53 protein-coding genes and 1 pseudogene (2 of these 54 running past the window's edge) are annotated in these 57182 nt (G+C 57.8%); 26 read left to right on the top strand and 28 right to left on the bottom strand.

Annotation, left to right across the window (positions count from 1 at the left end; genetic code table 11):
• The 7 genes from EDC23_RS01025 to EDC23_RS00995 form a co-directional block, all read right to left on the bottom strand.
• Positions 1-1696: the 5' portion of an O-antigen ligase family protein gene (locus EDC23_RS01025; protein ID WP_134080411.1), read on the bottom strand. Its footprint begins 290 nt before the window's first position; 1696 of the gene's 1986 nt are visible here — the first part of the coding sequence; the start codon lies at positions 1694-1696; its stop codon lies beyond the left edge, outside the window.
• Between the two features lie 50 nt (positions 1697-1746).
• Positions 1747-2208 carry a prepilin-type N-terminal cleavage/methylation domain-containing protein gene (locus EDC23_RS14300; RefSeq protein WP_166668734.1) on the bottom strand — a complete coding sequence of 154 codons (462 nt, stop codon included), beginning with the start codon at positions 2206-2208 and terminating at the stop codon, positions 1747-1749.
• A 181-nt stretch (positions 2209-2389) separates the two neighbouring features.
• Positions 2390-2992 carry a hypothetical protein gene (locus EDC23_RS01015; RefSeq protein ID WP_134080410.1) on the bottom strand — a complete coding sequence of 201 codons (603 nt, stop codon included), beginning with the start codon at positions 2990-2992 and terminating at the stop codon, positions 2390-2392.
• A complete protein-coding gene (locus EDC23_RS01010) occupies positions 2985-3533 on the bottom strand; it encodes a prepilin-type N-terminal cleavage/methylation domain-containing protein (RefSeq protein ID WP_134080409.1) in 549 nt (182 codons plus the stop codon). The genes EDC23_RS01015 and EDC23_RS01010 overlap by 8 nt, the downstream gene beginning before the upstream one ends.
• Positions 3533-4759, bottom strand: a complete 1227-nt coding sequence (locus tag EDC23_RS01005; protein ID WP_134080408.1) for a type II secretion system F family protein — start codon at positions 4757-4759, stop codon at positions 3533-3535. Before EDC23_RS01005 ends, EDC23_RS01010 begins: the two co-directional genes overlap by 1 nt.
• Positions 4746-6545 carry a GspE/PulE family protein gene (locus tag EDC23_RS01000; RefSeq protein ID WP_134080407.1) on the bottom strand — a complete coding sequence of 600 codons (1800 nt, stop codon included), beginning with the start codon at positions 6543-6545 and terminating at the stop codon, positions 4746-4748. Before EDC23_RS01000 ends, EDC23_RS01005 begins: the two co-directional genes overlap by 14 nt.
• 243 nt (positions 6546-6788) lie before the next feature.
• A complete protein-coding gene (locus tag EDC23_RS00995; protein ID WP_134080406.1) occupies positions 6789-7751 on the bottom strand; it encodes a dihydroorotate dehydrogenase in 963 nt (320 codons plus the stop codon).
• 399 nt (positions 7752-8150) lie between these two features.
• On the opposite strand from EDC23_RS00995, the pseudogene EDC23_RS00990 reads away from it, so the two are divergent.
• From EDC23_RS00990 to EDC23_RS00970, 5 genes and pseudogenes are all read left to right on the top strand, one after another.
• Positions 8151-8234 (top strand): annotated as a pseudogene (locus EDC23_RS00990) (TrmH family RNA methyltransferase); the annotation flags it as partial.
• A gap of 165 nt (positions 8235-8399) precedes the next feature.
• Positions 8400-8864, top strand: a complete 465-nt coding sequence (trmL, locus tag EDC23_RS00985; RefSeq protein ID WP_134080405.1) for a tRNA (uridine(34)/cytosine(34)/5-carboxymethylaminomethyluridine(34)-2'-O)-methyltransferase TrmL — start codon at positions 8400-8402, stop codon at positions 8862-8864.
• Positions 8865-9662: 798 nt separating this feature from the next.
• A complete protein-coding gene (locus EDC23_RS00980; RefSeq protein WP_134080404.1) occupies positions 9663-10187 on the top strand; it encodes a hypothetical protein in 525 nt (174 codons plus the stop codon).
• Between the two features lie 378 nt (positions 10188-10565).
• The gene (locus tag EDC23_RS00975; protein ID WP_134080403.1) at positions 10566-11429 is read left to right on the top strand and encodes a choice-of-anchor L family PEP-CTERM protein; all 864 of its coding nucleotides are present in this window, start codon (positions 10566-10568) and stop codon (positions 11427-11429) included.
• Positions 11430-11686: 257 nt separating this feature from the next.
• Positions 11687-11842 carry an RNA polymerase sigma factor region1.1 domain-containing protein gene (locus EDC23_RS00970; RefSeq protein WP_166668733.1) on the top strand — a complete coding sequence of 52 codons (156 nt, stop codon included), beginning with the start codon at positions 11687-11689 and terminating at the stop codon, positions 11840-11842.
• 174 nt (positions 11843-12016) lie between these two features.
• Here the strand turns inward: EDC23_RS00970 and EDC23_RS00965 are convergent, their stop codons facing one another.
• Complete coding sequence (locus tag EDC23_RS00965; protein WP_134080401.1) at positions 12017-12514, bottom strand: DsrE family protein; 498 nt, start codon at positions 12512-12514, stop codon at positions 12017-12019.
• A 165-nt stretch (positions 12515-12679) separates the two neighbouring features.
• On the opposite strand from EDC23_RS00965, the gene EDC23_RS00960 reads away from it, so the two are divergent.
• The 6 genes from EDC23_RS00960 (at position 12680) to EDC23_RS00935 (ending at position 15380) form a co-directional block, all read left to right on the top strand.
• Complete coding sequence (locus EDC23_RS00960) at positions 12680-12946, top strand: CopG family ribbon-helix-helix protein (RefSeq protein WP_134080400.1); 267 nt, start codon at positions 12680-12682, stop codon at positions 12944-12946.
• Positions 12943-13230, top strand: coding sequence for a type II toxin-antitoxin system RelE/ParE family toxin (locus EDC23_RS00955; protein ID WP_134080399.1), 288 nt, complete (start codon positions 12943-12945; stop codon positions 13228-13230). Before EDC23_RS00960 ends, EDC23_RS00955 begins: the two co-directional genes overlap by 4 nt.
• A gap of 127 nt (positions 13231-13357) precedes the next feature.
• On the top strand, positions 13358-13855 hold the full coding sequence (locus EDC23_RS00950) for a DUF2726 domain-containing protein (protein ID WP_134080398.1): 498 nt from the start codon (positions 13358-13360) through the stop codon (positions 13853-13855).
• Positions 13856-13997: 142 nt separating this feature from the next.
• Positions 13998-14663 (top strand): TVP38/TMEM64 family protein, encoded by a 666-nt coding sequence (locus EDC23_RS00945; protein ID WP_134080397.1) that lies wholly within the window; start codon positions 13998-14000, stop codon positions 14661-14663.
• 173 nt (positions 14664-14836) lie between these two features.
• The gene (locus EDC23_RS00940; RefSeq protein ID WP_134080396.1) at positions 14837-15118 is read left to right on the top strand and encodes a type II toxin-antitoxin system mRNA interferase toxin, RelE/StbE family; all 282 of its coding nucleotides are present in this window, start codon (positions 14837-14839) and stop codon (positions 15116-15118) included.
• Between the two features lies 1 nt (position 15119).
• The gene (locus tag EDC23_RS00935) at positions 15120-15380 is read left to right on the top strand and encodes a helix-turn-helix transcriptional regulator (protein ID WP_134080395.1); all 261 of its coding nucleotides are present in this window, start codon (positions 15120-15122) and stop codon (positions 15378-15380) included.
• Between the two features lie 94 nt (positions 15381-15474).
• Here the strand turns inward: EDC23_RS00935 and EDC23_RS00930 are convergent, their stop codons facing one another.
• From EDC23_RS00930 to EDC23_RS00900, 7 genes are all read right to left on the bottom strand, one after another.
• Positions 15475-16485 carry an NAD(P)H-dependent glycerol-3-phosphate dehydrogenase gene (locus EDC23_RS00930; protein ID WP_134080394.1) on the bottom strand — a complete coding sequence of 337 codons (1011 nt, stop codon included), beginning with the start codon at positions 16483-16485 and terminating at the stop codon, positions 15475-15477.
• A gap of 6 nt (positions 16486-16491) precedes the next feature.
• Positions 16492-16974, bottom strand: a complete 483-nt coding sequence (secB, locus tag EDC23_RS00925) for a protein-export chaperone SecB (protein ID WP_134080393.1) — start codon at positions 16972-16974, stop codon at positions 16492-16494.
• A gap of 82 nt (positions 16975-17056) precedes the next feature.
• The gene (gene trxC / locus EDC23_RS00920; protein ID WP_134080392.1) at positions 17057-17491 is read right to left on the bottom strand and encodes a thioredoxin TrxC; all 435 of its coding nucleotides are present in this window, start codon (positions 17489-17491) and stop codon (positions 17057-17059) included.
• A gap of 10 nt (positions 17492-17501) precedes the next feature.
• The gene (grxC, locus tag EDC23_RS00915; protein WP_134080391.1) at positions 17502-17765 is read right to left on the bottom strand and encodes a glutaredoxin 3; all 264 of its coding nucleotides are present in this window, start codon (positions 17763-17765) and stop codon (positions 17502-17504) included.
• Between the two features lie 13 nt (positions 17766-17778).
• A complete protein-coding gene (locus EDC23_RS00910; protein WP_134080390.1) occupies positions 17779-18216 on the bottom strand; it encodes a rhodanese-like domain-containing protein in 438 nt (145 codons plus the stop codon).
• A gap of 23 nt (positions 18217-18239) precedes the next feature.
• The gene (locus tag EDC23_RS00905; protein WP_134080389.1) at positions 18240-18452 is read right to left on the bottom strand and encodes a YgaP family membrane protein; all 213 of its coding nucleotides are present in this window, start codon (positions 18450-18452) and stop codon (positions 18240-18242) included.
• A gap of 126 nt (positions 18453-18578) precedes the next feature.
• A complete protein-coding gene (locus EDC23_RS00900; RefSeq protein ID WP_134080388.1) occupies positions 18579-18902 on the bottom strand; it encodes an ArsR/SmtB family transcription factor in 324 nt (107 codons plus the stop codon).
• Positions 18903-19149: 247 nt separating this feature from the next.
• Here EDC23_RS00900 and gpmI point away from each other — a divergent pair, with 247 nt between their 5' ends.
• The 6 genes from gpmI to EDC23_RS00870 all read left to right on the top strand — a co-directional run bounded on the left by gpmI (position 19150) and on the right by EDC23_RS00870 (position 25815).
• Positions 19150-20721 carry a 2,3-bisphosphoglycerate-independent phosphoglycerate mutase gene (gpmI, locus tag EDC23_RS00895; RefSeq protein ID WP_134080387.1) on the top strand — a complete coding sequence of 524 codons (1572 nt, stop codon included), beginning with the start codon at positions 19150-19152 and terminating at the stop codon, positions 20719-20721.
• A 95-nt stretch (positions 20722-20816) separates the two neighbouring features.
• On the top strand, positions 20817-21998 hold the full coding sequence (locus EDC23_RS00890; protein WP_134080386.1) for a murein hydrolase activator EnvC family protein: 1182 nt from the start codon (positions 20817-20819) through the stop codon (positions 21996-21998).
• A 114-nt stretch (positions 21999-22112) separates the two neighbouring features.
• Positions 22113-23456 carry a S41 family peptidase gene (locus tag EDC23_RS00885; protein ID WP_134080385.1) on the top strand — a complete coding sequence of 448 codons (1344 nt, stop codon included), beginning with the start codon at positions 22113-22115 and terminating at the stop codon, positions 23454-23456.
• Between the two features lie 6 nt (positions 23457-23462).
• Positions 23463-24302 carry a divergent polysaccharide deacetylase family protein gene (locus tag EDC23_RS00880; protein WP_134080384.1) on the top strand — a complete coding sequence of 280 codons (840 nt, stop codon included), beginning with the start codon at positions 23463-23465 and terminating at the stop codon, positions 24300-24302.
• Positions 24248-24805 (top strand): DJ-1 family glyoxalase III, encoded by a 558-nt coding sequence (locus EDC23_RS00875; protein ID WP_134080383.1) that lies wholly within the window; start codon positions 24248-24250, stop codon positions 24803-24805. The genes EDC23_RS00880 and EDC23_RS00875 overlap by 55 nt, the downstream gene beginning before the upstream one ends.
• Positions 24806-25257: 452 nt before the next feature.
• Entirely contained in the window at positions 25258-25815 is a 558-nt protein-coding gene (locus EDC23_RS00870; protein ID WP_134080382.1) for a PEP-CTERM sorting domain-containing protein, read from the top strand.
• Between the two features lie 248 nt (positions 25816-26063).
• Here the strand turns inward: EDC23_RS00870 and EDC23_RS00865 are convergent, their stop codons facing one another.
• The 5 genes from EDC23_RS00865 to EDC23_RS00845 all read right to left on the bottom strand — a co-directional run bounded on the left by EDC23_RS00865 (position 26064) and on the right by EDC23_RS00845 (position 33820).
• The gene (locus EDC23_RS00865) at positions 26064-27347 is read right to left on the bottom strand and encodes a sugar-transfer associated ATP-grasp domain-containing protein (protein WP_134080381.1); all 1284 of its coding nucleotides are present in this window, start codon (positions 27345-27347) and stop codon (positions 26064-26066) included.
• Positions 27348-27445: 98 nt separating this feature from the next.
• On the bottom strand, positions 27446-28597 hold the full coding sequence (locus EDC23_RS00860) for a sugar-transfer associated ATP-grasp domain-containing protein (RefSeq protein ID WP_134080380.1): 1152 nt from the start codon (positions 28595-28597) through the stop codon (positions 27446-27448).
• Positions 28597-30453: an ABC transporter ATP-binding protein gene (locus EDC23_RS00855; RefSeq protein WP_134080379.1), complete on the bottom strand. Its 1857-nt coding sequence runs from the start codon at positions 30451-30453 to the stop codon at positions 28597-28599. The genes EDC23_RS00860 and EDC23_RS00855 overlap by 1 nt, the downstream gene beginning before the upstream one ends.
• Positions 30454-30482: 29 nt before the next feature.
• The gene (locus EDC23_RS00850; RefSeq protein WP_166668760.1) at positions 30483-31457 is read right to left on the bottom strand and encodes a glycosyltransferase; all 975 of its coding nucleotides are present in this window, start codon (positions 31455-31457) and stop codon (positions 30483-30485) included.
• Positions 31458-31672: 215 nt separating this feature from the next.
• The gene (locus EDC23_RS00845) at positions 31673-33820 is read right to left on the bottom strand and encodes a hypothetical protein (RefSeq protein ID WP_243830679.1); all 2148 of its coding nucleotides are present in this window, start codon (positions 33818-33820) and stop codon (positions 31673-31675) included.
• 355 nt (positions 33821-34175) lie between these two features.
• On the opposite strand from EDC23_RS00845, the gene EDC23_RS00840 reads away from it, so the two are divergent.
• Together EDC23_RS00840 and EDC23_RS00835 are read left to right on the top strand one after the other, a co-directional pair.
• Positions 34176-34976: a S1 family peptidase gene (locus EDC23_RS00840; protein WP_134080376.1), complete on the top strand. Its 801-nt coding sequence runs from the start codon at positions 34176-34178 to the stop codon at positions 34974-34976.
• Positions 34977-35155: 179 nt separating this feature from the next.
• Entirely contained in the window at positions 35156-38524 is a 3369-nt protein-coding gene (locus EDC23_RS00835; RefSeq protein ID WP_134080375.1) for a VanZ family protein, read from the top strand.
• Here the strand turns inward: EDC23_RS00835 and EDC23_RS00830 are convergent.
• The 6 genes from EDC23_RS00830 to galE form a co-directional block, all read right to left on the bottom strand.
• Positions 38477-38668, bottom strand: a complete 192-nt coding sequence (locus EDC23_RS00830) for a hypothetical protein (RefSeq protein ID WP_134080374.1) — start codon at positions 38666-38668, stop codon at positions 38477-38479. The genes EDC23_RS00835 and EDC23_RS00830 overlap by 48 nt on opposite strands.
• A gap of 233 nt (positions 38669-38901) precedes the next feature.
• Positions 38902-39996 carry a nucleotidyltransferase domain-containing protein gene (locus EDC23_RS00825; RefSeq protein WP_243830678.1) on the bottom strand — a complete coding sequence of 365 codons (1095 nt, stop codon included), beginning with the start codon at positions 39994-39996 and terminating at the stop codon, positions 38902-38904.
• Positions 39993-40898: an HprK-related kinase A gene (locus EDC23_RS00820; protein WP_134080373.1), complete on the bottom strand. Its 906-nt coding sequence runs from the start codon at positions 40896-40898 to the stop codon at positions 39993-39995. Before EDC23_RS00820 ends, EDC23_RS00825 begins: the two co-directional genes overlap by 4 nt.
• Positions 40895-41134 carry an HPr-rel-A system PqqD family peptide chaperone gene (locus EDC23_RS00815; protein WP_134080372.1) on the bottom strand — a complete coding sequence of 80 codons (240 nt, stop codon included), beginning with the start codon at positions 41132-41134 and terminating at the stop codon, positions 40895-40897. Before EDC23_RS00815 ends, EDC23_RS00820 begins: the two co-directional genes overlap by 4 nt.
• A complete protein-coding gene (locus EDC23_RS14395; RefSeq protein ID WP_166668732.1) occupies positions 41095-41238 on the bottom strand; it encodes a hypothetical protein in 144 nt (47 codons plus the stop codon). The genes EDC23_RS00815 and EDC23_RS14395 overlap by 40 nt, the downstream gene beginning before the upstream one ends.
• Positions 41239-41968: 730 nt before the next feature.
• Positions 41969-42952 (bottom strand): UDP-glucose 4-epimerase GalE, encoded by a 984-nt coding sequence (gene galE / locus EDC23_RS00805; RefSeq protein WP_134080370.1) that lies wholly within the window; start codon positions 42950-42952, stop codon positions 41969-41971.
• Positions 42953-43579: 627 nt separating this feature from the next.
• Here galE and EDC23_RS00800 point away from each other — a divergent pair.
• The 5 genes from EDC23_RS00800 to EDC23_RS00780 all read left to right on the top strand — a co-directional run bounded on the left by EDC23_RS00800 (position 43580) and on the right by EDC23_RS00780 (position 52642).
• Positions 43580-45022 (top strand): TIGR03013 family XrtA/PEP-CTERM system glycosyltransferase, encoded by a 1443-nt coding sequence (locus EDC23_RS00800; protein ID WP_279585913.1) that lies wholly within the window; start codon positions 43580-43582, stop codon positions 45020-45022.
• A gap of 279 nt (positions 45023-45301) precedes the next feature.
• The gene (gene prsK / locus EDC23_RS00795) at positions 45302-47398 is read left to right on the top strand and encodes an XrtA/PEP-CTERM system histidine kinase PrsK (RefSeq protein ID WP_243830676.1); all 2097 of its coding nucleotides are present in this window, start codon (positions 45302-45304) and stop codon (positions 47396-47398) included.
• Positions 47399-48760 (top strand): PEP-CTERM-box response regulator transcription factor, encoded by a 1362-nt coding sequence (prsR, locus tag EDC23_RS00790; protein ID WP_243830675.1) that lies wholly within the window; start codon positions 47399-47401, stop codon positions 48758-48760.
• A gap of 59 nt (positions 48761-48819) precedes the next feature.
• A complete protein-coding gene (prsT, locus tag EDC23_RS00785; RefSeq protein WP_166668731.1) occupies positions 48820-51576 on the top strand; it encodes an XrtA/PEP-CTERM system TPR-repeat protein PrsT in 2757 nt (918 codons plus the stop codon).
• A gap of 199 nt (positions 51577-51775) precedes the next feature.
• The gene (locus EDC23_RS00780) at positions 51776-52642 is read left to right on the top strand and encodes a PEP-CTERM sorting domain-containing protein (RefSeq protein ID WP_208321236.1); all 867 of its coding nucleotides are present in this window, start codon (positions 51776-51778) and stop codon (positions 52640-52642) included.
• A gap of 267 nt (positions 52643-52909) precedes the next feature.
• On the opposite strand, the gene EDC23_RS00775 is transcribed toward EDC23_RS00780, so the two are convergent.
• Positions 52910-53773, bottom strand: a complete 864-nt coding sequence (locus EDC23_RS00775) for a ThiF family adenylyltransferase (RefSeq protein ID WP_134080367.1) — start codon at positions 53771-53773, stop codon at positions 52910-52912.
• A 22-nt stretch (positions 53774-53795) separates the two neighbouring features.
• Positions 53796-54587, bottom strand: a complete 792-nt coding sequence (locus EDC23_RS00770) for a PEP-CTERM/exosortase system-associated acyltransferase (protein WP_134080366.1) — start codon at positions 54585-54587, stop codon at positions 53796-53798.
• Positions 54588-55059: 472 nt separating this feature from the next.
• Here EDC23_RS00770 and EDC23_RS00765 point away from each other — a divergent pair, with 472 nt between their 5' ends.
• Positions 55060-55740: an outer membrane lipoprotein-sorting protein gene (locus EDC23_RS00765; protein ID WP_243830674.1), complete on the top strand. Its 681-nt coding sequence runs from the start codon at positions 55060-55062 to the stop codon at positions 55738-55740.
• A gap of 134 nt (positions 55741-55874) precedes the next feature.
• A protein-coding gene (locus tag EDC23_RS00760) for a DUF1302 family protein (RefSeq protein ID WP_208321235.1) crosses the window boundary here: on the top strand, positions 55875-57182 show its 5' portion. Its footprint extends 621 nt past the window's final position; only the first 1308 of its 1929 coding nucleotides appear in the window; its start codon is at positions 55875-55877; the stop codon falls past the right edge of the window.

Here is a 57182-nt window from a genome sequence, read left to right as displayed (position 1 = left end):
CCTGGCGGTAGTAGATCATCGCCGTGTCGGGATCGCCGTCCTGCAGGGCGGACAGCCTGCCCTGCAAATAGGGTGTGTGGGCCTGATAGGGGTTGAGTTCGGCGGCCTGATCGAGCTTGTCGGCCGCGTAATCGAGCAGGTTCGATCGTTTGGGGTTGTCTTCGGGGAGCAGTTCGGCGCTGCGAATCAGCAGATCGGCGTCCATATAAAAAGGACTGTCCATGTAGGGCGACAGACGCTGGGCGCGCTCAAAGGCAAAATGGGCCTGCTGGATTTGACCGCCGGCGGCCAGTTTTGCGCCGCGTTGATGGTAGTGGTCGGCCACTGCCAGGGTGACAAAGTAACCCCCGGCGGCCAGGACGATGGCAAAGCTGAGCAGATAAAACGACAGCGGCTGAAAGTGCGGTTTCCAGTGAAAGCGCAAACAGTACGCGGGGGTCTGCCGCGCATAGAGGCGATCGAGCCGGGCCAGATAGAGGCCGGCCACGATCATCAGCGGTAGCACGTAGAAGTTATAGGTAAAGGCGCTGTGGATACCCAGGCTGAGCAGGGCCGCGAACAGGCCCACCGCTTCAAGGTGCGTCCCGCGTGCCGGGCGTGATGGATCCCGGTCAGTCGAATCGCTGCGGCGATAATGGCGAATCAGCCGGGTAAACTGCCCGATCAGCACGCCGATGATCAGTAACAGGAAAAACAGTCCCGGCAGACCGGTCTCGGTGGCGAGCTGCAGATAATCGTTATGCACGTAATAGCCGGCGCTTTTATCCTCCAGGCGGGCCGAGCTCGGCAGCTTGAGAAAAAAAGCGCCCAGGCCGATGCCGCTGAAAGGCTGGGCCTGCAGCATCTCCCAGGCCGGTTGCCAGAGCACAAAACGGGGATTGCCCGAGGTTTCGGGATCGGCCAGGGTCGCCATGCGCGAGAACATATCCTTGCCACCGCCGATCCCGCTCAGCTGGCTATAGCCCCAGGCGAGAACAAAACCGCCCCCCAGCCAGCCGGCCAGCGCTCCCAGCCGGCGCAACGCCACCCGGCGCCAGGCCAGGGCGAACAGCAGCCCGGTGGCCAGGGCGAAGGCCAGCAGGGCGCCGCGACTGGTGATGATCCCCAGCACAAAGGTAAATAGCAGCAGGCCCGTGACGATCCCGGCGCGCCGTCGTCCCGGCGGCGCGCTCAAATAGACCGCGGCCAGCGGCAGCAGCGCCAGGTTGATCAGGGCGGCCAGGGAGTTCTGGTTATAAAAGCTGGCATCCGGCGAGCTGCCGTAAACCAGCTGTTCCAGCGCGCCCCACAGGGCCAGCCCCGCGGCGAGGAGAATGAACAGGCCGAAGCCAGGGCGCCAGCTCGATTCGCTGGCGGGCTGCAGCATCCGGATCAGCACGATCAGGGCGAACGCGCCGACCCACCAGAGATTCATTACCCCCAGATAGGGCACCGGATGGTAGAGCAGGCTCAGGGCGAGAAAGCCGAGAAACAGGCCGCAGGCCAGGGCCAGGGGCGTGACGATCACCGTATGTTGCCGGTGATAGCCCTGCAGCAACGCCAGCAACAACCAGCCGAACAGGGCCAGCAGGGCGATACTGTAAAACTGCAGATAAAAGCCGTTGAAGATCAGCGCCGCAATGAGGGCGGTGAGGAACAGGAGGATCGAAAGAAGCGTCGCGCGGGATTCGGCGACAACGGATAATAAACGGGTCATGGAAATGACAGAGGCCGCGAAGCGGCCTCTGTTTTGTGTTGAGTTAAAACTTAGCAGTCTGAAACATCGACGCTGACCGGGTCGTCTGTGCTCTCCGGATCATAGATTGCAGTGCAGTCAGATTTACCAGTGGTAAATGTGTCCGGATAATACACTCGTGTAGTACCACTAGTTGTTGCCGCGAAACCATCCGGATCCGGCATGGCTGTTCCGATGCCCGCAGCATCTGCTGTAGGTCGACCGCCGCGTCCCGCATTGGTTGATTCCTGAAGAACAGTAACATTGGTGCCACCCATACTGACGTTGCTCGCACCGTTGTCGCCATTGACCACGTACTGCGCCTGACCGAGTGACGCGGCGGCGCGCAGGCCCCCGGCGACGCCCTTCACACTGGCTTCGCGCGCGTCGGTGGTGACGTCGATGAATTTGGGCAGCGCCGTGGCCGCCAGCAGGCCGAGGATCACGATGACCACGACCAGTTCGATGAGGGTAAAACCGCGTTGTTGATGCATGATAAGCTCCAGTATTTCGATGGTGTGGCAACCGCGGTTGCCGGGTGAAAGACCCTTCTGCCGCAGCAGAAACAAGAGTATTCAGCAATTTAGCGTAAATTTATCAAGGAATCCAGCAGGTTTTTCGCCGATGACAAACGCATAGTGATTATAGCGGCAACGGTGGCCGGACTTTAAGTTTTTATAATAACATAAATAATACGACAATTGCCGCGAGGAACACAACCCCCCCGAACAGCCGGGGAGCCCGCTGCGCGGCGCTGTCCAGAACCGGCGAGCTGCCCTCCGGGGCCAGTTTCTGGGCGGTGGAGATCCAGCGGTTGGCGTGACGTTCGAGATTTTTGATGTTGCTGGGGCGAATCAGGACCACCAGCCCGATATAGAGGGTGAAAATCGCCATCACCACCAGAAAGATCTGCAGAACATCGAGCAGCCAGGCCCAGATATCGGTCGGCAGGATCCCGGGCAGGATGCTGGCATAGCCTTCCAGCGGGAAATCGAAAAACAGCCGGTAGAGCAGATAACCGGCCCCGACCACCAGCAGCAGGCCGTAGAGCTTGGCGTTACGATAAAAATAGCGTTCGACATGGAACTGCTTGTCCAGGAACGCGAGGCTGAAGCGGGGGGTGGAAAGTCGCCGGCTGAGCGACTGGTTAAGGCGCAGCCCGAGGGCGGGGCGGATCAGCAGCAGTAATCCGTAAAGGGCGACCAGGGCAAGCAGGACGCCGAGAATCAGTTGCAGGCTCTCCAGCAGGACGGAAGCGAGTGCGGCAGTATTATTCATTTGGAAATTCCCATTCGTAGTCTTCCAACGTTACCAGATCCAGGCCCGTCACATCATCGGTCCCGGGATCAAGGCGATTATTCCGGTTGTTGTCGTTGTAAACCAGCTGGATGCGATACCGCACCCGGGGCGCGCCGGACAGCGGGGTGTTGAAATAGTCGCCAAAGCGAACCCGGTAAACCAGCGCCGACTCGGACGTATCGAAATACCAGACCCCCTCCTCGTTTACCTGCGATTCATTATCGATCTCGCCGAGGTAGTTGTTCGGCGGCTGGGACAGAAATTCCACCGGATTGGTGTGTTCCAGATCATTGACCGTGTCTATCCTGTCCCGGGCCACCCGTTCGGCAATCGCCATGCCCAGGCCGCTGCGAATATTGCCGGTGACGGTCTGAATCATGGCACGTTCGGCGTCGATGCGATACTCGAACAGGCGATCGATGGCAATCAGCCCCATGATGGAAATGATCAGCACGACCAGGACCAGTTCCAGCAGGGTAAAGCCCGGTTGCCGGGATGGACAGCGCGGATGCCGGTTCATTAATTGCCTCTGACGACGTTCATCAGATCCCACATCGGCAGGAACACGCCCAGCGCCAGCAGGAAGACCATCGCACCGAGAATCACGATCAGGATCGGCTCCAGCGCGCTGCTGAGGTATTTGAGCCGGTAATCGACCTCGCGACCGTAGAAGACGGCGATATTATCCAGCATCTCGTCCACCGACCCGCTCTCCTCGCCGACGGCGATCATCTGCAGAATCAGCGGGGTGAACATGCCGCTGTTCGTGGCGGTGCGGGTCAGCGATTCGCCCTGTTCCACGCCGGTGCGCATGCCGTGAATGTGCTGCTCCACATAGGCGTTGTCCACCGCATTGGCCACGACGGTCAGGCCCTGGAGAAGGGGCACGCCGGAGCGCTGGGTCATGGCAAAGGCGGTGGCGAAACGCTGCAGCAGGGCATAGTGCAAAATAATTCCCACTGCCGGCAGTTTCAGTTTGTAACGATCCCAGATGAGCTTCCCTTTCGGGGTCTTGAGCCAGGCGCGCACGGCAATCAGGGCGACGATCAGGCCCCCGGCCAGCAGATACCAGTACTGGATCGTGAAGTTGGACATCCCCACCAGCAGGCGGGTTTGCCACGGCAGCTCGGCATCGAACTTGTCGAAGATGCCGGTGAAGGTGGGAATAACGAAAAAGTTGATCACCCCGATGGCGATGGCGATGGCGACCACCACAAAGGTCGGATAGCGCATGGCGGTCTTGATCCGATCGGCGGTTTCCTTCTCTCGCTCCAGATATTCGGACAACTGCAACAGCGCCGCATCCAGGTTACCGCTGTGCTCACCGACCTGCACCATGCTGATGAAGAGATCGGAAAAGACCTGCGGATGGCGGGCCATGGCGCCGGAGAGATCCAGACCCGACTCCAGTCCCATGACCAGATCGTGGATCACGTCCTGCAGATAGGGGTTGTCGATATTATCGGCCAGCCCGTTGAGGGCGCGGATAATCGGCACCCCCGAACGCATCAGGGTATAGAGCTGGCGGGCGAAGAGGATCATGTCGTCCAGCCTGGGGCGGCGCCGGGCGCGCCATTTGCGATAGCGCTCCCCCGGCGACGGACGCGGCCGGTTCTCGGTGATCTCGATCGGGGTGACGCCGCTGTTCAGCAGCTGGTTGGCGGCGCTGTCGGTTGACGCGGCCTCCAGCTGGCCGGTGATCGCGCTGCCGCCCCGGTCGCGGCCTTTATAGTCAAACCGGGGCATGGGGCGGTGTCGGGTCAGTGTCAGTATCGTCGGCGTCGACCGGTAGCGGGATCACTGTCCGGGGCAGCTCCGCTTCATCCACGGTGCCGGTAACCCGCACCACCTCTTCCAGCGAGGTGATCCCCTGCAGGGCATAGTCCAGCGCGTGCCGGGCGAAGGGGCGGAAACTGTCGCTCTGCCTGGCCTGTTGGGTGAACTCGACCGAGTCCTCGCGGCGCAGGGCATTGGCCAGATCCTCGTCGATCTCCAGGTATTCGAACACCCCGATCCGACCCTGATAGCCGGTGTTGTTGCAATGGGGGCACCCCTTGCCGTGGTAAAAGCGCTGCTCGTCGATCTCCTCCCCCAGGGTGTTGTAGAGCCAGGCCAGCTCATGGGGCTCGGGCTGATAAGGGGTCTTGCAGCTGCCGCAGATGCGGCGCACCAGGCGCTGGGCGACCACGGCACGCAGCGCGCCGGCCAGCAGATAGCCTTCGGCGCCCATGTCCAGCAGGCGACTGACACTGGAGATGGCGTCGTTGGTATGCAGGGTAGAGAGCACCAGATGGCCGGTGATGGAGGCGCGCAGGCCGATCTGCGCCGTCTCCTGATCGCGCATTTCCCCCACCAGCACGATATCCGGATCCTGACGCAGGGCGGCGCGCAGCACCCGGGCGAAAGTGAGATCGATGCGCGTGTTGACCTGAACCTGGTTGATGCGCGGCAGCCGGTATTCCACCGGATCCTCGACCGTGATGATTTTCTTTGCCGCGTCGTTGAGTTCCGACAGCGCGGCGTAGAGCGTGGTGGTTTTCCCGCTGCCGGTCGGGCCGGTGACCAGCACCATGCCGTAAGGGCGATGAATCTGGTTGCGGAAGTGGTGGAGAATATCGTCGGTCATCCCCAGCTGCTCCAGATGGAGCATGTCACCGGACTGATCCAGCAGACGCATGACCACCGATTCCCCGTATTGCACCGGCATGGTCGACAGGCGCACATCGATGCTTTTGTCGCGCACGCGAATATTAAAGCGACCGTCCTGGGGGATGCGCCGCTCGGAGATGTTCAGCCCGCCCATCAGTTTGAGACGCGAGACCAGCGCATTGGCAATGCGCTTCTCCTTCATCACCTGCTCCTGGAGCACCCCGTCGACACGCTGGCGAATGCGCAGCACGTTCTCATCCGGTTCGATATGGATATCCGAGGCGCCGATCTGCACCGCGTCCTCGAATAAAGTCTGCAACAGGCGCACGACCGGCGCGTTGGCGACATCCTCGTTCTGGACCATCTGGTTGAGATCGATGTCGGTCGTCTCGAGCTGGTCATCGAGTTCCTCGGCCAGATTGCTGATGTCGGCGGTGCGCCGGTAAACCGTGTCAATCGCGGCCAGCAGGTCGGTTTCGCGTACCACGGCCTGCTGAATATCGCGCTTGAGCACCTTGCTCAATTCGTCATAGGCGAAGATATCGGTCGGATCGGCCATGCCGACCAGCAGGCTGCCGTCTGGGTTCTCCTTGAGGGCGATGACCCGGTAGCGGCGCGCGAGGGTTTCGGGGATGAGGCGCACCGTCTCCTTGTCATAGTTGTACTGTTTCAGATTGATGAACGGCAGGCCCAGCTGGGTGGAGAGCAGTTCCATCAGCTGCTGCTCGGTCACCAGTTTTTTCTGGATCAGGGTGCGGCCCAGCTTCTGGCCGGTCTTTTTCTGATCGGCCAGCGCCGCCATCAGCTGGTCTTCGCTGATGAGGTTGTTTTCCACCAGCAGATCGCCAAGGCGGATTTTTTTGCGTGGAGCGGTCGTGGCCATAATGGATATATCGATTGGTTATGGGTCAGGCTGTCGCCCGAGCGTTGTTATCGTTATCGGCCGCCAACAAGGCAGCTTTATCGCTTTTACGGTGGATTGCCGCTTTTAACAGCAGGCGCCGTTACTATCGTTCAGCCGCAGGCGCCGGTCAACTGCGCCGCATTGCCCGGGCGATGCCGGTTCACCGGCAGGCCGGACAGTGCACCCGCCGGGCATAAACTCCGCGGTGTCCGGCGCTCAGTCTCAACTGCAGGAACCGCCGGCATCATTCAGCCGCAGACTCCCCGTGATCTGCGCCACGTTGGCCAGCCCGTGGCGATTCATATATGCCACGATACCGGCGTTGATTTTCGCGCAAATCAGCGGGTCATAGAACAGCGCGGTCCCCACCCCTACCGCCGAGGCGCCGGCGATCAGAAACTCGATGGCATCTTCCGCCGAATTGACCCCGCCCTGGCCGATGATCGGAATCCCGTGCTCGCGGGCGACCTGGTAGACCTGGTGCACCTTGAGCAGCGCGATCGGCTTGATCGCCGGCCCGGAGAGCCCGCCCTGGTTGTTGCCGATAACGGGGCTGCGCGATTCGATATCGACAGCCATGCCCATCAGCGTATTGATTACCGCAAAGCCGTCGGTCCCCGCCTCGATACAGCGCCGGGCATTGTCGGCAATGTCGGTCTGGTTGGGCGAGAGCTTGGTGATCAGCGGCTTGTCGGTCACCGCGCGGCAGGCGGCCACCACCCGCGCCGACATCTCTGGATCGTTGCCGAAAGTGACCCCGCCCTCTTTCACATTCGGGCAGGAGATGTTGATCTCCATCGCGTCGATGGGCGAGTCATCGAAGATCCGCGCCACCTCGACATACTCTTCCAGGGTCGAGCCGGAGAGGTTGGCGATAAACCGGGTCTCGGCAAAATCGAGCTCGGGCAGAATGGTGTCGACCACCTGGCGCGAACCGGGGTTCTGCAGCCCGATGGCATTGAGCATGCCCATCGGCGTCTCGAAAATCCGGTGCGGCGGATTGCCCAGGCGCGGCTCAAGGGTCGTGCCCTTCAGGCAGACCGCCCCCACATCCCGGTTCGAGTAGCCGACCACCCGGGTGTACTCCTCGCCAAAGCCGACGCAGCCCGACAGCAGCACCAGCGGCGTCTGGAAATCCATCCCGCAAAAATCGGTGCGCAGCAGCTCAAGCTCGTCGTGGTTCATGGCGAGGCAAGATACCCGTATTACGTCGCTGGTACAAGTCAGGCAAAGAGCGTAACTCATGGCGGGTCGGGGACTTTTTCAGCGCTGCGTCTGTTTTGGGCCAGCGACGAGGTACGAGGGCCGAGTGACGAGTAAAGAATCGGTTGTGCTGGGGCCGGATTATATCCCCTCCCCCTAACCCCCTCCCTATGGGAGGGGGAACTTACTTCGCGATTAGCGAGATCATTCCCTCCCCTTCAAGGGGAGCACCCTGGAGGGCATAAAGGTCAGGGAGGGGTGGTATAAATTGAGCCAAGGCAAAATCACTTCGTCGGTCGTTCCTCGTTCTTTCAACAATCGGATCAGCATCACGAATCATTACGGTATGATGACCCATATCGATATCCAGAGCCCAATGCCATGTTCCACGTCGTACTGTATCAACCGGAAATCCCGCCCAACACCGGCAACATCATCCGCCTGTGCGCCAACACCGGCGCGCAGTCGTAGGCCAGGTTGCGCGCAGCGCTACCTGGCGCTTTTACTTTGATTCGAGGTCTGTCGTAGGGGGTAGGCCGGACATAGCGCAGCGGTGTCCGGCAACAATCCGCTCAGCATGGTAAGCCATTACGGTATGATGACCCATCTCGATATCCAGAGCCCAACGCCATGTTCCACGTCGTTTTATACCAACCCGAAATCCCGCCCAATACCGGCAACATCATCCGCCTGTGCGCCAACACCGGCGCGCAGCTGCATCTGATCGAGCCGCTGGGCTTCGAGCTGGACGACGTGCGCCTCAAACGCGCCGGGCTGGATTACCACGAATACGCCGAGGTGCAGCGACATACCAGCTTCGATTCCTTTTTATTGGGCGCGCAGCCCAAACGGCTGTTCGGCTTCTCCACCAAAGGCCAACGTCATGCCTTCGAGGTGGCCTATCAGCCGGGGGATGCCTTTTTATTCGGCCCCGAGACGCGGGGCCTGCCGCAGGCGTTGCGCGACGGGCTCGGCGAGGACTTTGTCCTGCGCCTGCCGATGCAGCCGACCAACCGGAGTCTGAACCTGTCCAACGCCGTGGCGGTGATTGTGTATGAGGCCTGGCGGCAGGTGGGGTTTGAGGGATCGGGATAAGGTTTATCAACCTTTAATCCCCTCCCCTTCAAGGGGAGCACCCTGGAGGGCATAAAGGTTAGGGAGGGGTGATCAAGCATCCAGCTTCTATCTAAATGATCGCCCTCCGGGCACCCTTGATCTTGAAAGTGGGCTCCCATGCCTCAGACTTTATTCCCTCCCCTTCAAGGGGAGGGTTAGGGTGGGGTGATCCAAACCTACTTCCTAAATGACCGCCCTCCGGGCGCCCTTGATCTTGAAAGTGGGCTCCCATGCCTCAGACTTTATTCCCTCCCCTCCAAGGGGAGGGTTAGGGTGGGGTGATCCAAACCTACTTCCTGAATGATCGCCCTCCGGGCGCCCTGAATTTTGAAAGCGCTGACCCGCCAGCGCGCCTCGGGTTCATTTCGTTGTAACGCGACAACGAAACGAACCAAAGGAAACGCGCCCGAAGACGCCGCCGGTTCAGCCATTTCCAATGGCTGAACCGGTTCCTTGCGCTTCTCGCTCCAGTCGGGCTCGCCAGACGGCACGTCCCTGTGCCGACTGTCGAGTGGCGGCATCCCTGCCGCCACCCTTCGGGCTATTCCTCCTTCCACTGCGATGCTCGGCGGCGTCTAACGGGATCAAAACCGACTGGCAGGAGCCGGAGTTTGCCTTGATGTTTAAACAAAAAACAAAGTTATCAGGATGAAAATGCAGAAAATCCTTGCTACGGTTAAGAGTAATTTTTGTCTTTTGCCGTAAGAGGCAGAATTTACCTGATTCCTGAAAATACAGGTTCTGCTCGAATCACTGTTAGTGCTTTCAGAGGAAGTCATGAGTACTGCTGAATTTATTACACTCATCACAAATGTGACAGTCATGATTTTTTTGGTCTGGAGTTATTTTCGGAGAAGAAATATTGATAACAGGATTGATAAGCTCGCTAGCGTCCTAAATACAGTAACTGATTTATTAGATAAACATCGCAGCTGGGAAAAAACTGCGAATGAAATAAAGGCAATAGAAGATACCTATGAAAGGAAAGTCAAGGCTGAAATAGATGCCCATAAAAAAGAATCCTTAGATTCGGCCAAAAGCATAAAAATATCTGAGCTAAAAGCATGCTATGAACTTGAATGCATGGAGAACTCTGTAAAATTATTTGTCCCAGATGATCTGAAATCATTAATTTATGCGCAGATGTTAAAACAAGGGTTCAGTAAAAGTGAAAGGCATGTGGCTGCATTTTTTACGTCGGAGAAAGAAATTAATGACGCATTGCTTTTGTTAGCGAAAATTGGAGAAAGTTCTAACAAAGCGTCTCAGCCGACGAAAGAAGATAGTGCGACTGATTCTTGATGTTAGGCAGAAACTAAATCAGGTTCAGGCCCTGACTTTAAGGAAGAAAAAGGCAAGACCTGACCCCGTGATGGTCCGTTTTATTGGGGGAACGTCATAGCCCTTATCGAACCCGTTTTATCGGGGAACCTCACTCTGACTCCAAATATTGTTTGACCCTAAGTATCGTTTATATTTCCTATACTTACCTGCCGCCACATCGCTGCTCAATTGTCAGAATTTTTTACACCCGATTCTGAGCGATTTACCAATCTATTTTTAGATCAATAGCTTAAAAATATTGGTTCGGTTTTTGCGTAATGACTTTCAGACCAATCAATCAAATTGATCGGTCTCCTTTGACCTTGGTTAAACACGACTCAAATCAGGAGATTTGTCATGAAAACTCGCTTAACAACTGTTTTACTGGCTGCCGCCTTTGGGGGAGGGGGGGTAACACCGGCACAGGCCATCCTGGTCTCGCCGGACGCCGTTGGCGCTAGCCTCACCACGAGCCTGACCGAAGGGTCCACCGGCCTGACTGTCGTGAGCTCTACCTTGAGCGGAAACAGCTCGGGCGGCGCCGTCTCCAGCGGAACTTACACCAACACCAGCGGCACCTACGGAATCGGTCCCGGAATCGTATTAAGCTCCGGCGATGTCTCCGATTACAGCGACGGATCCAATACTGCTACCGGCAACACAACAGATTTTGGTACGCCCGCTACCGGCGCACAGGAAGCCTTGCTCGATCCCATCACGGGGGGTGGATTTAGCCACTTCGACGTCACCCAGCTCGACATTGACTTTACCAGCAGCACCGGCGAGGTGTTTTTCGACGTCGTGTTCGGTTCCGAGGAATTCGACGAATACGTCGGCAGCACTTTCATCGACGGCTTCGGCCTGTTTTTGAACGGCACCAACATCGCCTCCGTTGGTGGCAGCCCGGTCAACATTAACCATCCCGACATGGCCTTTCTGGCCGGCACCGAACTTGACGGCATTCTCGCCCCTGGCGGAGATCCTCGCCTGACCTTCTCCGGCACGGGGCTGGATACTTCACTCACCCACAGCCTGTCCTTTATTGTGGCCGATACCTCCGATAGTATTTTGGATACCACCACCTATATCGCCAGTTTGGGTGGCACGACAACATCCCCCTCACCCTCCCCCATCCCTGAGCCCGGCTCCCTCGTCCTGATGGGCCTGGGTCTGGCGGGGCTGGGGGCAACCCGGCGGCGCAAAAGGCCGCAGGCCGCCTGAATCGCGCCTGGCTTGAGGGAGGACGCCCGTCAGGAGAACCCACTGGCGGGCGTTTTTGGTTGCCTCCTTCTTCTAGACTTACCTTTAAAGCTTTTCCCGAAAGAAAGGGTCAGGTCTTGCGCTTTGACTTTCGGGCCTTGCATTGACGAGGCCTGTGCTGATTGTTTGTTATGAAAACAGAAAATGGCTGTAAAAGCACAGTTATATCCAATAGTATGAAATGCTATGCCTGAACTTAGTTTTGGAAGGGGCTGATATTGATTGCGAAAGAAATAATTGAGAAAGGCCGGGAACAGGGATATTTACTCAAGAGTGAAATCATGGAAATGCTGCCGAATGAAGCAGACAGCCCGGAGGGGTTAGAACTGATTTTTGAAATGATCCGTCACATGGGGATTGAGGTTCGTGATTGATCAGTAAATGGAAGTAAATGGGGTCGGTGACAAACGATTCTCATTTGCAATCAAAGTAAAACTCATTCCACAACAACACAAAATTAATTCTTTCTCTGCGTTCCTCTGCGTCTTTGCGCCTCTGCGTTGATCTCTTTATCTTTCTGTTAATCCGGCTGCCCGTGCAATGAATATCTAGTCAATGCGGATGGTCGCATAGCCTTGTTGCTGGTAACCCATGATGGAGAGGAAGGTGTTGCCAACCAGTTCGATCCCCGGTAGCAGGTCGTCGGCACCCAGATCGATGCGCCGGGTTGCGATGCTACAGGCTTCCATGTGTATACCGCCCAGTTCCAGCAGGCTCTTCAACCGATCGTGGACGGCCGTGATCTCGCTGACCTGGTCCAGCTCGCCGTGCCAGCTGCTGCGGGCGATCAGGCGTGCGGCACCGCCGCGAAAACCGAACACCATCTCGGGTTTGACACCCTGGCGCAGCATGTCGTCATAGGTTTCCCGGATCACGTCGAGGCGGCCGGCCAGCGCGGCGGGATCGCCCAGCGTCACGTCCCAGAGGATTCGCCCGGTTTCAACGCCCTGCAGGGCGCGGGCATCATCCGGCTTGTTTGCATCGGCATGCACAATGGCCGGCAATAACAGGGCCAGTAATGCGAGGGTTGCGGTAATTTGTTTCATGATAAGACCTCTGAGCGGTGTGGTATCGCTTTTCAAGCGTAGCAGTTAGTCATGCCGAGGGGGCAAAGCCCTTATCGACCCCCTTGATGTTCTGACATGCAGCCTGGCTGGCATGTCCCGGTTGTACTAATATGTAATACATATCACTACGCTGAGGTATGTGGCATGGGTATTACGAGTATTCGGATCGCCGATGAGGTGGAAAAGCCCCTGGAGGCGCTTTCCAAAAGGCTGGACAGGAGCAAGAATTACCTCATAAATCAGGCGATTAAGGAGTTTCTGGCGCGGCAGTCCCTGGAGGATTCCCGGTGGCAGGAGACCCTTGAGGCGCTGGAGTCCATCAAGGCGGGTCACTCCATCGCCGAGGAGGATGTGAATGCCTGGCTGAACAGCTGGGGGACGAATCAGGGTAAATCGCCACCGGAATCATGAAGGTCAGGTACTCGCCGGAGGCTATCGCTGACCTGCGGCGAGTGGTGGACTTTGTTGAGGCTGAAAACCCGTTTGCGGCCCGGCGAATCGCGCTCGATCTCCAGGAGGGTGTCGACAGGCTGAAGCGGTTTCCAAAAATCGGCTTACCTGTCTTGAAGGCCCCCGACCCGGAGCTAATCCGTGATCTTTATATCGGCAGGTATACGGCCCGTTACCTTATCGCGGATGAAACCATCTATATATTAAGAATCTGGCACAACAAAGAAAACGAGAAGAATTTTTAACAAGAAAAACGAAAGCCCGTTTTGCAGGAAAAGTGGGCAGATTTATTTTTTAATGGGGTTGGATAAAATTTAATCCTTCCGGTGCCTTTTGGGGCTCCTTATTGGCGCCGTTAAGCGAGAAAATAACATGGAATGGGTAATTGTTTTATTAGTATTGGTTGTCATTGTTTCGGTTTTTTTAAAATCTCCTTCAGGGAAAGATTACAATTATCGTCAACGCAGGATGTTATTCACTCCTGCCGAGCGCTCATTTCTGGGTGTTCTGGATCAGGCCATATCTGATAAATATCGTGTATTTGGCAAAGTAAGAGTTGCCGATATTATTACTCCAGCTAAAGGCATGAGTCGTAAAAACTGGCAAATTGCATTTAATAGAATTTCCGCAAAACACTTTGATTACGTTTTGTGCTCAAAGGACAAATTAGAGGTGATTGCTGTGATTGAGTTAGATGATAAGAGCCACAATACAAAGAAAGCAAACGACAGGGACTCATTGCTCGAAAATGCATGCAAAAGTGCATCGTTAAGCCTTATTCGATTTCAGGCAAAGTCTAATTACCAAATACAAAATGTTCGTGATCATATTGAATTAGTATTAAATCCAGGAAGTTCAGGGTCAGGGTAAAGCCCAGACACCTTGTCGAATTAACCGCCCGGGGCGATACGTTGAAAAACGACGACATAGAGGCAGTGCAGACATTCATCAAAATTCGTTGGCCAGCGGAGTCGTGCAAGATCCAGGCGGGGATTGATCAGGATTTTCGACAATGAAGCTCTCGCCAGTGGTTGCGCGGCTGTTGCTTCTCGGCGCTATTGTCATCGCGTTAATCGGGGGCTATCTGATACTCGCGCGCAGCGGCGCCATCGCTTTTCTGGAAAATGGTCCCGCGCTGCAGGCGTGGCTGCAACAGTTGGGCATTATCGGTCCGCTTGCCATCATCGGCCTGATGACGCTGGCTATCGTCATGAGCCCGATCCCCAGTGCGCCTATCGCGCTGGCCGCGGGGGCGGCCTATGGTCACACAGAGGGCACGGTGTATGTGCTCATCGGCGCGGAACTGGGCGCCATTATCGCCTTTATTATCGCCCGCCTGGCGGGTCTGGCGGTCGTGCAACACTGGCTGGGACCGGGCATCATGCAACGCTTGCACGGCTCGCAAAACATGCTGATGTTGATCGTGTTCGTTTCCCGCCTGCTGCCGTTTATTTCCTTCGATATGGTGAGCTACGCCGCGGGCGTGACGCCGTTGCGCTTCTGGCGCTTTGTGGTTGCGACCTTCGCGGGCATCATTCCCGCCAGCTTCCTGCTCGCCCACTTTGGCGCCGAGATGGCCTCGGGCGAGAGCGAACGCATTGGTATAACGCTGTTGCTGCTCGGCGGTGTATCGCTGCTTGTTATCCTGCTGGAGCGGTTTTCAAGACGCCGACGATAACGCCTGATGAAGGCGGCGGTATATGATTATCCGGCTTTGCCTTTTGCCAAGCTGGCATTATAAGTCCTGTAAGACAACTCAACTCAGGTGACGCAGAAATACGCTGGGCTGGTTATGACCTGATGCGTTAAATATATTGACATACCATAATTGGTATATATACTAATTATGGTATGTGGGCCATATATGAACATCGGCGCGTTTCCAGGCAGCTCGGTTCAATACCAACTGACGTCCTGAAACGCTACGAGAAATGGAAAGATGTTGTGACCCTGTCCGGCCCCCAGGGCCTACGGAAAATCAAGGGCTTGCACGATGAGTCGTTAAGCGGCGAGTGGAAAGGTTACAGGTCATCCCGGTTAAATCAACAATTCAGGGTGATATACAGGATTGAGAAAGAGAGGATTCTCGTCGAAGTTGTCAGCGTGACGCCTCACGATTATCGGAGGAAATAGCATGAAGGGATATTCCAAAGCCAAAAAGCACATCGATGTTTCTGTGGGCGAGTCTGTCAAAATCATGCGTGAATGGCAGGATCTCAGCCAGAATGAGCTGGCGGAATTGAGCGGGATTCCGCAGTCAACGATCTCAGCGATTGAAAATGATCGTGTTCAGCTCGGCGTTGAAAGAGCCAAGGTACTGGCGAGAGCACTGAACTGCCATCCTGCTGTACTGGTATTCCCTGGCTGGGATGTTGACCACGAATCAGCTGCATAACAATCGATTTCACAACGAGATAAAATAAACGTTTTCTCCGCGTCCTCTGCACCCAAACAACGGGCATAAAAGCCTCTGCGGTGAGATTTTTTCTTTAATCCAGCTCCGGCCGAATCGCCCGTTCCATTAAGGCGTGGAGGGCTTCGGTGGGGGTGTGGTCTTCGTGGATGACGCGGTAGACCTGTTCGGTGATGGGCATGTCGACGTTGTGGCGTTGCGCCAGGGCGAAGACTTCCTTGCAGGTGTTGATGCCTTCGACCACCTGGCCGATCTCCTTGACGACGTCATCCTTGCTGCGGCCCTGGCCCAGGGCTATGCCGAGGCGGCGGTTGCGGGACTGGTTGTCGGTGCAGGTGAGCACCAGATCGCCCAGGCCGGTGAGGCCCATGAAGGTATCGTGTTGCGCGCCGAGGGCGACGCCCAGGCGCATGATCTCGGCGACGCCGCGGGCGATCAACGCGGCGCGGGCGTTGGCGCCGAAGCCCAGGCCGTCGGCGGTGCCGGCGGCGATGGCCAGGACGTTCTTGCAGGCCCCGCCGATCTCCACGCCGATGATGTCCTCGCCGGTATAGGCGCGGAAGTGATCGTTGTGCAGGGCGCGGGCCAGCTCCAGGGCATAATCGGCGTTGCGCGAGGCGACGGTGACCGCGCCGGGGAGGCGTTGCGCGACTTCGCGGGCGAAGGTGGGGCCGGAAACGACGGCCATGGGGATGTTACTGCCCAGCTCCTCTTCGACCTGCTGGTGCAGCAGTTTCTGGCTGCCCGGCTCCAGCCCCTTGGTGGCCCAGCAGACTTTATGCCCGGCGTTCAGTAACGGTTTGATGCGGGTCAGGGTCTCGCGAAAGGCGTGGCTGGGAATCACCAGCAAAATGACCTCTGCTTCGTTGACCGTGGCCTCGAGATCGCCGCTGGCACTCAGGCCGTCGGGAAAGCCGAGGCCGTGCAGATAACGCTGGTTGGCGCGATCGCGATTGAGGGTGTCGGCCTGCTCGGGACGGTGGGTCCAGAGCGTGACGCGGTGTCCGTTGTCGGCCAGCAGCATGGCCAGGGCCGTGCCCCAGGAGCCGGCACCGAGAACGGCAAAGCGTTGCGCGGGACGGGACATGGGCGGTTACTGGCTGGCGCTGTCCGTGTCGGCCTGTTGCTGATCGGCCAGGTGTTTGGCGTAGAGGGCCTCGAAGTTGACCGGCGCCAGCAACAGTTGCGGAAAGCCGCCGCGGGTGGCCAGATCCGAAACCACTTCGCGGGCATAGGGGAAGAGCATCTCGGGACAGAAGCTGCCCAGCATGTGGCCCAGATCGTCGCGGTTGAATCCCTTGATGGTGAAGATGCCGCCCTGCTGGACTTCGATGAGACAGGCGGTCTTCTCTTCGTGTTTGACGGTGACGGTCAGGGCCAGCACCACCTCGTAGACCTCTTCGGCAATGGCTCTGCCGTTGGTGTTGAGCTCCAGGTTGATCTGGGGCTGAAGCTGCTCATTGAATATCGCCGGCGCGCTGGGCGATTCAAACGAGATGTCCTTGGTATAGATCTTCTGAACGGCGAACTGCTGTTGTGTCTCGCCGCCGTTTTGCTGGGTGTCGTTATCGGCCATGAAGTTGTCTTGTTATCGTTGAAAAGGGATGGGAAGAAAATCCGATGTTAGCAGATTGGCGCCGACCTGGGCAGGGCGGGGATCAGGTAAACTGCCGCGCCCACTGCAGCAGGCGGCCCTGATCCAGCGCACCGGCCTGCCGATCCAGTTCGCGGCCGTGTTTGAATATCGCCAGGGTGGGAATGCTGCGGATCTGGTATTGGGCCGCCAGTTGCTGCTGGGTTTCGGTGTTGACCTTGGCCAGGCGCAGCTGCGGCTGCAGTTGCGCGGCGGCCTGTTCGAACACCGGAGCCATCATCTTGCACGGGCCGCACCAGGGTGCCCAGAAGTCGACCAGCACCGGAATGTCATTTTTGCTGATGTGCCGGGCAAAATTGGCGGCGGTCAACTCAAGGGGACGGCCGTCGAACAGCGGCTTGCTGCATTTACCGCACTTGCCGCCGCCGCCGAGGCGGTCGGCCGGCAGCCGGTTGATGCTGTCGCAATGGGGGCAGACGATATGCAGGGCGTCGCTCATGGGACGGGCCTCAGGTGTTGTTCAGTCCCAGGCGGCTGTCCAGCTGGCCGGCGGCTTCCAGCGCGTAAAGTTCGTCGCAGCCGCCCACATGCTGATCGTCGATGAAGATCTGCGGCACGGTGTGGCCCTGGCTGCGCTCCATCATGATCTGGCGCTGCTCGCTGTCCGCGTCCACCGGGATTTCGTCGTAGCTGACCTGCTTGCTGTCCAGCAGTCGCTTGGCGCGAACGCAGTAGGGGCAGAATTGGGTGGTGTAGATGGTCACCTCGGCCATGGCGTGTCTCCCTTTACTTGGATTGTTTCTTGTTCACCAGCGGCAGGTTGGCGCTTTTCCAGGCCAGAATGCCGCCGCTGAGATTGTAGACGTTATCAAAGCCGGCTTTTTGCAGGGTGGAGCAGGCCTGGCCCGAACGATGACCGGAGCGGCAGACGGCGATAATCGGTTTGTCCTTGTACTTTTGCAGTTCCTGGGTCTTGTCGTTGAGCTGGCTGAGGGGGATATGCACGGCGTTGATAATGTGACCGTCCTGGTATTCCGACTCCTCCCGAACATCCAGCACGACCGCGTCGTCCCGGTTGATCATCTTGACGGCTTCGCCCGGCGAGGTGGAGGCAAAGTTTTGCAGGAGTCCGCCAAAAAAGCTGTGCGCCAGCAGGGCCAGAATAACGACCAGGGCGCCGACCAGAATCCAGTTGTTGCTGATGAAAGTAGCGAGTTGATCCACGAGCTCTCCTTGCGGAATTGGTTTCAGTTACTGCAGCTTTTGATGCCGAAGCGTTTTAACAGTTTTTCCGGCGGGCAGAAATTAGTAAAGCCGCTTTGCAGCAGATTCAGGCTGACAAACAGCGTGAGCCACAACCAGTGAACGCTGTGATAGATCGGACTGGCCTCGACGCCCAGTGCCAGGGATAACAGCAGTAACAAGCCGGCCAGGGACCGGATGATTCTTTCGCTGGTCATTGTCGGTGGTGCCTCACGTGTGAGTCAGAATAGTGTCACAGATAATAGGGGTGGGTTGGCGGATTTCAAGCACAACCCCGCCCTGGCGTTTCAGCCAGTGTTCAATCCGGTGCTCGGGAGCCGGATTTAGCTGGCGCTGCAGAATACTTCGCGCATCATTTCGATCAGGCGCAGGGTCCGTGCATCCCCCACCCGATAATAGACGCGGTTGGCGTCCTTGCGGGAGTCGAGAATCCCCTTGTCGCGGAGTATTGCCAGATGTTGCGAGATATTGCTCTGCGAGGTCCCCACCTGCTCGACGATATCCTGGACACTGGTTTCCTGGTCACCCAGGGTGCACAGAATTTTCAGCCGCAACGGATGCGACATCGCCTTCAGCGAGCGGGAGGCGCGGTCGATATCCTCATCGCGAGTCATGAGCCCGGACAGTTCCATCGTATTTGTATTCATGTGACCATCCCAATGCTATACCTGCGTTTTGCCAGGTCTTTTAAATTGTCGTGCGGCACTATGGTGCCTTTTATTAATAAAACATTATACAATAATCTGCCGTTTGAGAAGGCATTTTGCCAACGCAGTGCGAATTTTTGCCCCCCTGGATACCGTTTCCGGTAGAATGCTGGCGCCCTGCGGGGGAATTCGTTAGACTTCGTCTAAATGTAAAACTTGTTATAATTCGAGCATTTACCTCTACTTTATGTCAAAGAATTCGAAACCGATGTTGCTGGTCATCCTGGATGGCTGGGGTTACTCCGAAATCACCGAGGGCAACGCCATCGAGCATGCCAGCAAACCGGTCTGGGACCGGCTCTGGCAAGAATGCCCGCATACCCTGATCCGCGGCTCCGGCGCCGAGGTGGGCCTGCCGGCGGACCAGATGGGCAACTCGGAAGTGGGACACCTCAACTTGGGGGCCGGCCGCGTGGTCTATCAGGAGTACACCCGGGTCAGCCGCTCGATCAAAACCGGCTCGTTTTACTCCAACCAGACCTTGGTGGACGCCGCCCAGCTGGCGGTGGACACCGACCGGGCAGTGCATATTCTCGGCCTGCTTTCCCCCGGCGGGGTGCACAGCCATGAAGAGCATATCCACGCCATGGCCGAGCTGGCGGTCAGGCAGGGGGCGAAAAAAGTCTATGTGCACGCCTTTCTGGACGGGCGCGATACCGCCCCCAAAAGCGCCGTCGCCTCGATCGAGAAAATGGAGGCCAAGTTCGCCGAGATCGGCGGGGGCCGCTTCGCCTCGATCATCGGGCGTTATTTCGCCATGGATCGGGATCACCGCTGGCCGCGGATCCAGAGCGCCTACGATCTGATTACCCGGGGCAAGGGCGAATTCACCGCCGAGACGGCCATGCAGGGGGTGGAGATGGCCTACGCACGGGAGGAGAGCGACGAGTTCATCAGGGCCACGGCCGTCGTCCCTCCCGGCAGCGAACCGGTCAAAGTGGAGGACGGCGATGTGGTGGTCTTTATGAACTACCGTTCCGATCGCGCCCGCCAGATCACCCGGCCGTTTATCGAACCCGATTTCGACGCCTTCGAGCGCAAGGCGACCCCGAAGCTGGGCCGTTTTGTGAGCCTCACCGAATACAATTCGGAATACGATATTCCGGTGGCCTATCCGCCCGACCGGCTGAAAAACGTGTTCGGCGAATACATCTCCGGCCTGGGCATGCACCAGTTGCGCATTGCCGAGACCGAAAAATATGCCCACGTCACATTCTTTTTTAATGGGGGGCGCGAGGAGCCGTTCGAGTTCGAGGATCGGGTGCTGATCAACTCCCCCAACGTGGCGACTTACGATCTGCAGCCGGAAATGAGTGCGCCCGAATTGACCGACAAGCTGGTCGAGGCGATCGAGGGTCAGGAATACGATGTGATCATCTGCAACTATGCCAACCCCGATATGGTCGGTCACAGCGGCAACTTCGAGGCCACGGTCAAGGCTATCGAGGCCATCGATCAATGCCTCGGCCGGGTAGTCGAGTCGATCCACAAGGCGGGCGGCGAGCTGTTGATCACGGCCGATCACGGCAATGCTGAAATGATGCAAAACCCGCAAACCAATCAGGCCCACACCGCCCACACCTCCAACCTGGTGCCGCTGATTTACCTTGGACGTGATTTCAAACTGGAAGCCAACGGCGCGCTGTCCGATATCGCGCCGACCATGCTGGAACTGATGGGGCTCAAACAACCCGCGGAGATGAACGGCCGCTCACTGATCGCCAAACCGGAAGAGGCGGTTCAGCAGGATGCCATCTAGGCGCTCGCCAAATAACCGCCGCCACGACGGTTAACATCAATCGCGCGGAGGATCGGGATAGCTTGCCTGGTAGCAACAGGGTTACTATTTCGACCATGTTCACCGCACTCCAACGCTGGTTATTGATCCTGACACTGGCCGTCTTGCCGGCCGGGGCGATTTATGCCGATCTGAGCGCCGCGCAGCAGCAACAGGAAAAATCCCGCCAGCTTGAAAACCTGCGTCAACGTATAGATCAACTGGAGCAGGATCTGGCCGCGCAGCGGGATCACTACAGCGAGGAAGTTCAGCAACTGCAGACGATCGAAACCCGAATCGGCCGGCGGGTCAAAGCCCTGCGCGGGATCAAGGATCAGTTGCAGGCGCAAAACCGCAAACTGGACACGCTGGAGGACGAACAGCGCGAGCTGCAAAACGAGCTGGAGAGTCAGCGGGAGCTGCTCGGCCAGCAGGTCCGGGCGGCCTATGTCATCGGCCGTCAGGAATTTCTTAAACTGTTGCTCAACCAGGAAGATCCGGCCGCGGTGGGGCGGGTCTCCACCTATTACGATTATTTCAACCGCGCTCGCAGTGAGCAGATCAAGGCGGCTCTTGAAACCGTCGCCAGGCTGGACCGTGTCGAACAGCAAATCGCCCGGCGCAAGACCGAATTACAAGCGTTGCACGATCGTGAAGTAAAACAAAAACAGCAACTGGAGCAAAACTTTCGTGAGCGCTCCCGGGCGCTGGCCAGACTGAAAAAGGAGATCGGGTCCAGGGACGAACAGTTAAGTCAGTTGCAGGAGGACGAGAAACAGCTGCAGCAACTTTTGCGGGCGCTAGAGCGGAAGCTGGGCGATCTGCTGACAGAAGAAAAGGACTCACGCCGGAGTTTTGCCGAACGGCGCGGGGAGCTGGCCTGGCCGGCGCGCGGCGAGATGCGAAAACGGTTTGGCCAGTCGCGTAATGCCGGCCAGCTGCGCTGGAACGGGGTGCTCATCGGCGGCGGGGAAGGCAATAGCGTGTATGCCGTAGCCCCCGGCCGGGTTGCCTATGCCGACTGGTTGCGCGGCTACGGACTGCTGATCATCATCGATCATGGTGACGGCTACATGAGTCTGTACGGCCATAATCAGGGTCTGTTGAAAGAGGTGGGCGACTGGGTCCGGGCTGATGAGGCGATTGCCGAGATCGGCAGCAGCGGCGGTCGGGATGAAGCGGGTCTCTATTTTGAAATCCGCCACAACGGGACGCCGACCGATCCGGCAAAATGGTGCGGGCGAACCCGGCGCGGCTGAAGAATTGACCGACAGGCCCGGCAAATGTGTTAAAGTTAATACTTGAAATTTATCAGCATGTTGTAGCATCACAGGCTTATGCCGGGGCTGCGCCTGGCGCCAGGAGTTAGCGTAATGAATTCCTTTACTCGAAATACCCTTATTCTGCTGCTGGGTCTCACCCTGGGTGTGACCTTGACGGTGGCCGGCAGCGTGGTGGCCGAGCGGCAAACGACTTCCGGCCCCGAGCAGTTGCCGCTGGAGACGGTGCAGGCCCTGAGCGAGGTGTTCCAGCGCGTCAAGGAAAACTACGTCGAGGAAGTGGACGACAAGACCCTGCTCGAGAACGCCATTCGCGGGATGTTGACCGGTCTGGATCCTCACTCCAGCTATCTGGATGAAAAGGCGACGACAGAACTGCGTATCGGCACTTCCGGCGAGTTCGGGGGGCTCGGTATCGTGGTGGGCATGGAAGACGGTTTCGTGAAGGTGGTCTCGCCGATCGATGATACCCCGGCGGCCAGGGCGGGGATTCGCAGTGGCGATCTGATCATCAAGCTCGACGACAAGTCAGTCAAAGGTATGAGCCTGGACGATGCCGTCAAACAGATGCGTGGTGAGCCCGGCAGCGAGATCGAACTGACGGTCGTTCGCGAGGGCGAGGACAAACCGCTCACCTTCGAATTGACCCGGGACAAGATCCGTGTCGAGAGTATCAAGGCGCGGACCCTGACTGACGGTTACGGCTATGTGCGTATCTCCAATTTCCAGACCCGTACCGGATCGGATCTGCGCAAGGAGATCTCGCAACTGAAGAAAGACAACGACGGCAAGCTCAAGGGGCTGGTCCTGGATCTGCGCAACAATCCGGGCGGGTTACTGGATGCAGCCGTCTCGGTCTCTGATGCCTTTATCGAAAGCGGTGATATCGTCTCCATCAAGGGCCGCAGCGACGACAACAAGCAAACCGCCCGCGCTACACCGGGGGATATCATTAACGGCGCGCCGATCGTCGTGCTGATTAACGAAGGCTCGGCTTCGGCTTCGGAAATTGTTGCCGGGGCGCTGCAGGATCATCGTCGCGCCATCATCATGGGCAGCGAGAGTTTCGGCAAGGGTTCGGTGCAGTCGGTGATCGATCTGCAGAACAAGACGGCCATCAAATTGACCACGGCGCTGTATTACACGCCGGATATGCGCTCGATTCAGGCCGAAGGGATTCACCCGGATATCGAACTGAGCAATGTTACCGTGGCGGCCAAGACGGATGATGGCCTCACGCCGTTACGTGAAGCCGATCTCGGCGGCCATCTGATGAACGGCAGCAGTGACGATGAGTCACAAACCGACAACGGGGATTCGTCGGATGCCGAAGAGGGCGAAAGCGATGACCAGGACTCTCTGGTTCAGGACGACTATCCGGTATTCGAAGCGCTCAACCTGCTCAAAGGTCTGGATCTGCTGACGAACAGGAAGTAAGGCGCCATGTCCGTGGGCAAGCGCATACTGCTGTTACCACTATTGTTGGTTGCAGCAGGTACGGCTCTTGCCGGGAACGCGCCTCCGCCGCAAGCGGCCGACGCGCTGCAGCCGAGCATCAGTATCATTATCGATGATCTGGGTAACCAGCAGCGTCACGGCCTGCGGGCGATCGCGCTGCCCGGCCAGCTGACCTACGCGATTCTGCCCCACCGCCCCTTTACCCGCCTGCTGGCCGACCACGCCCATCGGCAGAACAAGGAGGTGATGATCCATATTCCGATGGAGGCCGAGACCGGCACGGCGCTTGGGCCGGGTGCACTGTTGCAGGAGATGGACGAGCTGCAATTCAAGACGGCGGTGCGGGACAATTTTGATGCGGTGCCCCACGCCGTCGGCTTCAACAATCACATGGGCAGCCGGCTGACGGCCAGCGCCAGTCGCATGCGCTGGTTGATGCAGGCCGCCATGTTCCGCGATGATCTCTACTTTATCGATAGCCGCACCACCCACCACAGCGTGGCGCGGGAGCAGGCCGGGCAACGCAAAATCCGCAGTGCCTCGCGGGATATTTTTCTCGATTACCGGGACGATGCGCAGGTGGTGGCGGAGCAATTGACTAAACTGGTAGAACAGGCCCGGCGTGACGGCACGGCCCTGGCCATCGGGCACCCCTATCCCGCCACGTTGAGTGTGCTGGAGCAGTGGTTGCCCGAACTGGCGCAGCAGGGCGTGCGTCTGGTGCCGGTGTCGGAATTGATCACCATACGTCAACAACGGAGGGAGTCAGCATGGCCAATGTACTCATCCCACTCGCCCAGGGCTGCGAAGAGCTCGAAGCCGTAACCGTCATTGATCTGCTGCGCCGCGCTGGCGTGGAAGTCACCACCGTGGGACTCGACGAACAACCGGTCCGCGCCAGCCGCGGCACCGTGTTACTGCCGGACACCACCCTGGAGGCGGTGCTGGACAGGGAATTCGATATGATTGTGCTGCCCGGCGGCCTTCCCGGTGCCGATCATCTCAACAACGATCCGCGTCTGCATACCCTGCTCCTGCAGATGGCCGATGCCGGCAAATACACCGCCGCCATCTGCGCCGCCCCCAAAGTACTGGCCAGCGCCGGTCTGTTAAATGGCAAACATGCCACCAGCTTCCCCGGTGCACTGGACAACATCCAGACCGATAACATGCAGTACGAACAGACCGCCGTGGTGGTCGATGGCAAGGTGATCACCTCGCGTGGTCCCGGTACAGCAATGGATTTTGCCCTGACTCTGATCGAGCATCTGATGAGCAAGGCCAAGCGCGACGAAGTCGAGGCCGGTTTACAAAGACCGGCGGCCTGAACGGCCAGGCAATTACCAGGGGCTTGCGGGATCGCGTTTAGCCTCCCCGCGGTTGCCTGAGTCAGGCCGCATGATGCGTGGATTGGCCAAAACGAAACGTGTTGTGCGCGTAAGACTATTTTGCCTGAGTCGGAAGCACAAGGAATGGTCTGACCCGAAATGAGATGGCCTGTGTCAGGAGTCATCCGCACACCGCTGCCAGGGCTGTCGAAGGACTTTACAGCCACACCTGGCGCACGCTTGTTCATTGTCACTATCTGTTTGATTTTTGGGTTACAGAGAGGCATGAGGCATGTCGAAGGACTTTACACCCACACGTGACGCCCGCTTGTTTATTCTCCCTATCTATTTGATTTTTTAAATTAAACGGGGACTGGCCCGGTTCGTGCATAGCATATGGATATCATCGTCTGGCCATCGCCAGGCGAAGCAGCCAGGAAAAGGAAACGGGTATGAGAACTTTGAAATTCGCAAGTCTTTCGTTGTTGCTGTTCACGTTCGCAACACCGGGGTTGGCCATGATCTGCGAAAGCGTGGAGGATGACCGCTACATGGATCTGGTGCCCGACAGCGGGACGGTCAACTGTTTCATGTCCGGATCGACGCCTCCGTCCGAGCAGAGCGTGCATACCGGGCTCGGGCTGACGCTCCTGCAGGAATCCAACGAGAATGAAAGCGGTGCTTACTTCTCGATCAGCGGTGTCGGCGGCACCAGCGGCGAGCTGTCCATTCTGGATTCCGGCATTTATGACGACTGGAGTGACGTCTACGCTTCGTTCAAGTACGGAAACGGCGGCACGGAGCCCGACTGGATATCCTACAGCCTGAGCAACGTGTTCAGTGCCGACTGGTCGGTTTTCGAGGCCGAGGGTTCATCGGTGAATGCACTTTCGCATGTGAGCCTGTATGGCGGCGATGAGTCTAACGAGATCCCGGCGCCAGCGAGCCTCGGTCTGCTCGGAATCGGCCTGCTGGCGATCATGGGCACCGTTCGCCGACGCCGTGTCTGAGTGCCCCGACCGGGGGATATTGATCTATCCGGGAGCCCCGCATGAGCGGGGCTTTTCCTTATAGCACATGACCAATCCGTATCAGCGAACGGGCGGAATAAATCCCGCTGACGCAGTGCCTGTGAAGAGCGCTCGTGGATCGCTTCGTCACCGCAGTTTCACAGAGCGGCGGTCTGCAGTTTGCCGCGTCGTCCGCCAGAGGTCCGCTCACTGCAGCGGCGCATATAACGTGCAATTCTGCCAACAAGTTACACGTGAAATGTCGTGCGCATCTGCTCGAGCAGGCAGTCAACGAAGCGAGTGGAGCCAAGAGGAATACCGGTGGGTATCTGGGCAAGGGCCGGGCAAGGCATGTGGTTTGCCTCGACAAGAACAGGCCCGTCATCAAGGATGGCGACATCCCAGCCGATAACAGGCCATTTTGGGGACAAGGTATTATGCGCACGCAAAACCAGGTTCACTGATTCTGTCAGGTACGGCAGGGTTTGCCCGAAGAGGGGTTCGTCCGTGTCAGGGTGAAGTGCCAGTTTCCGAGCGGGATAGCCGTCTTTTTTGTAAACGGCCATGCCGCACTTACCGCTTTGTATATCAACCGGTGCTGCAAGTCCTCCGGTGTCAAAGTTATCCGCTGCAGAAGTGCCTGTCGGCATACGCAAGACAACCAGCAGCATTTCAGCGTCGCCCACCTGCTTGCTGATAGTCATGATTCTGAGTGTGCAAAGTGCGCCATTACCCATGGCACGAACAACAGGGTGGCTGCTGAGACAAGGCTGAAGTATGAGCGGGCGATTGTGTCTGGCAGCAGTGGAAGCGATACAGGATTCCAGCTCTTCACAGGATCGTGCTTCAATCGTACCGTTAGTCCATGATGAGATGCCGTTATTTATACGGTGTCGCCATAGTTCAACACCTTTGCCGCCTTCGCCATCTGTGGGTTTGGATATAAGGTCAGCAGGCGGCAGTGGTTCTGGTGAACGTCGTACCACTTTATTATCAGCGAACTCGGCCAGGGTTTTTATAGAGGGAAATCCATGTTTGATGCACCAGGCTTCGAATGAGCGTTTATCCAGAAATATTTGAAAATCACCCGATTCCTGAAACGCCAGGGAAAGCACCTGAAATAATTTTCCGGTTTCGAGGAAAAACTGATCCGCAGCCGGTTTCCTGTCGGGGAGAAAAAGCTGTAGCTGGTAGTAGAGCCTGAATGGAAGTTTGGTCTTGACGCGAAGAGCGAGCATGTCCTTCAACTGGGTATGTACAGGAATGCGATGCTCATGTTTGACCTTGCTGGCGTACTGGCGCGCTGTGCGAATTGTGCCAAGCAGGCTATCCAGGGGGAAGGTCATCAAATCACGGAAGGTTATTATCCATTCAGAAAATGATCGTGAACGCGTCCACCAGATCCAGAGCTGCCAGCGCCGCATGCCCAAGGCATCGTTACGACTTGAAGAGAGTATCGAGCGCCAGAATATGCCGGGTGGAGGACGCGACCAGTCAGAAGAGGCAGCATATTTTCTTGTATCAGTATTCATAACAAGTGTGGTTGTTAATTTGCATCTGTGCCCCTGTGTCGTGTATATGCCTGATTAAGTAGATAAATTCGGCTTCTGATTGATTGAGGTCGGACAAATCAGATTGCCCGGGGTAGTCGTGATTTGAGAGCGTGAAGAATCCGTGGTCCTCGAGAGCGGCGCCATTGATAAACGAATAATGTCAGTAACGCTAATGGCAGAGGTTTGACGCGGTCAGGAAAATTGATGCTAAACTTGCCGAGTTCGGCCCTTGTTTGTTCGTTCAGATAACCTGTTGTATGGACCTGAACCATCGGCAGATCCCACGCGGCATTACCTTCAATGATGACAGGTCCGTCTGGCGTTAAAGCAATATCCCAGCCCGTTGAACGGGTCCCGGAAAACATCATTGCTGCCCGTTTGCAGACATCCAGTATGGTTTGCCATTCAGGAATCGTTTGACCTTCGAAGCATGCCCCGGTGTCCGGGTGTTCGGAAACCCAGGCACCGCCATAGTGAGGTTTGAAGACACCACGCCCGAGTCGGCCTGTTCGGGTATCGATGGAAACAGAGATCCCGCCCTTTGCCCAGTTGTCCGCAACCCCGTCCTTTCGACCGAGCCGCAAGATGGCATGCTGGACGTGGACCTGATTTTGCGAATCGATGAAGGTGACCACGCGTACCGTATTGATAGTATGTGGATTGATGTGATTAAGAACGTCATGTTGGGGTATATAGGCCTGAATTAGCCAGCCATGATAACAGCCATCGTAGTCACCGAAGGCATTTTGGGGAAGTGACTGCAAAAAGGCATCCAGTGTATAGCGGGTTTCATTAGCAAGAACCCCGATATTTCCGTCCGGGTTCTTGTGCAGCTCCGCCATGATAACATTGCGACCTTTTCGTCCCCCGCGAGGTTTAAGAAACACGCGTTGGGGTAATTCAGGTTCAATCAACTTAGCAACCTGCTGCGGGCTGTTCATCGGGGCGCCAGAGATAGTGGTACCAAATACAGGATCATAGAGGCCATAAGTTTTTGGTACGGGAAGTTGCATGCTCATCAAATAGGACTGGGCGATCCATTTATCTTCCAAAATGTGTTGCTGGTCACCCCGGTTTATGACAGGACGGTAGAGGGCATGGTTGTGACGATTGGAAAGAAACCGCATGGCCTCATCGGGGTTATCCAGCAGGTCAAAACGGTAAAGTTTGTATTCTTCCTGAGTAAAGCCACTGCCGAGAATGCGGAGTTTATGACTTATTTTGTTCATTACCTGTTTGCCCGGGCATGTGCAGGCGATACGATATCCTGATCAGCCGTGTTTGCCATACGGCGAAAATCCGGGTGAGCCGAGAGAAGTTGCTCATAAGTGCCATTGGCAACCAGCGCGCCATTTTTCAGTAAATAGAGCTGCTCACAGTTTTTTACCGTGGTGAGTCGGTGAGCGATCATAATAATGGTTTTTTGGCCACTGAGCTGGTCGATGGCATCCATCACTGCGGCCTCTGTTGATCCATCCAGGGCACTGGTCGCCTCATCCAGGATCAGCAGCTCCGGGTTGCCATACAAAGCCCGCGCAATACCGATGCGCTGGCGTTGTCCGCCGGAGAGGCGAATACCGCGGTCGCCAGCAACGGTTTCATAGCCGTCGGGCAGTTCCCGGGTAATAAAGTCGTGGATCGCGGCGGCTTTGGCGGCGGCGATGACGGCGTCTTCATCGATTTCCCGATCCGGGATACCCAGCGCGATATTTCGGCGCAGTGTATCGTCAGAGAGATAGATAGCCTGGGGAACATAGCCCAGGTGATGGCGCCATTGGGGCAGGTTGTGGTTATCGAGGGGGATACCGTCCACAAGAATCGAGCCAGTATCGGGTTTGAGCAGACCGAGGATGATATCCACCAGGGTACTTTTGCCGGCGCCCGATTCACCAACGAAGGCGACTGTGGTGCGGGCCTTGATAGTGATAGTGATGTCATCCAGCACAGGGGTCGCCGTGCCGTGGTAGCGGTAGGTGATGTGTTGGAGTGACAGAGTGTTGTGTAATGCCAGTGGCGTATCAGCGTGATTGGCGGACAAGGGTGCGTCAGAGGCCAAACGAGCATTCTGCCGGATACCTTGTGACATCTCTTCATTGATGCGTTCCACGACAGGCGCTGAAAAACGTAAGGTGGCGGCGTTATCGAAGATTTTTTGCAGTGCGGGCATGAGCCGGTAACCCGCCATGGCGTAGAGCGCGATGACGGGCAGGACACCCTGTGTGGATGTTTGCGTCGTGGTGAGGTAAAGGGCAATCAGCAACACCACGCCGAAGGCGATGGATTCCAGGGCATAACGCGGCATCTGGGCAATCACCTGGTGACTGGACTGGTTGTCGGCAAAGGAATAGGAGGCGTCCGAGTAGGCGTTAAGGTAGTAGTTCTCGCGTCCGGAGACTTTGAGATCCTTGATGGCGCCGAAAGCTTCGTGCGTGGTTTTAAACCGTCTGGCGTTTGCCTGGAGTCGTCGCCGGCCAAGTGTTCGCATACGATTGCGCAGAACAATGTAGATAAGTCCATAAGATCCCCCCAGAATAAGCCCCACTGTCAGGGCCAGGACCGGATCCTTCCACAGCAGCATGAGCAGGAGCGCGGTGACAATAAAGCCATTGGCGACCAGTTGCAGGAGGGGCATGAGGAAGCCGGTCACCAGGTGATTCACTTCATTGATGACGTTCTTGGTCAGATCCGACGGATTGCGTAACAGAAAAAACTGATACTCGCTGCCAAGATAGATCTCCATCAATTTTCGGGAGAGTGTATGGACTCGCATGTAGCTGAATCGCAGGATTAGCCAGGTGGTGAATGCCGCGAGTGCATTACCCGCAACGAGCAAAACCAGTGCGGCGCTGGCCAGGATGGTGAGGAACTCGCGCATCTCAGGCTCACCCAGTGCGGTATAGAGCGCGGCCAGCAGTGTATTGCTCTCAACCAGTTCCGGCTGGGCCATTACCGCAATGAAGGGCATGACGGAGGCCACCCCGGCGACCTGCATCAGGGCGTTGGGGAGCATGAACATCAGAATGAAGAGCATTTGCCAGCGCTCTCTGCGGTTCAGGAGATTCAGCACGGCCTGGATAGTTTTCATAATTAACGCGAAACCTTGAGAAAAAAGTGTTATTGCCGGCTTACAGCGGGTGAGCCCGGGTCAGAGGGCCTGGTAACTGATTTGACCAGACTCATGACCAGATAACGCCAGGCCGAGAGGTAGGCCGGACGATAACCGAGGCACTGGCGAAAGGCGTTAACGGCGAGTCCGGGACTGCCCTCCCAGTAATGATGGTAACCGAAGCTGAAACAGGTATCGGCCAGGCGGTGTTGCATGGCAGGTTTCGTGGTTACTTCGCCGGTCGGACCTTCGAGTCCCCAGCGGCTGAGCGCATTTTCCACGACGACCTTTTCATAGTTTACGTGCGGCCATTTCTTGGCACAGCCTTCACCATGGAGCCGGTAAAGCGCGAGGATCTGATCGAGCTGGTGGATCTCGGTGACACGGGATGCGCGTAACCAGTAATCATAGTCCTGGCCACGTTTCAATGCGGTGTCAAAATTGCCGACCTTGTTTATGAGATCACGCCGGGCAATCACCGTAATGGTATGCAACAGGGAGGTAAACAACAGGCGGTTGTATAACCAGCCGGAGCCCTCTTCGACTATTCCCGTTGGTGCTGCTGAATCGTTGAGCGAATGTTTAAAGCTTGCAGGAGCACTAAACTGTCCATCGGGGCCCGGTTTCCAGACCTGCCAGCGACTGTAGCTCATGCCGATTTGCGGGTGTTGCTCCATGTACGTCACCTGCGCGGTGAGTTTGCCGGGCAACCAGATGTCATCGGAGTCGAGAAAGGCCACATAGTCACCCCGGGCGGCGTCAAGGCCGGCGTTGCGCGCGACGGCGGATCCCTGGTTCTTCTGGGTCAGGAGGGTGACGGCGGGTTCATGGCGGCGGATGATATCCACGGTACCGTCCGTTGAGCCATCGTCGATGATAATAAGTTCCTTGTTGGGATAATCCTGACTGAGAACACTGTCGATGGCATCGCCAATATACTGCGCCGTGTTATAGGCGGGCATGATTACCGATACCCGGGGCATGCTGGTGATCGCCGATGATTCGGTCTGAGTAGAGCCGACGTTCTCCGGGTGTTGTACGTCCATGATTCAATCTGTCCGGGTGTTCTGATGTGTGGGAGTGTAAAGCATTATGGATTCAGTAACACGGTTATCCGTGTCGGAACATGTTTCAACATTGTGGCGCAGTAGCGAAGGATCATTGGTCTCCTGAATTGGCTGAATCAGAATGTGGTGTTTCAGTCTGCTTTCGGCAGGCGTTGCAGTACGACCCCGCGCCGTAGATCCGACCAGATCAGTACATCGGTACCGGGTAGCGGGGTAACGCGATGCCAGTTCTCATAGGGGTGCAAGGGGCGATCGGCGCCACTCACGCCCTCCCAGTCGTAAAGAAGTTTCCAGGCTTTGCCGCGCGGGGGATCGCCGATGTACATCTTCAGGTCGGTCTTATCGTCGCCGCGGACCGTCAGGATATAGTCGCCGGTTATCGGGTGGTAAGTCAGCCGCCGACTGCCGGTGGTGTAGACCTGGCCGGAGGGGCCGTGCCGTTTAAATTGTCCGTTTCGATCGATGGTTGCGGTGCTTTGCGGGCCCAGTGGATGCGGATCGCTCCAGTTTGCCGAGCCGCCATAGATCAGCACTTCCCGGTGCACCGGGTTATAGAGGGTTGTGCCGCCGTAACCGGAAGACTGGGTACGGCCCGGTGATCCGCGATAGTCGGGATGATTCCGCGGATGCTGCCAACCGGCATCACCATGGCCCCATACCCAGACATGACCCTGCTCATAGTCAGCGATGCCCGCGTCAGTCAATTTGCCCTGGCCACGGCCGTAGATATACAGCACAAACTTCTTGATGTCGGGATGCCAGATGGTCGAGAAATCACCCACGGCATGTCCCGAGCGGTCCATCGGCAGCGGCATGGCAACTTCTTCCCAGTCTGATGGGTCGCTGTAGCGCGCCCGGGTCAGGCGGCCTATGCGGTCATTGGGTGCCTGGGGTGCGAAGTACATATAACCATCACCGCCGTCCATCAGGCGGTTGTAGGGGCGCCGGCCACCAATACCGGAGTCGGCGGGAGTCATGATACCGGTCCAGCGCAGATCCGGTTCAAGCCAGGTGATCGACTCGGTGTAATTGCCGCGCATGAGGACATTGAACAGGCGACCGGTCCGCGGATCGAACAGGGTCCGGTCCGTCCAGCCGACGCCAAAGGTGCCGTTACTGTCATCATCGGGATGCCAGTTGGTATGATTCATCCGGGACATGTCCTCGACACCCGGCGGCAGGGTTGTTTCCACCGCTTTGAATTCCCCCGGCTGCATGTCCGCTGCGATAGCATAGAACGGATGGTCGCCAGAGGGGACTGACTCTGGAGTCGGTGCCGGCTCATACGTGGGATTGTCCTTCGATACCGGTTCCTTGCCCTGCACGAAAACACTCTTATGCCTATAGACCCGGGTTCCGTATCGGGTCATCCACATAGTCACGCCGTAACCATCCAGCGGAATCATTACATGCCCGCAGTACGGTCCCGGCCACCAGTCATGCTCCGGTTTTGAGAAGTCCGCGGCAACTCGCCACTCGTCTTTCACTGGGGAGTATTCCCACAAGATTCCAGGCGTTTGACTTCCAATGTTGTCCAGTAATAAGTAATTGCCACTTGAGGGATCATAAAAAACTCTTACGCTGGCTATTCCTGTGGACACTTCGTCAGGTGCATTACGTTTTGCAACGACATTTCCCTGCGCATCGACGAGGGTTACCATCCGCATGCTGTTGCTGTTGGTACCCCCGATCCATAGTAATTCATTGCGAACTCGATTGTAGGTCATCAGAGATTGATAGCCGCTTTGGCCCGAACGGGTACCCAGTAGAGTCTGGTCGGAAAAGTCGTCTGGATTGACGCCGTAAACGTTACCCTTATCATCCGCCATGACGATGTGATCCAGCGCTTCATGAACTTCCTTGGGTGAATTGGTATTGGCAGGAAATGACTGGTTAACGCGGCTCCATGCTTGCGGACCTTCATAGCCTTCATGGGTATCAGCTTCAATGTCGTACACCCAGACCGCATCATTCTTGATTCGGTAATAACGATCCCGCTTTTCATCCAGCGCCATCTGGGAATAGGGGTGGTGGTCATTGGAATCACGGACCCCTGTCTTGGAGTTGTGTACCCAACGATTTTCCCCGGCCAGGTAAGAGACGAAGACAATATCGTCATCGTCAGGATCTCGCTGCTGCGTGCTCTGGGTTCGGTCACCCAGAAAGAACGACTGCCCACGCCCTCGATGCCAGTGGCCCTGCTCTCCCCACTGATCCGGACAGTCCGAGGTGAAGGTATGGCGCAGAAAGTTGTTATAGGTCTCGAATTCGTCAGGCACTCTGGCGTTCAGTTCACGGGACTCGCCCGGCGCCAGTTTGGTGGCCAGGCGGGCTAACGCTGTATCTGATGATGTCGCGCTGGCTGCCGGAAGGCTTGCGATGACAAGCGCGTTCAATAGAAAAAAGGCCAATATATGGCGAAACAGGATGGTCATGATCGTCCTTGAAAGAATCGTGTCGCCTGAAGGCACCGTTGGAACGTCGTTGCGAGAATGGGCGCCAACTGGATGCCGTAGCGTTATCCGCTATGATCTGGGCTATGAATTCCATAAAGTATAGCGTCTGATGGGCGGTTTGTATTGCGGCGGATCAGATGGTCGCAGGTTGGGCCATTCTCACAACAGGGATCAGGATATGAAGACGGAATCACGAACACGCTCAATCAGTACGGGGATTATTGCCTTATGGCTCGGTGCGGCGGCCTGCTGGTTTGCCGTGCCGGCATGGAGTGCTGGGCTGCCGGATGTCATTGAGCGCATCAAACCTTCGGTGGTGGGGGTGGGGACCTACCAGGAAACACGTCAGCCGCGGGCCAGGCTGCTTGCCACCGGATTTGTGGTGGGCGACGGGCGGCATGTCATAACCAACGATCATGTGTTGCCTGCCGAGCTTGATTCAAAAAACAAGGAGCTGCTGGCAGTGTTCATCCCGGGTGATGACCGCCGCTCGCAGGTACGACCGTCACAGGTCGTGGCAAGGGATCCGGATCGTGATCTGGTGCTGTTACACATTGATGGTGAACCCCTGTCCCCGCTGGTGATGGGTGATTCGGAACAGGTTCGTGAGGGACAGGCTATTGTCTTCACCGGGTTTCCCATTGGTGCGGCACTGGGGTTGATTCCGGCGACCCATCGGGGAATGGTGTCCGCCATCGCCCCGGTAGCGATCCCCGTGCGTAACGTAAACGAACTTGATCCGGCGCTCATCCGCCGGATGCGCGATCCCTACCCGGTTTTTCAGCTGGACGCGACAGCCTATCCGGGTAACAGCGGCAGCCCGTTGTATCATCCTGTCACCGGCAAGGTATTGGCCGTGTTGAATATGGTTTACGTCAAAGAAGGCCGGGAAAGTGCGCTGGAACGGCCCAGCGGGATCAGTTATGCCATTCCGGTCCGTTACGTGCGGGCACTATTGCGCGAGCAGGGACTGGAATAATACAGCGTGAGGTATGAGTGAGGTTTGTCGGTGCTACAACCCTGTTTCGTCCGCGCCGGGTCAATACGCGACGGGGTTTTGTTGTTCTTTTACCGGATTCATAGCGCCCGTGCTTCACCGGGTGCGTGATATTGTGATGCTATGTTAAGCCCGTGGGGTTGCTTTTGAGTTCCGTATCCATGCCGCGACACAGTTGGCGGTTGGCGGCTCTGGGTTATCTGGCCGTGGTGGTCTATCTGACGCTGCTGCCGTTTGAATTCAGTAGCACGAGCCTGTCCGATGCCTGGGCGCAATACCTTGAGATTCGCTTTGAAGCCGGTGATCGTGCCGCTCGTCAGCAGTGGGTCGCCAATCTGCTGATGTTTTTGCCGCTCGGGTTTCTCTTATCGGGGTGGTGGCTGTATCGCCTGCAACGCATCGACGCGCGATTGGCCGGGGTGTTACTGGTCAGCGCTGTTTGCCTGGCGGTGACTGCCAGTGTGGAATTTCTGCAGATATGGATCCCGAATCGCGCCCCCTCGCTGACGGATATGAGCGCCAATGTGATCGGTGGCCTGGTGGGTGCACTGCTGTGGCAGCTAATCCGGGTACCCGTCATCCGCACCACTGTGCGCCATTTTTTGTTTCGTCGCAGTGGCGTGGTTACGTGGTTGGCGATCTATCTGGCGGCGTATGTATTTATCAGCTGGCTGCCACTGGATCTGATGGTCTCGAAACAGGAGTTGTCTGACAAGCTGGCCTCCGATCAGTGGGGATGGCTCATGGCGCCGGATGGCTGCTGGCAGGGACTGCGTTGCGTGACCCTGCGGGGACTGGAGATTGCCCTTGCGCTGCCACTGGGGCTATGGGTTGCCTGTCATTTCAAGCTGGCTGCTTGGCGACGTTTGTTGTTCGCCCTGGGGGCCGGCTTGCTGCTCGGGCTGGTGGTGGAAACCGGACAACTTCTCACCGTCTCCGGCATCGCCGAAGGGGCGTCGGTGTGGCTGCGTGCACTGGGTGCGGGACTGGGCGCCGGCGTGTGGTTGTACCGGGATCGGTTTGCTGCGCGCTACGGGTTGTTACACCTGCATGCGCTACTGCTGCTTGTTTTACCGCTGTATCTGCTGATGGTGGGCAGCCTCGTGTTGATCGATGCCCAGGGACTGGCCTCCCGGGAGGCGATCCTTTCACAGCTCGATGCCCTGCGCTGGCTGCCCTTTTATTATCATTACTTCGTACCGGAGGCCACGGCGATCCAGAGTGTGTTACTGCATCTTGGTATGTACAGTTTCATTGGCCTGGGTGGCTGGTTGTGGGACTGGCGTACGCCTGGCGGGCCGCAGGCGCGGCGCAGTGTCCGGTTTGTCGCTATTGCCGCCGGCGTGGCATTACTGCTCGAGGCGAGCAAGTTGTTACTGGCGGGGTTACGTCCTGATATTTCCGCGCCGCTGTTGGCCGGCGTGTCGGCCGGCGGGGTGTATCTGGTTTTATGGTGGTGGTTCATCCCCGGCGCAGGTTCACGTTCGCTCGCCGCCGGGATAAACAACGCCGCGCAACCCGGCCACGCGGCTGAACAGGATAGCAATTTGAACGCAGACCGGATGCCACAGACCGCATCAGAAACCCCGGCATCATCACCGATCCGCTGGCTGTGGTTCATCCCCGTTGCGCTGGTCTGTCTGCTGGCTCTGTCCTGGCCGGTGGCCGGCGGCTGGCTGGCGCTCGGACTTGTCGTCTGCAGCGTCGGGTTGTGGTATCGGCCCGATGGCTGGGCGTTGCTGATTCCCGCCCTGTTGCCCGTGCTGTTTCTGGCGCCCTGGTCGGGGCGGTATTTCGTCGATGAGTTTGATTTGCTGCTGGCGGTGACGGTGCTGGTTCTGCTGAGTCATCCATCTCGCGCGGAACATCGCACCGTGCTGCCGGGCCGGTTTGCCGGGTTGATCGGACTGTTCGGGTTCTCGGCCATTGTGAGTCTGGTTTTGTCCCTGTGGCCTTTGCCGCCTTTGAACGCAAATACCTTCGTTGATTACATGAGTCCCTGGAACGGGGTGCGGGTGATCAAGGGTTTCGTCTGGGCCGTGCTGTTTTATCACCTGTTACCCCGCTCGGGCATGCCGCTTGCCGAACTGCTCCGGCGGCGTTTTGTCCCCGGCATGGTACTGGGGCTGGCGGGGCTGGTGCTGGTGCTGCTCTGGGAACGGGCCACCTATCCCGGTCTGTTGAATTTTCAGAGCAGCTATCGGGTGACCGGCCTGTTCGCCGACATGCACGCAGGCGGACCGAGTATTGAAACGTATCTGTTGATGAGTTTGCCGTTTGTGCTGGTCTGGGCCCGGGTCCGGCGCCGTGTCGGGGTCTGGTTGCTGGCGTTCGGGCTGTTCGGCGCCGGTGTTTACGGACTCATCATGACCTATTCGCGTGCCGGTTACGTGGGGTTTGCGGCGGCCGGCCTGGTGTTGATCGTCGGGATGCTGATCCCCGCGTCGCGGGCACGGGGCAGTGCGCGCTGGTTATGGGGGCTGGGGGTGGCATTGCCGCTGCTGCTGGTCGCCGGGTTGTGGACACAAACGGGCGGCGGCTTTGCCGAGCAGCGCCTGAAGCAGGTGGATCGGGATCTGGACGTGCGCCAGGATCTCTGGCGACAGGGTCTCGCGTTGCGTGAGCCGGGTATTCTGCCGCGTCTGATGGGGCACGGTCCGGGCAGTTTTCCCGGCATGTTCAGGGCGCATAATCCCGAGGGGCGGGTGCCGGTGAATCTGGCATTTCTGGAGTCCAGCCAGGGAGAAGGTTTCCTGCGCCTGGGCAAGGGGGACTCGCTCTATCTCAACCAGCGGGTCGATCTGGCGCGGCACACCGAGTACCGGTTGCAGATCCGGGCACGCGGTCAGGACAACGCGCGCCTGGGTCTGTTCGTGTGCGAAAAGCACATCAAGCATTCCTTCCAGTGTCAGCGGACGGTATTGCCGGTGGAGGGCGAGGGGATGTCCTGGCAGTCTCTCGAGTGGCAATTTAACAGTGATGAGCTGGGTTCTGGTCCATGGTTTGCCCGCCGTGGCACGGTCCTGTCGATCGCCAACCCGGGCGATGACAGCCTGGTGGATATCGATTCGCTGACACTGCGTGATGCCGGCGGGCGTGATTTGCTGCGCAATGGCGACTTTTCCCGGGGTGCGGATCACTGGTATTTCACCACCGATGCGCTGGATACCTACCGTCTGGAAAACCAGTGGCTGGAAGTGCTGTTCGATCAGGGCTGGCTGGGCCTGCTCGCCTTTGTGCTGTTGACCGTTTACGCCTGGTTTTATCTTGCCGCGCGAGCGCTGAATAACGATCTGCTGGCACTGGGAGCGCTGGCGTCTGTCACGGGCGCGCTGGTAGTGGGTTTGTTCAGCACGGTCTTCTGGTCGCCGCGTTTGATGATGCTGTTTTACCTGATCCTGCTGCTGTTTCTCGCCCGTACTCCCGCTTCAATACCACCGCGCACAAACGCGTTTGTGCGTGATTCGTCATCCGGTGAGGAATCATCGGTGCAGCAGAAGTTCCAGTCTGGCAAGGCAAGCCAGAAGTAACAGCAGCATCCCGCCGAGCAGGACAGTTTTCAGCTCAAAGCCGAGCAGATAATAGTGGCCGCCCAGACGAGCGATCACTGGCGCGATACCGATCAAGATGCCGGCGATGGCGAACAGATCCCCGAGACGTTTGATGACAAGCATGTGATGCAGTCCTCCTGATGGTGACGAAGTACCGATGACGGTGGTATGTGTCAGAATAGTTTATGCCTGTATAGCAACTGCCGGGAATCGGCTCGCTGATCTGTCGCAATGCATCAATTCCCGCTAGCAACTTGTTCCATAACCCTGCCATTCAGACAGGTGTCGCGGTTGTTGTGTCTCTACAGAATGCTTTCGTGGGGTTGGTGCTGTACCTGAATGGATGTCCACCGTACTTACCGATCTTTTATGGGTCGTTTTCTCAATGCTTTGCGCACCAGATGCGGGACAAGCAAATGCAAGGGCATGCGCAGAAAATGGCCGCGCACATAAAGCAGCCAGCGGGCGAAGCCGTCACCGGGCAATTGCGCGCTCGGGTGCATGGGTCGCAGTGCCCGGTGAAGTGACCAGTCCATCGCCGCAAAGACGGGAGTCGATGGTTTATCGTTTAAAGCCGCATAGAGCTTGTCAGGTACGGGTGTATCGAGCAGGAACCGGACGTACCTCAGGGTATAGTACAGGGGTCGGGTCAGGCCATGGTGCACGGCGTGTTCCTGCAGCCTGTTCCAGAATCCGGCATCTTGCGCGAAGTGGCGCAGCAAGGCATCCAGATCCACCAGATCCCGCAGGCCATGATCAAACTCCCCGTCCCAGAACAGGTGGGTGGCACTGTGCAGAATCATATCTTCCGGCGCGAGCACATAAACCCCCGGGTACTCGGCGACCGGGACCGCGTCGACCAGTAACCGCGCGGCGTCGGGATGGGCCCGGGCGGTGTCCGGCAGGATATTGTGATGCACGTCGATCACGCTACCGCGCACGGGATGGCGTAGCGGCGGTAACTCATGCATCCATTGCCGGTAATAACGCTGATCGTACGCATCCAGATGCGGATCGCCGGTCCAGCCATAGGCTTTAAGCGCGCTTTCGGTCTGCGCCAGCTGTGCCCGGGGGACCAGGATATCGATGTCACTGAACAGGCGGCCATGGCCGGCAGGGAGATCGGCGACCAGGTAAGCGGCCCCCTTGAGCAGTAATACCGGTGTCTCGTTGGTGGCCAGGGCTTTTTGCAGGCGGGTCAATTCCCAATGTACCGCCCGCCTCTGGCGCGCGGCGACCACCAGTGCCGCACGCAGATGATTGCGCATGGAAGGATGCAACGCATCGAGCCGTCCCTGTGACCGGATCAGGTGTGCCAGACGCGCCAGCAGATGGGACTGACGTCCCTGTGGCAGCAGATCATTCCATTGCCCGGGTGTCAGTTGCGTGAGCAAACCGGGATCACGCAATGCCTGGATAATCAGCGGGCGTGTTGTTAATCGAGTGTTCATGAGGACAACCGGTGGAAGACATCCACCGCCTCCTCGAGTTTACTGTAACGAAAATGGTGACAGACACACTGTTCGACCCGATCGGCCAGTTGGGTGAACCCCTCCTCGCCCAGCAGACTGTAATTGACGGTATTTTCGGCCAACTGCATGAATGCCTGACCGCGCGACAGCGGCTCCAGGCAGGTTGTCGCGTCCGGCGAGTACTGCGGAAAGATAATATGGCTTGCCGTGGCGGTCTCATCCATGCGTGCCACGCTGTTGTCGGGCGGACGCAGGTGACTGACCGTACCTTTGCTGGTGTCATGGGCCAGGGGGCCGAAGATTGCCGAAGGATGGAATCGACGCAGTACGTCAATGGAGGCGTTTTTCAGACTGACCGGTCGCGCAAGGGGAACCAGTTGGCCATTTCGGGCCGGGTCGATCAGTGTCAGCTCGTCCGAGAGCAAGCGCCAGCCGCGACAGGCCAGCGCGGCGGCGAGTGTGCTTTTACCGGAGCCGGGGGGCGCGGCGAGAATCACGGCCTGGCCGTTACGCTCCAGCACCGCGGCGTGGATGATCAGGTACTGGTGGGCATGGGCGTAGACACAGTAGTTCAGCCCCCACTCGAGCATGGCAAACGCCTGATCCGCGGGCAAGGGCTGGAACGGTGCCTGGCCGTCGACAAGAAACCGGGCCTGGGGATGCAGCACACGGCGCCATAATGGCGTATGGACCTGTACATCGAAGTCGACAAAGCCGGTTTCGTCGCCCAGCGGAAACTGATCATAGAGCCTTGCCAGGCCGCGATGAACGGGTTCCAGATTGCTTTTAATGCGGAAAATAAACGGGCCGGTACGCAGGATCACGCCGGCGTTTTTCAGACGGTCTTTGAGTTCGTTGTCGGACAGTTCGCCGAGGATCAAGATCCGGCCTGCTCTATCAGCCCGAGTCCCCGGAGTTTAGTTATGAGTGTGTCCGGGTCATCTGGCAGCGACCGGCTTTGTGTTTCGATTGCGCGTAACAGTTGCGCGGCCGGTCCGCAAAGCAGATGGGTGTCGCCGCTGGCGGCATTGAAGACGAGGGTCTCCGTGTCCCAGTGTCGCAAATACAGATCGGGTGTCAGATGCAGAGGGTGGTTAAAAGCGTTGGCATCGGCCATTGCGGCTCGTCAGCTGGCGCTTCGTATGTTGAGCATTTCCAGATCGTACTTGAGCGCCTGAGGATCCTCGTAATAACGCATGTTGTACATGTGTACGATTTCATCCGGCGTGTAGCCGTAGAGTTCGGCGCCCCAGTAAGCCGCATTGAGCACCGCGGCCACGGCATGGGCGCCCAGCTCATAGGGATCCTCGTTACCGTTAAGCTGCATTACCTGCATCATGGTCTTGTCATGTCCGGTGGGATGAGCCATGCCGAACACGTGCTGGAACTTTGTACCGTCACCCGCATACTGTTGACTGCCGCTGGCACTTATCCCGACTTTTTGTTTGTCGTCACCTTCACTACTGCCCGGTTCGTAGGGTGCAGGCCACATCTCGGGATGCTGTTTCCAGTAACCGGGTGTATTGCCGTTGCAATTGTCGGTGCGACCGGGATGAGACAGGTTATCCGAGGCCATTACGGAGATAGTGCAAACACCGCCCCAGGCCGGGCGACTGGCCAGGGTGAAAATAATCGGTGCCGCCGCAGCACCGCGAATCAGTCGTCGGCGCGATTCATCGTGTCGTTCACCGGCGGATCCTGCCGGCCTGGTATCACGGGATTCGTGATCCCGGGGATTGTCAGGCAAATTGCTCATGCTGGCTTCATGCTCCGTCAATGATACTGAATCAGCTGTTTCGTCAGCCTTTGGACACTGAAATGATGCAGACAAATGCATTTATCATGCCCGTGGGGGATATTTGTAACAAAATCAAAAAATTGCACGTATTCGCAAGGGGCTTTGACTGTCCCGGGAACGTCATATGTCAATATTTTCGACACGAATCTGTTTTCAGTCGCCCAGCGTTTTTTCCCAGTCGAGAGACGTTTGCACGATGGTATCAAGATCGTCCAGTTCCGGGCGCCAGTCAAGTGTTTGCTTGATGGCATCACTGACCGCGATCAGGCGGGGCGGATCGCCCGGCCGTCGGGCGGCCTCCCGTACCGGGAGTCGGGTGCCGTGGATGCGCTCGACCGCCGCGATGACCTCCCGCACACTGAAACCCCGTCCGTAACCCACGTTGAGGGTTCGGGAGGGTCCACCGCGACGAAGATACGCCAGTGCGCGGATATGGGCCGCCGCCAGGTCGGTAACGTGAATATAATCGCGAACCCCGGTACCGTCCGCCGTCGGATAGTCCGTGCCAAAGAGAACCAGTTCCGGACGTTTACCCTGCGCAACCTCGCACGCGACCTTGATAAGCAGGGTTGCCTTGTGGGTACGTTGACCGACCCGCCCCTGCGGATCGGAGCCGGCCACATTGAAATAACGCAATGCGACATGACGCAGATCGGACGCGGCACAGAGATCGCGCAGTATCCACTCGCTCATCAGTTTCGAGGTGCCGTAGGGATTGATGGGCACCGTGGGAGTGTTTTCATCCGCCATGCCGTCTGCCGGAATACCGTACACCGCCGCGGTGGAGGAGAAGACAAAGTGCTTCACGTTGTTGTCGCGACAGCACTCCAGCAGATTACGGGTGGCGCAGGTGTTATTTTGATAATAAGTGAGGGGGTCGGTGATCGATTCCGGCACGATGGTATGGGCGGCAAAGTGCATAACTGTATCGATCGCATGTGATTTGATCAGCCGGGTAACCAGTTCGCGGTCACCCGTATCGCCCGGTACGAACTCCCCCTTGATCACGGCATCGCGAAATCCGGTGGACAGATTATCCAGCACCACCACGCGTTCCCCGGCCTCCGCAAGCATTAATGCCACATGGCTGCCAATATAACCAGCACCGCCGGTTACCAGGATCGCGTTATCTGACATATCGGATCAAAGACCTCAAGGTTTTTCCTGCCCGGTTGAAAAGCGAATGAATCGCCTGCTGATGTGATTGTATGCCGGATGATTGTCCCGACAGATAATCGCGGATCGATTTCGATAAAACCACAAAATAAAGTGGCTAACAGCACGGATGGTGTGGTTTGGCGGTGACGCCTGCCGCTTCAATGGTACGGCCCACCTCAAAATACTGCAATAAGCGAATCGTGTTCCCCGTTTCGTGTATCGGTTTGGTCGGGCGGTGGACCATGAAGCATGCGCGTTGGTTGGATATCAGACTGTCTGATCAGCACCAGGGGTTTACCCTGATATTTTAGCGGGGTTCCGGAATAAATAAAGCGGCATACTTATGTTACATAGCGTACAGAGCGAGCAAAACAAATAAAGTTAGGCTTGATTGTGAAGTACCTTACAGTTTGGTCAGGGAAAAGTCGGCGACCAGAAGAACTCAAGCTTAACGGACACCAGGACATGGATAATCCGCTAGAACACGCACTATCTGCGGCGTCTGCCAAAGTAACTGCGGCAGGAAAAAAAGGTTCGCATGGAAGACTGCCTGAGGCGGCGATCGCGACAGAGGATGTTAAGTCGGGGAATGCCGGCGCAACGGTAATCAGGTTATCGGCCAACGATAGTCGTCGTAAAGGGCGTCTATGTCACGGTCATGTCCAGTTGCTGGGTCGGGACGTCCCGATATCCCTGGTTACGCTGGCCTTAACCGAAGCCATGGTATTGATGGCCGCGTTTTGGTTTGCCGTGGAGCTACGTTTCCCCGAGGGAGCGGTGCCCGGGTTTTACGAGGTGCTCAATGTCAAGTTGGGACTGTTTGTGGCGGTGAATCTGATGGCGATGCTTTGCATGGGTCTGTACCGGCGCGGGCTTTCAGGAAGCCTGGCGGATACAATGGTCAGGGTTATGGGCGCCTTCATGCTGGGTGCGGTGCTGCTGGCAGCCCTGTTCTATGTTATACCCTCGCTGTTTTTTGGTCGTGGCGTGCTGGTTCTGGCCGGTATCCTGGCGTTTGTGGGCGTGATTGCAACCCGCTTGCTGGTAGGTCAGTTGCTGGGTTTGAATTCCCTGAAGCGTCATGTGCTGGTACTCGGCACGGGCAAGACGGCGTCAATGTTCAAGCAGATTTGCGAACGCAGTAATGAACAGAACTTCGAGCTGGTTAATTTCGCCGCGCAGGGTAATGACACCAGCGTGATGGATCCGGCTGTTCTGGTAAGGCTGGATCGGCGGCTGGATGAGTATGCCCGACTCCATCACATCGATGATATTGTTATCGCCATGGATGATCACCGGGGTGGCCTGCCGATCGCAGAGCTGATTGCCTGCAAGATGAGCGGGATTAACGTACTGGAAACATCTGATTTTTTTGAACGGGAATGCGGTTTTCTCAAGCTCGATACCTTGCGCCCCAGCGCCATGATTTTCAGCCGGGGTTTCCGGCAATCCCTGTATCGTGATTTCACCAAACGCGCCATGGATGTCATGGTAAGCCTCGGTTTGTTACTGGTGGCCTGGCCATTCATGCTGATTACGGCGCTGGGTATTTTCATTGAAAGTCGGGGACAGGGATCGGTGCTGTTTCGACAACAACGCATTGGACAAAATGGCGAGGCTTTTACGCTCTACAAGTTCCGCAGCATGATCATGGAGGCCGAAAGTGATGGTGTTGCGCGTTGGGCCCAGAAACAGGACCCGCGTGTAACCCGTTTTGGCAGTTTTATCCGCAAGACACGCCTGGATGAGTTACCGCAATTATTTAATGTCGTGCGAGGCGATATGAGTTTTGTCGGACCCCGTCCGGAGCGTCCCGAATTCGTGGGCGATTTGAGCGCCAGGCTTCCCTACTATCGTGATCGACACTGGGTGAAGCCGGGACTGACCGGCTGGGCACAGATTAACTATCCTTATGGCGCCTCGGAAGAGGATGCTTTCAAAAAGCTTCAGTACGATCTCTATTATGTCAAGAATCAGGGGATCGCACTGGATCTGATGATCATTGCCCAGACCGTGGAAGTGGTGTTGTGGGGCCGGGGTGCGCAGTAATACCCGGGAACCTGGCCGGACCTGGTGTGGCAAAAGGAAGTCGTGATCGACCTTCGGAAAAATCGTTTACAGGGCTTTCGCTTCTGCTTTTGTTTTTTGACCACGCTGGCACGCGGGGATGTTCTTCGTGTAATAAAAGTACCAGGTGCTGTGAGCAATGTGTGTATTGGCATAGCATTATAAAGAGCCGGATGACAAAAGTGCGCCTGATAGCCGTGAACCCGGGCCTGTTTTTCTCTTGTCCGGTGCACAATCCCAATTTACCTGCGGTCGTTTGAATTGATTGAAGCAAGCTACCTTACTATTGGGCTGATCGGTTATGGCGTTGCCTGTCTGGCTTTTCTGGCGCTGACGGTCGTGCTGGCCATCGGTTGGCGGGGTGGCGTTCAGGGAATGGCCTTGTTGACCGCGTCCGTGGTCTCCATGTCGTGGGCTGCTCTCATGGCCCTCGGTGCCTCCACTGCGATCACCCTCTGGCCGATGGTGGTTCTGCTCACCGATTTGTTGCGTGATTTCGCCTGGTTGGCCTTTCTATGGCTGGTGCTGTGGATGGGCCACACGACCGCGGGAACCTCGCACCTGAGCCTGTTACGCCTGGCCGGTATCGTGCTGTTGACGGTTTTGCTGGCACAGATGGGCTTGCTGCTGGTTATGCCGTTGTCAGACATTTTCCAGTGGGTGCTGGCCGGCAAGGTCATGCTGAGCATCGGTGCGCTGGTGCTGATTGAACACCTGTATCGTTCGACGACCGCCGACCAGCGCTGGGCGGTAAAGTACCTGTGCCTGGCGACGGGTGCCCTGTTTGTCTATGACTTCATTCTGTTTTCCGATGCCCTGTTGTTCCTTGGTATCAGCCAGACTCTTTGGGACGCACGGGGTTATGTCAATGCACTGGTCGTGCCCCTGATCGCGGTGTCAGCGGCACGGAATCCCCAGTGGTCGCTCGATGTGTATGTCTCGCGTGGCGTGGTGCTGCATGGTTCCGCATTGGTGATGGCGGGCGGATACCTGCTGTTAATGGCGGCGGCCGGCTTTTATCTGCGCCGTTTTGGCGGGGAATGGGGCGCGGTGTTACAGGCCGTGTTTCTGTTCGCGGCGGTCTTGTTACTGGTGGCCTTGCTGGTCTCGGGGCAGTTGCGTGCCACCCTGAAGGTATTTCTCAGTAAACATTTTTTCAATTACCGTTATGATTATCGCGAAGAGTGGCTGCGCTTTATTCATACCCTGGCCGCCTCGGACGCGCCCTTGCCTGAGCGGGTGATCCGGGCGGTGGGCGGCATTGTGGAAAGCCCGGGCGGCCAGCTCTGGTTATCAGACGGTGGTCGCCAGTATGTGGCTGACGCGCGCCTCAATTGGCCGGATCGGGAACCACCTGTCCTGCTACACGATAGCCAGTTGGTTACGTACTTGCGCGACAGCCAATGGGTGATTGATCTGGATGAGTACCGTGAGAATCCCGAGCGTTACACGGGACTGGTATTGCCCGACTGGATGCAACAGGAGTCACGACTGTGGATCATCGTACCGTTGATGCATGAAGAGGACCTGCTGGGGTTCCTGCTCATGGCACATTCCCGGGCGGGTCACAGTATCAACTGGGAAGATCGCGATCTGCTCAAGACGGCGGGGCGTCAGGCCGCCAGCCACCTGGCCCAGATGCAGACCCTGCAGGCGCTGGCGGAAGCGCGGCAGTTCGAAACCTTCAATCGGCTTTCGGCGTATGTGATTCACGATCTGAAAAACCTGGTCGCCCAGCTCTCGCTGGTGGTGAGCAATGCCCGTCGTCACAGTGACAACCCGGACTTTCTCAAGGACGCGATCGGCACGGTGGAAAATGCCGTCAATCGCATGAATCGGCTCATGCTGCAGTTACGCAATGGAACCCGGGTGGCGAGTGCCCAGCTACTGGATCTGGCGGCACTGGCCGAGGAGGCCGTGAAGAATGCGACCGATCGATCACCCGTGCCCCGCTTTACCCCGCCCGATGAGGCGATTTGGGTGCTGGCGGAGCGCGATCGCTTACTGTCGGTGTTAAATCACCTGATTCAAAATGCCCAGGAAGCCACGCCGGCCACGGGTGAGGTGTCGCTTTCCACCTGGTGTGATCGCGAACAAGCCTGCCTGGAGGTAACGGATACCGGCAAGGGCATGGACCGGATGTTTATGCGCGAACGATTGTTCCGACCTTTCGATTCGACCAAGGGATTGACGGGGATGGGCATTGGTGTCTACGAAAGTCGGGAGTTCCTGCGTGCCCTGGGCGGTGAACTCGAGGTACGCAGTGACCCGGGCGATGGCAGTACCTTTCGCCTGTTGCTGCCACGACATACCCCCGAGAGGCATGCCTTTGAGGATTCACGGGAGGAAACCGTTTAGATGGTAAAGCGATCGCAAATGCCGGTACTGCTGCTGGTTGAGGATGATCCGGGTCTGCTGAGTCAGTTGCGCTGGTGTTTCGACGACTTCGAGGTCGTCACAGCGACCAACCGGGACGAGGCGATCACCCAGCTACGTCGCGCCGAACCCTCGGTGGTGACGCTGGATCTGGGATTGCCACCTGATCCGGGCGGTGCCAGTGAAGGCCTGGCCACACTGGAGCAGATTTTGTCCCTGGCGCCCCAGACCAAGGTTATCGTGGTTACCGGTAACGATGATCGGGACAACGCCGTGCGCGCTGTTGCGCTGGGGGCTTATGACTTCTACCAGAAACCGGTGGATGCCGAGCTGCTCAAGTTGATCGTTCAGCGGGCGCACCGGATCTATGAACTGGAACAGGAGAACCGCCGCCTGCAACAAAACCAGGGTGCTTCCCCGCTGCCCGGGCTGATTGCCGGCAGCCCGGAAATGCTCAAGATTTGTCGTACCGTGGAAAAAGTCGCCCCGGTGGATGTCACTACATTGCTGCTGGGTGAAAGCGGCACCGGCAAGGAAGTGGTCGCCCGGGCCATTCATAGTCGAAGCCATCGTCGTGACGCCAGTTTTGTTGCGATCAACTGCGCGGCGATACCCGAAAATCTGCTGGAGTCGGAGCTGTTTGGTCATGAGAAAGGCGCATTCACCGGTGCAACCCGGCAGAGCCGGGGCAAGATTGAATACGCCGATGGCGGCACGCTGTTCCTGGATGAAGTCGGCGATCTGGCCTTGTCGTTGCAGGCAAAATTGCTGCGCTTCCTTCAGGAGCGCTCGATTGAACGGGTGGGTGGCCGTGAGGATATTCCGGTCGATGTGCGGGTCATTTGCGCCACTCATCAGGAACTGCCGGGCCTGATAGCGGAAAACACGTTCCGCGAAGATCTGTTCTATCGCATCAGCGAAATGAGCATCACTATTCCCCCGCTGCGTGAACGCACGGATGATGCGCATCTGTTGGCCCGGGTCTTTCTGGAACGTTTTGCCCGGGAACAGGGCCGGGCGCTGAAAGATTTTACGCCCGAGGCACTCAGTGCCATCAAGGCGCATAACTGGCCTGGCAACGTGCGTGAGCTCGAGAACCGGGTCAAGCGTGCCGTGGTGATGGCCGACGGGGCCCAGATTACCAGCGAGGATCTGGAGCTTTCCGATAGCGGTGAGGATCCGTTGATGCTCAATTTGCGACAGGTCCGGGACGACGCCGAAGGTCGGGCGCTTCGCCACACCCTGCAAATTGTCGACGGCAATATATCGCGCGCGGCGGAATTGCTGGGCGTGAGCCGGCCCACACTCTACGACCTGCTGAAAAAACATGGTCTTAATCGATAATCAGGGAGCGGCATATGAGTTATTTATACATTAGAGGTGTACGTCAGGTTTTGATCGTGATGGTGTCAGCCCTATTGCTGCTCTCCGGCTGCGGGGAAAACGATCTGAGCGACACCGAGCATGTGCAGCGCGGTATCGAACACCGCCAGCAGGGTGACCTGCGCGCCAGTGTGATCGAACTGAAGAATGCCCTGCAGAAAAATCCGTCCAGTGAAGCAGGTCGCTGGCAACTGGGGCTGACTTACCTCGCTATGGATGACGGTGTCAGAGCCGAGGCCGAGATCCTGCGCGCCCGGGATCTGGGCCGGGCGCCCGGGGAGACCGCCGTGGCCCTGGCCAGGGCGCAGCTTCTGCAGGGACGTTTTGATCAGGCGCTGGTGATGCTGGATGAATATCCGGTCGCCGCGGACGATCCGCAACGTCTGGCCCGGTCCGAGGTGATCCGGGGCCTGGCGTACCTGGGCAAAGCGCAGCCCGAAAGGGCGGCCCGCTTTTTCAAGGACGCGCTGGAAAAGGAGCCGCAACTGAGCGAGGCGATGCTGGGCATGGCCCGGGTCAGCGAGATGGAGGGTGAGCTCGATCAGGCGGATCACTGGATCGATCAACTGCTGGAACGCGAGCCGGAACATAGCAAGGCGCTGCGGGTGCGTGGTGATATAGCCCGGGCACGGGGCGATCTGGATGCGGCGGACGCGGCGTACAGCAAGGCGATCCGCTATGCGCACAACCCGTATGAACTGCATCTTCGCCGGGCCATGTTGCGCCTGGATCGCGAACCGCTGGATGCGGTCGAAGAAGATCTGAAGCAACTGCGCCGTCTGGCTGCCGAGCATCCCATGACTTACTATGTCAGCGGGCTCTGGCATTCGCGCAATGAGCGTTACGCCGATGCCCAGGCCGATTTTGAGGCGGTGTTGAATCGCCATCGCGAACACCAGCCCACCCTCTATTTGCTGGGTGCCAACCACTTCGCCCAGGGACACTGGAATCAGGCGGAGAGTTATCTGCAACGCTATTTAAGTGAAAACCCCGGTTCGCCACAGGCGGTTGCGCTGCTGGCCCGCATTCGCATGCAACAACAACGTATCAGTGACGCCGTCCGCGTACTGGAAGAGGGGCTGGCCGCCTCCGTTTCGCCGCAACCCGTACTCAGTGAGATGCTGGCATCGCTCTATCTGCAACAGGGCCAGCAGGAACGCGGCCTGCAAATTTTGCAAAGTGCCCTGAGTGATGATCCGGATTCGACGGGTTTGCAGGAAAGCCTGGGTCTCGCGTTGATGCGCAGCGGCGAGCGGGACGATGGCCTCGAGGCCTTGCGCAAGGCGTCCGGCATGGATGATCAGCCGCGTCGTGCCGATGCCGCCGTGGTGCTCGCTCACCTGCAAGCCCGCGAATATGACGAGGCCCTGGACGCTGCGCAGCGTTATCGTGAAAAACAGCCCGACAGTGCCGAGGCACATAATTTTATTGGCGCCGTCCTCATGGGACTGGACCGCAACGACGAGGCGCGGGCCGCCTTCAACAAGGCAATTGAACTGGAACCGGATAATGTCACGGCCGCCATGAACCTGGGGAGTCTGGAGACGCGTCTTGGACACAGGGATGCGGCCCGGCAGGCCTTCGAGTCAATACAGGCGCACGATCCCGGCCATCCGCTGTCCGCGCAACGGTTGGCGGGACTGGAGGCACTGGCCGGTCGGCCGCAGGCGGCGCGGCGCTGGCTTGAAGGGTCACTGGAAACCTATCCGGATAACCTGACGACCAAGATTATGCTGGCCAGGGTACAAAAGGCCTCCGGCGAGGATGCCGAAGCCCTGCGCACCCTGAACAGGGCGATGGAGCAGCATGCCGAACGCTTGCCGGCCTATTTCGCCACGGCCGAACTGCTGCGGGCGATGGATCGCACCAGTGACGCATTGCAGGTGCTTTCCCGGGCCGAAGCACTGGCGCCCGAGTCGGCCGAGGTGCAACGGCGACTTGCCAGTGCCCGCGAGCAGGCCGGAGAGTACGAGGCGATGCAGGCCCACCTGCGCAAGGCCGTCAAACTGGATCCGGCCGATGTCGCTTCCCGGGTGAGTCTGGCCATGGCGCTGGCCCGCGCCGGGGCGTTGGACAGCGCGAGGGAGCAGCTGGCCAGCTTGCAGGCGTCGCATGGCGAACGGGCCGAGGTTCATGCACTGAGCGGCTGGTTTGCATTGCGCGACGGGGAGATTGAGGCTGGCGCCGAGTCCTACGCGAAAGCCCTGGCACAGCGGCAACACCGGCCCTGGGTCATGGAGCTGTTCCGGGCCCGGCAGACCCTGGGAGATCACGCCGGGGCGGTGACTGTGCTGACCCGTTGGCTGGAGCAGTCGCCGGGAGACGCGGCAGCGCGTCACGCCCTGGCAACACAGCAAATTGCCACGGGCAACGCCGGGCAGGCGATTGGGCATTATGAAAAAATACTGGATGACGCCCCGGACGATGTCGCCTCACTCAACAATCTGGCCTGGCTGTTGGGCGAACGCGATACGGATCGGGCGCTGAAGCTGATCGAACGCGCCCGGGAACTGGCACCGGAATCCGCCGCAGTGCACGATACGCTGGGTGTCGTACTATTTTACAGCGGCGATCTGGTCCGCTCCGCCCGGGTTTTGCAGGATCTGGCTGCCGACTCGCCGGAGGATCCCGCTGTTAACTTCCATCTGGCGCGCACCCTGCATGTACAGGGCAATATCGCCGATGCACAGGTGCATCTGGACCGGGCGCTGGCTTCACAAAGCGGGTTTACCGAACGCGAGGCCGCGCTGCGCCTGCAACAGACGTTGGCCCGCTGATGTCAGGGCGTCGAAAGACTTTACAAAGCCGCCAGGGTGAACAGGCCGCCAGGGTCGGACCGGCGAGTCGCAGTGAAAAAATCAGCTTTTAAAGCAACAGGTTAAAAGTTAGTTAGGGAGTTTTCGTCAGCCTGGTACGCTTCCTGCATTCTATATAGATGTAAAGCAATCTCGCTGAACTGAAAAGAGGGAACTGATAATGAAACGTTTATTACTTGCAACCGGTCTGCTATTCGCCTTCGGTGGCGCCTATGCAGGACCATTTTACCTGAATGTCGATCAAAACTTCGATGGCCAGGCGGCCCCGGATGGCGACAAGGTATGCGATACCTGTACTTCCATGAAGGACGAATTTACGTTCACCTACGAGTCTAGCACCACCATTCAAGACAGTGATGCCAGCGGGACGATCAGTGCCGGTGACCAGATGTCCACAGACGGTGGCCTGGCGGTGGGTGATCTGGATAGCAACCAGGTTAACGGTTTTACACCGAATGAAGTGTTCGGCGCCAACAGCAACAACGGCTACGATGATAACTGGCTGTTAACCTTCTCAATCGAGGATCTGCAAGGTGAGATCACCGGTGTTACCGGTGGAGGCGTACCGCTGTTCACCTATGATCCCGGCACCGTCGAAATGTTCCTGACCTTTGACGGCACTACCCTGAATCACTTCATGGATGTGGCCGTGACAGGCGGCAACGCGACCGGCGTGAGTACGGTGCTGGTCGGTGATGCGGACTTCACCAACATTGCCGATTTGACCTACGCGAACCTGTTCCAATCCGGTGAATTCGAGTGTAACGGTTCCAACGGGTTCTACGATATCTGGGCCAACTGTGGCGAAGGTGCCGGCGATGCGTTGGAGATTGGCTTTGAAAGCAGCTTCGATACCAACATTTTTGTGAGCGACTTTGACTTTGACCCGGAGACCGGCGAGTTCACATTGACCTCAAATCATGACGGCAGCGCTACCTTCACTATCCCGGAACCTTCCGCGCTGGCTCTGCTGGGCGGCGGTCTGGTGCTGCTGGGTATGTTCGGTGCACGTCGCCGGATGAGCTGAGAGTTGTACCCTCATTGAAGTCACAGTGAGATACGTTAAGAAGGGGGCAGGAGCCCCCTTCTTTTTGTGTTGAATTCCTGCCTTGATCCGCCTTTTTTCCGCCGTTTATCTGTTCACCACAGTTCTGTTGCCGGTGCGTTACCGGGTTCACTGAACACGCTGTGTAAAGCCGTACAGAGCACGTCAAGCGATTACAAGCAGAAACAAGTATTACCGATGGGGACGGGAAGCGTGTAGCAGAGAACAACCGAGGCGTCGTGTCAGGTGCTATTGCCGTAACAGGCGTTTGACGTACCAGAACATCAGGCGTTGCAGGGGGTGTCGGTTGCCAAAGGGGCGCCAGGTTCTGATCAGGCGGTTACGGTAGGCATCGAAGTGCAGGCCGTGGGGCGCATGAATCACCGGGCCACGATGGAGTAACAGTTTCAGGGCGTTGCTGCCGGCTACCCCGGCGGCAAGCTCAATACCCATTGCCGTGGAGGGGACCTTCTGTTGAAGAAAATTCACCGAACTGCGGTCCACCAGGTAGTGGCGTTGCTGCACTGACGGCGATACACCGATGACAAACTTGATGATCTTGTCTTCGAAAACCGGCACATCATCCAGGCAAAAATATTCCTCGAAACTCATCTTGCCCGGCACAAAGATCAACATGGCCGTGCCCATGCCCATGGGTGCGGCGGTGAGCGTCGGGATACCCAGTTCGTAACAACGCTGGAAGACTTGTCGGCGTATATCCAGGGCGAAGATATCCAGACTGTCCATGTACAGATCCACACCGGTGAGAAAGTCTTCCAGATTGGCTTCGTCGACCCCGCGGTCGAAATGCCGAATCCCGATCTCCGGATTGATATCCTGGACAGTCCGGGCCATGACATCGAGTTTAGGCTGGCCAAGGGTGGACATGCCGGCGCCGTACTGACGGTTGAAGTTGGGCAGATCGAAGTCGTCGAGATCGGCGATGTTAAAGTGGCCGACACCCAGCCGGGCCAGAGTGATCAGATGACTGCCGCCCACGCCGCCCATGCCGGCAACCGCGACGCGTTTGTCGCGCAAAGCGGCCTGCTCTTCCCGCGTGACCCAGCCGATGTTGCGGGAGAAGGCGGTGAAGTAATCGAATGGCGGACTCATCCCTGTGCAGGCCAGGCAGTCATCAGCAGGAAAAGTGGTCGCTGCTGTGTCCCCAGTGGGTGCTGTCGAGGTCGGTGATAATGGTGTCCAACAGCTCGCGAATTTCGGGTTTGATGTATTTGTACAGATTCTGGACGCTGAGATAAAAGGGGCCACGCATACCATGGTATTCCACCACTTCGCCGGCAGGGCGGAAAATAATCCCGTAGCGGCGCATGTGTCGGGCCAGGCGCGGTTCCATCATCACGAATGCGCCGGAACGCCGATGGGTGATCACCAGCGCGGCGCCGGCCAGATACAGGCCCAGCGCGATGTGTGGAAAAATACGGCGATGGGTCGGATCATGTGTGCCATTATCGCTGTCCATCATATTACCGCGCGTGTCGAGATGTTCACAGTTGCGGCGACGAAACTGAGGGCGTACCGCGAGTCGGGATATCTCGCCAAACGATCCTCTGGGCAGTTTGTCGGGATCGATAATATTGCGGCGCAGGCTATGGCCGCAGAAACGTTCAAACGGAAACAGGGTGCGCGGTTCGCCGGGCTGATCGACAATCAGCCGGACACAGCCGGCATATTCGCCAGTGGGGCGGTAGCGGAGCAGCGCATACAGTGCCTGATCGTCGTATTCATCGCGTTCCAGGTTATCGGGGAAATTCTCGGGCGCCTCAAAGCCTGCCTCCAGACAGTACACTTCATAGCGGATTTGGTAGACGGTTTTTTTGAGTTCCGGCGTATCCGCCAGAACCACCTCGAAAAGACGATGGAACTGTTCCGATAACACCGGTTCAACGTGGCGCTCGGTTTGAATCATGTTTTTTATCCTCTGTCGATGACAGGGTAATGGGAGGTCCCCCCTTATAGAGTGATATGTTTTTCACTACTATGCGCTATCGCACAGTTATGCAGAGTCGCCCGGGGTATTTTGTTAACTTTTGTGACCCACTTCGAAATAAGGCACATTTGCGCATGCCATGTCCCCTGCATTTATACGCCATCTTGCACTATGCTTTCGAGGCAGTGAGCAGTGCTGGACGAAGGGGGGAATCGGGTCCAGAATCAAGAATGTTAGTCAGCATTCGGGCGACTATGACCTTTCAGGAATCGCGCGCCCGGACACAAGGGAATGATCGCTTATGCACCAGCTAGTTGTCCCGCTTCGATGGATTCTCGACGGACTTGTCCTGTCCGTTCTTACTGCTCTTATTGCGTCGCCGGTTTTTGCCGACACAGCGCCCGGGCGGGATTTGGCCCAGCGTGTTTATGAGCGTCCCGATGGGAAGGACATGAGTACCCGCAGTACCATGGTTCTGAAAGAAAAAGAGGGCGAGCCGCGGGTTCGGGAAATGTTTACCTATCGCCTGGACGGCGAGCGGGGAGAAGTACACTCTTTGATCCGTTTTACCGCTCCGGCGGATATTCGAGGCACGGGCCTGCTCACGCTGGATCACCCGGATGGCAGTTCGGATCAGTGGGTTTATCTGCCGGCACTGGATCGTTCCCGCCGTATCTCGACAGAACGCAAAGGCGGACGGTTTGTGGGTTCGGATATCTTTTTCGAAGATCTGCAGGATCGCAAGGTGAACATGGACCGTCACCGGTTGCTAAGGGAGGAACAGTTGTTCGAGATGCCGACACAGGTACTCGAGAGCGTCCCGGTGGAGCCCGGCAATTCGACCTATGGCAAGCGGATCAGCTGGATCCATACACCGAGCCTGTTGCCCCTGCGCATCGATTTTTATGCCCCGGGTCGTGATGCGCAGCCCATCAAACGCATGGAAGTTCACCGCATCGAGCAGGTACAGGGATACTGGACGGTTATGGACAATTCGATCACGGACCTGGACAGTGGCCACCGCACCCGGGTGGTCGCGAAAAAAGTAAGCTATGACCGGGGACTGCCTGCCTCGCTGTTTACCAGCCAGAGCCTGGAAGATGTTGCCCGCGAACGTGTTCACCGGCCATGACGGTGCTACCCCGCACGCCCTGCTCTTTGCTTCACGATTTGACGCGACACCTGCGGCGGGAGTCGTAAGCGGTGAGCGTCTCCCCGGCTCGCAGCACTCCGTGCCTGCCTGCGCAGTCTGTAAAGCAGCAAGCTATGTCGCAAGATGCGGGGTGGCGTAACGGTGCGTTGACGATTGTTCCGCGCGGCGGGCGAAAACTTCGGCATGCCGGTTTGTTGCTGGTGCTGCTCAGCAGTGGGGGGAGTGCGGTCCTGGCGGAGGTGCCTCCTGACCGGGCATTGGCGGGAACCGCGGGGAGCTCGATTCAGAATCCGCCGCCGCAGGTGGGAATGGTTTATCCACCCGGCGCTGATTGCCACCAGCGAGTGCGGGCTGACTTCCCCCCTCCATTTCGCCCGCCCGGGGAGATGGGGCCCCTTCAACGCCAGCAGCTGTTGATCGCTGTCCAGCCTGACAGTGATCCCCGGTGGGCCGACGTGAGCCGGCAGTCCAGCGCCGGCATCGATACCCTGACAATCGCCCCCGGTGCGGGAAACGGGTCTGCCCCCGGTACCGGCGTATTTGGGGAAGAATGCACTGTTTACCCCCCGATCCGGCATCCGGGCCGGCCCGGTTATTCCTTTATATATAGTGTTCCCCTGGCGCGGGCCGCCAGTGACCCGGATGCGACGCGGTTAGCGGAGGGGGAGAGCGTCCCCGCGGCACCCTCTCGCTTCGCCGGATCGGTTGATAACAGCAAGGGGCTCATGATCGGTTCCCAGCCGGAGCCGGTCCCGGAGGCGCCGGAACAAGACCCCGGGGCGGCCAACATGCCCCGCCTGGTGGTCGATCCGATCTGGATCGAGGCCGGCGCCCTGGTGGACGATGAGGCACGGGCGGCGGGGAGTCATTATCTGCATAGCACCCTGGCCATGGAATGGTTGTACTCGGACAACTGGGAGGCGCGGCTGGGTGGCCGGGTGGACGGGTATATGCAGCGCGGGGATGCCGATTTCGAGAAAAGCGAGCTGGATTATGCTGAAAGCTACCTGCGCTATCGGAATGCGGATCGAACCGTGACGCTCGGCGCACAGACCGTGCTCTGGGGGCGGGTGGATGAGTTGCCGCCCACGGATCGGCTGAGCGTGCAGGATGTAAGCCGCTTTGTGCTTGACGATCTGGAAGACCGGCGTCGTGCGGTGCCCGCCGTCCGCTGGGAAGAATTTGTCGGCGCGCACAAGCTCGATCTGCTCTATGTGCCGCAATTTCGGGCGGCGGAACGCCCGCAGGAAGAGAGCATCTGGTCACCGGTGGATCGGGATCGGGGACGCCTCATCGGGATGCCGGCGAATCCGCTGCTGGCGCCACTGGTGACAGGGGGCCGCTTTGCCGAGGATGACGACGGCCGGGGTGGCTGGGGGCTGCGGCTGAGCCGTGCCGGACACAATCTGGATTACGGGTTG

It is taken from the genome of Thiohalophilus thiocyanatoxydans, assembly GCF_004366735.1.
GTDB lineage: Bacteria > Pseudomonadota > Gammaproteobacteria > UBA6429 > Thiohalophilaceae > Thiohalophilus > Thiohalophilus thiocyanatoxydans.
This window is presented reverse-complemented; position numbering and strand designations above follow the sequence as displayed.

Coding starts and splice junctions, on each gene's coding strand:
- EDC23_RS00965 (WP_134080401.1), bottom strand. CDS start 12,514: ATGAAACAAATTACCGCAACCCTCGCATTACTGGCCCTGTTATTGCCG.
- EDC23_RS01005 (WP_134080408.1), bottom strand. CDS start 4,759: ATGCCCCGGTTTGACTATAAAGGCCGCGACCGGGGCGGCAGCGCGATC.
- EDC23_RS00980 (WP_134080404.1), top strand. CDS start 9,663: ATGAGTACTGCTGAATTTATTACACTCATCACAAATGTGACAGTCATG.
- EDC23_RS00835 (WP_134080375.1), top strand. CDS start 35,156: ATGCCGCGACACAGTTGGCGGTTGGCGGCTCTGGGTTATCTGGCCGTG.
- EDC23_RS00815 (WP_134080372.1), bottom strand. CDS start 41,134: ATGGCCGATGCCAACGCTTTTAACCACCCTCTGCATCTGACACCCGAT.
- prsR (WP_243830675.1), top strand. CDS start 47,399: ATGGTAAAGCGATCGCAAATGCCGGTACTGCTGCTGGTTGAGGATGAT.
- EDC23_RS00950 (WP_134080398.1), top strand. CDS start 13,358: ATGGAATGGGTAATTGTTTTATTAGTATTGGTTGTCATTGTTTCGGTT.
- EDC23_RS00885 (WP_134080385.1), top strand. CDS start 22,113: ATGAATTCCTTTACTCGAAATACCCTTATTCTGCTGCTGGGTCTCACC.
- EDC23_RS00940 (WP_134080396.1), top strand. CDS start 14,837: ATGTGGGCCATATATGAACATCGGCGCGTTTCCAGGCAGCTCGGTTCA.
- EDC23_RS00850 (WP_166668760.1), bottom strand. CDS start 31,457: ATGCCCCGGGTATCGGTAATCATGCCCGCCTATAACACGGCGCAGTAT.
- EDC23_RS00765 (WP_243830674.1), top strand. CDS start 55,060: ATGAGTACCCGCAGTACCATGGTTCTGAAAGAAAAAGAGGGCGAGCCG.
- EDC23_RS14300 (WP_166668734.1), bottom strand. CDS start 2,208: ATGCATCAACAACGCGGTTTTACCCTCATCGAACTGGTCGTGGTCATC.
- EDC23_RS00775 (WP_134080367.1), bottom strand. CDS start 53,773: ATGAGTCCGCCATTCGATTACTTCACCGCCTTCTCCCGCAACATCGGC.
- EDC23_RS00930 (WP_134080394.1), bottom strand. CDS start 16,485: ATGTCCCGTCCCGCGCAACGCTTTGCCGTTCTCGGTGCCGGCTCCTGG.
- trxC (WP_134080392.1), bottom strand. CDS start 17,491: ATGAGCGACGCCCTGCATATCGTCTGCCCCCATTGCGACAGCATCAAC.
- trmL (WP_134080405.1), top strand. CDS start 8,400: ATGTTCCACGTCGTTTTATACCAACCCGAAATCCCGCCCAATACCGGC.
- EDC23_RS00875 (WP_134080383.1), top strand. CDS start 24,248: ATGGCCAATGTACTCATCCCACTCGCCCAGGGCTGCGAAGAGCTCGAA.
- EDC23_RS00900 (WP_134080388.1), bottom strand. CDS start 18,902: ATGAATACAAATACGATGGAACTGTCCGGGCTCATGACTCGCGATGAG.
- EDC23_RS00880 (WP_134080384.1), top strand. CDS start 23,463: ATGTCCGTGGGCAAGCGCATACTGCTGTTACCACTATTGTTGGTTGCA.
- EDC23_RS00870 (WP_134080382.1), top strand. CDS start 25,258: ATGAGAACTTTGAAATTCGCAAGTCTTTCGTTGTTGCTGTTCACGTTC.
- EDC23_RS00905 (WP_134080389.1), bottom strand. CDS start 18,452: ATGACCAGCGAAAGAATCATCCGGTCCCTGGCCGGCTTGTTACTGCTG.
- galE (WP_134080370.1), bottom strand. CDS start 42,952: ATGTCAGATAACGCGATCCTGGTAACCGGCGGTGCTGGTTATATTGGC.
- gpmI (WP_134080387.1), top strand. CDS start 19,150: ATGTCAAAGAATTCGAAACCGATGTTGCTGGTCATCCTGGATGGCTGG.
- EDC23_RS00975 (WP_134080403.1), top strand. CDS start 10,566: ATGAAAACTCGCTTAACAACTGTTTTACTGGCTGCCGCCTTTGGGGGA.
- EDC23_RS00780 (WP_208321236.1), top strand. CDS start 51,776: ATGAAACGTTTATTACTTGCAACCGGTCTGCTATTCGCCTTCGGTGGC.
- EDC23_RS01010 (WP_134080409.1), bottom strand. CDS start 3,533: ATGAACCGGCATCCGCGCTGTCCATCCCGGCAACCGGGCTTTACCCTG.
- grxC (WP_134080391.1), bottom strand. CDS start 17,765: ATGGCCGAGGTGACCATCTACACCACCCAATTCTGCCCCTACTGCGTT.
- EDC23_RS01015 (WP_134080410.1), bottom strand. CDS start 2,992: ATGAATAATACTGCCGCACTCGCTTCCGTCCTGCTGGAGAGCCTGCAA.
- EDC23_RS00890 (WP_134080386.1), top strand. CDS start 20,817: ATGTTCACCGCACTCCAACGCTGGTTATTGATCCTGACACTGGCCGTC.
- EDC23_RS00960 (WP_134080400.1), top strand. CDS start 12,680: ATGGGTATTACGAGTATTCGGATCGCCGATGAGGTGGAAAAGCCCCTG.
- EDC23_RS00770 (WP_134080366.1), bottom strand. CDS start 54,587: ATGATTCAAACCGAGCGCCACGTTGAACCGGTGTTATCGGAACAGTTC.
- prsT (WP_166668731.1), top strand. CDS start 48,820: ATGGTGTCAGCCCTATTGCTGCTCTCCGGCTGCGGGGAAAACGATCTG.
- secB (WP_134080393.1), bottom strand. CDS start 16,974: ATGGCCGATAACGACACCCAGCAAAACGGCGGCGAGACACAACAGCAG.
- EDC23_RS00825 (WP_243830678.1), bottom strand. CDS start 39,996: ATGAACACTCGATTAACAACACGCCCGCTGATTATCCAGGCATTGCGT.
- EDC23_RS00865 (WP_134080381.1), bottom strand. CDS start 27,347: ATGAATACTGATACAAGAAAATATGCTGCCTCTTCTGACTGGTCGCGT.
- EDC23_RS00935 (WP_134080395.1), top strand. CDS start 15,120: ATGAAGGGATATTCCAAAGCCAAAAAGCACATCGATGTTTCTGTGGGC.
- EDC23_RS00955 (WP_134080399.1), top strand. CDS start 12,943: ATGAAGGTCAGGTACTCGCCGGAGGCTATCGCTGACCTGCGGCGAGTG.
- EDC23_RS00945 (WP_134080397.1), top strand. CDS start 13,998: ATGAAGCTCTCGCCAGTGGTTGCGCGGCTGTTGCTTCTCGGCGCTATT.
- EDC23_RS00855 (WP_134080379.1), bottom strand. CDS start 30,453: ATGAAAACTATCCAGGCCGTGCTGAATCTCCTGAACCGCAGAGAGCGC.
- EDC23_RS00995 (WP_134080406.1), bottom strand. CDS start 7,751: ATGAACCACGACGAGCTTGAGCTGCTGCGCACCGATTTTTGCGGGATG.
- EDC23_RS00860 (WP_134080380.1), bottom strand. CDS start 28,597: ATGAACAAAATAAGTCATAAACTCCGCATTCTCGGCAGTGGCTTTACT.
- EDC23_RS00830 (WP_134080374.1), bottom strand. CDS start 38,668: ATGCTTGTCATCAAACGTCTCGGGGATCTGTTCGCCATCGCCGGCATC.
- EDC23_RS01000 (WP_134080407.1), bottom strand. CDS start 6,545: ATGGCCACGACCGCTCCACGCAAAAAAATCCGCCTTGGCGATCTGCTG.
- EDC23_RS14395 (WP_166668732.1), bottom strand. CDS start 41,238: ATGAAATCGTACACATGTACAACATGCGTTATTACGAGGATCCTCAGG.
- EDC23_RS00840 (WP_134080376.1), top strand. CDS start 34,176: ATGAAGACGGAATCACGAACACGCTCAATCAGTACGGGGATTATTGCC.